Raw genomic sequence first — 57,057 nt, 5'->3', positions numbered from 1 at the left:
ATCCGGGCGACGACGCGGCGCTGGCACTTCCAGCTTTTGGCCCCGTAGCGGGTCTCGGCATAGGTGCGCAGGACCGGGTACTGGCGCTGAGCGCGTTTGACCGCACAGGCATCGGCGGCAACGACGATTTCGGGATCGGCGCGTAGCACGGCGTTGGTCGGCAGGCCGAACACGTAGTCGACGCCGCAACCCTCGCAGACGGCCATGACCTCGGGCCGCCCATAGTGCCCGTCGCCGCGGATGGTGATGTGCGTTTCGGGCCATTGCCGGCGGATGTGGCGCACGAGGCGCCGGATGTGACCGGCAGCTTCAACACCAGACGGTGTCTTGCCGGTGCGCAGCAGCATCGCCACCGGCCGGCCAGTGGCGGTGTCGTAGACATGGATCGGCAGGAAGCAACGCTCGCCATGATGACCATTCCAGAACGACAACTGCTGATAGCCATGGACGACATCGCAGGTATCATCGATATCCAGCGTCACCGCCGCCGGCGGGGCCGGATAGCTGGCGCAGTAGATGTCGATCATCGCGGCCAGCATCTTCGCCAACTCGCGCGTGATCGGTGCATTCTCCCACCGGCTCATCGTCGGTTGGCTGGCCAGCCCCGCGCCCGATCCCGGCAGCTTGCCCAGGGCCAGGCGGAAGCCCGGATCGTCGCGCAGGGCATCGAGATCGTCGGCATCCTCATAGCCGCAGGCGATCGCGAACACGCGGGCACGCAGGATGTCGTCGAGGCGATGGATCACCCGCGCAGGATCGCGCGGATCGGCAATGCAAGTCGCAAGCCGCTGGCAGATACCCATCGCGCGCTCGGCCTGCGACAGCAACAGAACGCCGCCGTCCGAAGTGAGCCGACCACCGTCGAACGCGGCTGTGACTTTCTTGCGGTCGACCGCTGGGAATCGGAAGGGGCTTGCGATATCGTCGTTCATGGCGGGTGTGGCCTGTGGCATTTTCTGCCCTGCAGCAGGGCCGGTGTAGACACCCAGTTCCTAATTCAGATCAGAGGCTTATGCCACTCCCGCCAACCCTTCGTAGCCAACCCCGTGAATAAGACGGGTTACACTCAACCCCGCCATCGACGGAGCCTGCGAGGCCGATGTCGTGCGCCCTACGCACAAGATCCGCACCGGCAACGAACGCTATGACCCCGGCGGCGGCGGCATCAACGTAGCCCGCGTCCTCCACCGCCTTGGCGCGCCGGTCACCGCCGCCTATTGCGCGGGCGGGGCCAGCGGCGGCTTGCTGGACGACCTGATCGACCGCATCGGCGTACCGCGCCATTGCATCCCGGTGTCGGGCCAGACCCGCATGAGCCTTGCCGTGTTCGAACGCAGCAGCGGGCAGGAGTTCCGCTTCGTACCCCAAGGCCCGGAACTCTCACCGCCCGGGTGGCAATCGGTGCTCGACTTCGCCGCCACCGCCGAATGCGAGTGGCTGGTGGCCAGCGGTTCCCTGCCCCGCGGCGTGCCTGACGACTTCTACGCCCGCCTTGCCGACACCTGCGCCGGTCGAGGCGTGCGCATGGTCCTCGACACCTCCGGCCCCGCCCTTGCTGCCGCGATCGAGACCGGCGGCCTCGCCCTTATCAAGCCCAGCCTTGGCGAGTTCGAGGCGCTGACCGGGCGCAAGTTCGGCGGCCCTGCGGACATCGGCGACGCTGCGCACGGCCTTGTCCGCAGCGGCAAGGCCCGGATCGTCGCCGTCACCCTTGGCCATCGCGGGGCCGTGCTGGCGGACGAGAGCGGCTCGCTCTGCCGCGCCGGGCTGGACGTTCCGGTGCAAAGCGCGACCGGCGCGGGCGACAGCTTTGTCGCTGGGATGGTCCACGGCCTTGCCAGCGGGATGAGCACCGCCGACGCGTTCCGCCGGGGCATGGCCGCGGGCACCGCCGCCGTTCTTACCCCCGGTACCGACCTGTGCCTGCCCGCCGATATCGACCGCATGTGGGATGCGATCGGCGCCGACGATAGCTGCGGCTGAACGATCAGGAGCACGCCTCTACATAGCCCAGCACCGGCATCGTGCCGACGTGCATTTCGGTGACCTTGCCGTCCGCATCCAGTTCGAACCGCACCGCCGGGTCGCCGCTGTCGGCATTGGGCGCGGTCAGGTATGTGCCGCCTTCGATGTACTTGTGCGGGGTTTCACGAAAACCGGGAAGGTTGGCGTCGATGTCGGCGCGGGTAGAGCCGATACCGATCCCCTCTATCAGCTTTACGTCGGAGTTCTGACCAACCGAAACCCGGCGGACAGCTCCGTCCTCGACGATGGCATAGGCACCGGGATAGCTGGGCGAGATATAGACTGAACCGCACCGAGATTGCCGGAGGCTCCAACTCCTGAGTAGGATGGAGCATCATGAGCAAGACGACGAACAAATATTCTCCCGAGGTTCGCGAACGTGCGGTTCGCATGGTTATGGACAACGCCGGTGGGCATGAGAGCCGCTGGGCTGCGATCCTTTCGGTTTCCGCCAAGATCGGCTGTGCAGCGCAGACGCTGAACGAGTGGGTAAAGAAGGCCGAGGTTGATCGCGGCCAACGAGCCGGTGTCACGACCGAGACGGCAGAGCGGCTAAAGGCGCTGGAACGGGAGAACCGCGAGCTGCGTCAGGCCAACGAGATCCTGCGCAAGGCATCGGCATATTTTGCCCAGGCGGAGCTCGACCGCCCGTCCAAACGATGATCGCGTTTATCGACGAGCATCGCAACGATTATGGGGTCGAGCCGATCTGCCGTGTTCTGCCGATCGCCCCATCCACCTACCACGAGCATGTCGCGCAGCGGCATGATCCCTCGCGGCTGTCGGCCCGAGCGCGTCGTGATCAGGCCCTCAAGCCCGAGGTGCTGCGCGTGTTCGGCGAGAACTTCGGGGTCTATGGCGTCCGCAAGGTGTGGCGGCAGATGAAGCGCGAAGGCTTCGACATCGCGCGATGCACGGTGGAGCGGCTGATGCGCGATCTTGGCCTGCAGGGCGTGATCCGCGGCAAGCCCGTGCGCACGACGATCAGCAACAAGGCGGCGCCCTGTCCGCTCGACCAGGTGAACCGCCAGTTCCATGCTCCGGCGCCCAACATGCTGTGGGTATCAGACTTCACCTACGTCGCGACATGGGCGGGGTTCGTCTACGTCGCGTTCGTGATCGACGTCTATGCCCGCTATATCGTGGGCTGGCGTGTGAGCAGGACGGCTCATGCGAACTTCGTGCTGGATGCCCTGGAGCAGGCGATCCATGATCGGCGGCCTGTCCATCGGGGCGGCCTTGTCCACCACAGCGATCGTGGCAGCCAGTATGTCTCGATCCGATATAGCGAGCGCCTGGCCGAAGCCGGAATAGAGCCGTCGGTTGGCAGCGTCGGCGACAGCTATGACAATGCCTTGGCCGAGACGATCAACGGTCTCTTCAAGGCAGAAGTGATCCACCGGCGCGGACCATGGCGATCCTTCGAAGCTGTTGAATATGCCACGCTGGAATGGGTCAACTGGTTCAACAAAAGGCGATTGCTGGAGCCGATCGGCAATATCCCACCCGCCGAAGCCGAAGAACGATATTATGCCATGCTGGACGACAAATCCGTGGCAGCGTAACTCAAACCAAATAGCCTCCGGCAATCTCGGTGCGGTTCACGACCACCAATTGATAGCGGCGTGATCCGCTAAAGAGGGCGTGCCGCCAGTCCGTGTTGCAATCGGACGAGAGTCATTCTGAAGCGTTTCACCGGAGCCGGTATCGGCCTGGATGACTAATACCTAGAACAAATTGCTATTTTGCTGATTGTGGCTCGCGCAGATCTTGGTTCGCCCCCATCTGCCCCTCGCCCTTAGCGAGTGACGAGGTACTCGGAATACCCGAGTAGCCCTCGATTGATTTCGCACTCGCCATGCCGGGGGCTTCGGATTTGCCGCCGATCAGGTCTCGCGTGGCTCTCTCGATGCGGTCGCCGATATCCTTGTCGACATTGCGCCAATAATCGAAGGCACGAACAAGGATCGGTTCGCTGACGCCATCGGCCAGATGACCGGCAACGTTATCGACAAAGCGATCCCGCTGTTCATCATCCATAACCTCGCGCACCAATGCACCGGCCTGACTCCAGTCGTCGTCGTCCTCGCGGAGGGTATAGGCCGCGCGCACCATGTCGCCATCCGACATCCACGTCGCTTCGCCGCCCACCTGCGGCTCCGCGCCGGGGCCGCCATACGAATTGGGTGCATAGACCGGGTCGACCGCGTTCACCGTCCGCCCCTTACCCGCGCGCGAATAGCTGTGAACCTCGGCGTTCTTCGCCCGATTAACCGGGATCTGCTTGTAGTTGACGCCCAACCTCGCGCGATGCGCATCGGCATAGGAAAACCCGCGTGCAAGCAGCATCTTGTCTGGAGACAGGCCGATGCCCGGCACCATGTTGTTCGGTTCGAATGCAAGCTGCTCGATCTGCGTATCCCAGTCGACCGGGTTCTCGGTCAGCGTCAGCTTGCCGACCTCGATCAGCGGATAGTCGTCATGGGGCCATACCTTGGTGAGGTCGAACGGATTAATCCGATAAGTCTTCGCCTCCTCAAACGGCATAATCTGCCATTTCAGCGTCCAGCTGGGGTGGTCACCCTTGGCAATCGCCTCGAACAGATCGCGGCGGTGGAAGTCACCGTCGATCCCGGCCATGCGATCGGCTTCATCTTGCGTGAGGTGGGCATTGCCGCTCTCGGTTCCCTGATCGGTGTGCCAGTGGAACTTGACCCAGAACTTCTCACCGTCTTCGTTGATCAGCATGTATGTGTGGCTGGAATAGCCGTTCATCTCGCGCCAGTTTTTGGGGATACCACGGTCGCCCATCAGATAGGTTACCTGATGCGCACTTTCTGGGCTGAGCGTCCAGAAGTCCCACTGCATATCGTGGTCGCGCAGACCGTTATCGGCGCGTCGCTTCTGGCTGCGGATAAAATGCTGAAACTTGAGTGGATCACGAATGAAGAAGATCGGCGTGTTGTTGCCGACCATGTCAAAATTGCCATCCTCGGTATAGATCTTCACCGAAAAGCCGCGGGGATCGCGCCAAGTGTCCGGGCTGCCGCGCTCCCCTGCCACGGTGCTGAACCGGACGGCGCACTCCGCCTTGGCGCCGGGCTGGAAAATCTTTGCCCTCGTATACTTCGAAACGTCGGCGGTTGTCTCGTAGTAGCCGAAGGCCCCCGATCCCTTGGCGTGCGGTTGCCGCTCGGGAATGCGCTCACGATTGAAGTTCGCCATTTGCTCGATGAGGTAGTGGTCATTGAGCACTATCGGCCCATCGCGCCCCACGGTCAGCGAATGCTCATCGCTTTGCACGCGGATGCCTGCATCGGTCGTCGTGTATGGGCATTTGGGGGTGTCGGTCATCGGAAAGTCCTTTGCTTGCGCTTAAAACCCGAACAGTTGGGAGGACCGGTCGTTCCTTTGATCGGCGCGTTAGGCGGTGGAATGTTAGCGATTGTCGATCGCGCAACTGTCCTTGCACCCCCGTCGGTGGATGGCGGCACTGGCGCTTCAATTGTCACGTCTACCGCGCAGGCTCCGATGCAAGGCTGCGACGATGAAAATGGCTAAGTTCGCGTCCACGCCAATCTCAGACCGGGATGAGCACAACAAGCTTGTGATCCGGCCGCTCCGCAGCATTGAAAGTACATTGCTTGAAGGTCAGTTCACCCTCTTCTGGGTGGAGAAAAGTACGGATACCGCCCTCACGCGCGACTACGCCTTGCGCCTCCCATTCGTTCGCGAAGAAAGCCGATTTGGCCTTCAACTCTTCAATTATAGTCGCGAGGGCAGGATCGTTCAGGATCGAAGCGCAGTCTGCCCTGAATTCGAAGATCAGCCGCCGGGCCCGCTCCTCCCAGTCGACAATTAACGACCGGGCCGAGGTTGAGAGAAACGTAAAACGAAGTAGGTTGCGATCTTCATCGCGATCCAGCCAACCGCTGAACAAATTTTGCGCCGCGCCATTCCAGCAGGTCACGTTCCAGAGACTGTCCAACCCGTAGGCAGGGGATGTCTGCGCCGAAACCATTGCCAGCACCGAGGCAGGTGCCGGTGCCGTCGTGTCCATTGGAGCGTCAGGATCGCGACGACCGCCCAATTCGAACAGATACCGACGCTCCGCTGCGGTCAGCTCCAACGCTTTGGCCAGACGGTTCAGCGCCTCCGGCGAGACATTGACCTCGCGTCCCTGCTCGATCCACGCGCACCATGTAGTACCAATACCGGCACGCGCGGCCAATTCCTCTCGCCGCAAACCGGGCGTGCGACTTCGGCGTAGGATTCCTTCAGGCGGCATTCTTTCTCGATGCGCCCGAATGAATTTTCCGAGCTGCTTGCGCGGGTCTTCGTATTCCATAGGCATCCTTATAACAGGATAATTGCATATCTTGTAACAGGCTGACTACTGCGCTTCCATTGCGGTACAGGAGGCAATTCATATGACACGCACGCATGAAAGCGCCGTTCAGGCGCAATTTGGCGAACAGGCGCAAGCTTATGTCGCAAGTTCGATACACGCGAATGGCGCAGATCTCGACGTCTTGGCGGCGGTGGCCGCGCAAGCAAGGCCCGACCGGGCGCTCGACCTTGGCACGGGCGGCGGTCATGCAGCGTATCGACTGGCCGAACATGCCCGCCGCGTCACCGCTGTCGATCTCTCCCCAGAGATGCTCGCAGTCGTTGCCGTCGAGGCGGAGAAGCGTGGGTTGCCGAACATTGAAACTTGTACGGCGCGGGCCGAATGTTTGCCGTTCGAAGATGGCACTTTCGATATGCTCGCCTGCCGCTTTTCCGCGCACCACTGGGGCGACTGGGAGTCCGGATTGCGGGAAGCGCGCCGAGTCTTGAAACCGGGCGGCATCGCCATGTTCTTCGACGTGGTCTCGTCCGAATACGCGTCATGTGACACGCATCTTCAGGCGATTGAGTTGCTGCGTGACCCCTCACACGTTCGCAACCGAAACGAGAGCGAATGGACGAGTGCGATGGCCAACGCGGGGTTCCGTCTCAGAAAAACCGAAAAGCGGCGAATTACCATGGATTATATTTCATGGGTCGACCGAATGCGCACGCCCGAAGCGCATCGGATCGCGATCCGCTCGCTTCAGAAGTCCGCGGCGGCACAGATCCAGACGTATTTCGCGATCCAGGCGGACGGCTCGTTTTCAGTAGATGCTCTGCAGATCGAGGCCTCGGCTTGTTGCGCCCATGGCCTGTGAGAGGGAGCAATAATGAGCTGTGTGCCGACTTTCTGCTTTGGATAGCCGAGGCTGACTTATCGGGCGTTCGTACGAACAGTTCACCTGTCGCAGCCACCATTCCGGTAAGTCGGCCTCAAGCGGTCATTTGCATCTTTGGCCAGCGCCGCATCCAACATGGCAAGCAGGTCGACGGTGCAAGCAGAAACTAAGCACCGCACCGCGTCGTCGATCGGTGTTGTCCGTCGGATGACAAATCGCCTTGTGTGGACATCCGGTAGCCGCACCGCGTGAGCATCTTGCTTGGCAGAGGTCTATGAATCCACCAGCCATACGCCATCGGCTTGCGCATTCTGGCTCAATTTGCAGACAAGTTCATCGCCTTGCCAAAGTTCCGCATGATATCCGGTATCGTGCGTACTCAGGACGTTGAGTGCACCTGATGCGTCCTCCGCTTCGAACCTGATCGTCTCGTGCTTGCCGGTTCTATCGTCGGAAAGTTCAATGCGAAACTTCTCCATGATCTCCGATCCTTTCTTGCAGAACTTGATCGCAAGCGCAGGAAATGCCGACTCGCGACGGTACCCGTCAGGCCAGAACATATCATATTGACGCAGCCCGTTCGCAGAATCAAGCGAGCTGGGCGTGAAGCCCGATAGGTTGAACGTGCATCTTTGAAGTCTCTCAGCCGCGGGTCCAGCCCTTGGCAGCCATGCACCGATCCAAGGCAGCCTCGCGCCCAACCTGTTCGGGGATCACGTCCACCTGCGTATGGCAGTCTGCAAGCGCCTGATCGAAAGGCTCCGCGCCAGAACCTGTCCAACCGGGATCAGTGGTGGCACAAGCGGTCAGCAGAGCGATCGCAGAAAACCCGCAAGCCGGACGAACGATCATCCCAACGACTCCCTGAAAACCGAAGAACTAATCTTCTGGTATCAGCCGCGCAAGCAAGCACGTTTCGGGGAGTACGGACCGGTAAGGCTCGATCAATGGTCGCGAAAGCACCGATGACCGAAACTGTCATTTTTCAAAGCAATCGGACCGTAGACTTACCTGAATCCGGCTGCTTATCACTCCTCGGCAATGCCAAGACAATCCGAAGACAATCACACGAACGAATGGTTGCCGATCAGCATGGCGCCAAACATGAAGCCGCTTTGGACCTATAGTGCAAAGTACAGCAAAGGCGGAAGGCATGCCTATCAGGACCTGACCGGTCGCTGGCGCGGTATCAATGCCAACGGTACAGATGGCGAACTTCCATCGGATCCGACGCACTTCCAATATCTCCCGGCCCCGCCCGATGCTGAGGATCGGAAAACATAGAGCTTCTATCCCACTGAAGCTGGGAAACTGTCAGTCGTGAAACGCCCGAATGCGGGCACGCTCAAACGCTGGTCGTTGGCGCGGGGGAGCGGCGGCTTGGCCTCCTGTTCAGCGCATAAAAAACGCCACTCGCGACGATGCTCGCGACGATAACAGGTTCCATATAGGTCGGAGGAAACCAGTCTCCATAAAGAACTGTCATGTAGGCAGTGGCCCAAACGATTATGGGGCCAGCAATGCAAACCATAACGATGTGCTTGTTGAGCAACTCTGGGAACAGCAAAAACGCCAGCAGCACCGCAAATGCCCAAGGCGAGGCAAGGAATGCGCCCAGGAAAATCCCTTCGAACGCAGTTCCAGCGACCGGTAAACCTGAGATTTGAAATGCAACCCAGCACGATGCGACAACAAGGCCCGCGGCGCGGGCAACGAAGCCACGCTTGATCAGCGTCATTCTGAGTGACAGATCGGCCATGGCCCAAGATGCGCTCGAACGTGGCGGAAGGCAATCATCCGCGTTCGCGCTAGCCCAGACACCGACGCGGTCCTGAACCGATTGGCCGCACTTGAGCCCAAGGTACTGGCCTGCATGCACGGTAGCGCATGGCGCGGTGACGGCAGGGCGAAACTGAAGGATCTGGCTGCCGCGCTGGAGCAGTGAAAGCGAACGTCGGCTGCTATCGCAGCTTATCCCGAGCAATTTTGGAAATCGCCGCACCCTTCCGGAAGTGGGACGTCAGCTTTCGGCACCGCGGTCCGGAACTTAGACACACTGTTGCAATCCATTCTCATTAGCCTTAGTGGCCCTCCCGTTCAGAGGAGGAAACATGCGTATCAGTCAGCTTTTCGTGTATTCGGCGTCGGCTCTAGCCCTGGCGGCACCAGCAATCGCACAGACGGCAGACCAGGCGAATGCCGCAAGTCAGGCAACGAAGGATGCCACGTCAGACATCGTAGTGACCGCCGCACGAACGCAATTGCCGGTCAGCGCTCTTCCCCTGACGATTGACGTGATCGACGCCGAAACCCTGGACCGGCAACTGGTCATTTCTGGTTCGACGGTAGATGCCGTATCGGCCCTCCTGCCATCCTTCTCTCCGACGCGCGAAAAGTTGAGCGGCGCGGGTGAAAGCCTGCGTGGCCGTTCACCTCTCTATGCGATCGACGGTATTCCTCAGTCGACGCCCGTTCGTGACGGCTCGCGCGACGGCTACACCATCGACCCGTTCTTCATCGACAGAGTCGAAGTGATCTACGGATCGAACGCCCTGCAAGGCATTGGCGGAACCGGCGGCGTCGTCAATCAGGTCACTGTCCCCGCACCGAAGGCCGACGGCATGACCGTTCGTACCCTGCTGCAGGGAACGGCAGCAGATGGCTTCGATGGCGAAGCGCTTGGCGGCAAGGTTGCCGCACTGGCCGGGTGGCGCAGCGGGGCGCTCGATGCCTCTGTCGGTGGCGCATTTGAACGACGCGGAGCGTTTGTTGACGGCGCAGGAAATCGCATCGGCGTCGATGGTACGCAGGGCGAAATTCAGGACAGTGATAGCTGGTCGGTTTTCGGACGGATCGGCTATCAGCTTTCGCCCGATGCCCGCATCGAACTGATTGCCAATCATTTCGAACTGGAGGGTAACAACAACTACGTCATCGTTCCCGGCGACAGGAGCGCGGGCCGACCCGCGTCCAGCACGAAAGGCGAAACGCCGGGCGATCCTCCTTCAAACAAGGCGGACATGCTCTCGCTTTCGCTCACCGACAGCGAACTCGGCGGCGGCGCTTTCACCTTGCAAGGGTTCTACAACCGCACGCAGGACACCTTCGGCGGCGGCACCTTTGCCACGTTCCAGGACCCCGATATCGATCCGACCGGACAACTGTTCGACCAGTCGGCCAACAAATCACGCAAGATCGGCGGCAAGGTCAGTTACGAAAGGTCCGTCCCCGGCTTTGACGATCTGGTTGTCACGCTGGGCTTTGACGCCTTGATCGACAAAACCGAACAGACCCTAGTCCAGACAGGCCGCGCATGGGTGCCCGAAACCGAATTTCGCAGCTACGCGCCGTTCGCTCAGGCGAACCTCAAGCTTGCCGACGGCCTGGTGCGCCTTGCGGGCGGACTGCGCCATGAGGACGTGAAACTGAAGGTCGCCGACTACGAAACATTGGCCTCCTACGGCGCGACGGATGCAAGCGACATCTCTACCTACGAACCCGTCATCGTTGGGGGCGGCAATCCGTCTTTCAGCAAGACGCTGTTCAACGGCGGCGTCATCGTCGAGCCGATTGACGGCGTTCGCGCCTACGGCAGCTACGCGCAGGGCTACACGATCGCCGACGTAGGCCGCATTCTGCGGGGGATTACCGAGCAGGGCGTCGATATCGACAACTACCTCTCGCTCGAACCGGTAATCTCCAACAACCGGGAACTGGGTGCCGAGGTCGAACGCGGTCCGGTGAAGGCGAGCGCAAGCTACTTCTGGTCTTCCAGTGAGCTTGGATCGCGACTGGTACTGACCGGAGACGGCATTTTCGAGGTCGTGCGCGCTCCGGTTGAGATCGAAGGTCTGGAGCTCAGCCTCAAGACCAGAACACCCGTCCCCGGTCTGGACGTATCCGTCGCCTACAGCCACCTCATCGGCAGGACCGATGACGACGGCGACGGCGTGCTAGAAGCCGAATTGGACGGAGCCAATATCTCGCCCGACCGCCTCAATCTGGCCGCCGACTACGCCCAGGGCCGTTTCAGCGCACGGGCACAGGCACGCTTCTATCTTTCTCGCACGTTCAAGGGGCAGGTGCCCGAGAGTGCATTCGACGGGTACACGCTGCTCGACGCCTATCTCGGCTATCGGACCGGGTTTGGCCTCCTCTCGCTGGGTATCCAGAATGCTCTCGACGAATATTACCTGACCTACGACAGTGATACCGTGCGGACATTCGACAACTCCCGCTATTTCGCAGGGCGCGGGCGCACATTTACGCTTTCGCTGCAAAGCGAGTTCTGATGGCCTTGTTGGCCACGTTGCACCGATGGGCCGGAGCGACGATCGGATTGATCCTGATCGTCATGGGCCTGTCAGGCATCGCGCTGATCTGGGAGGGTGAGTGGATCGGTCTGCCAGGCGCGGATACGCCTATAGAGGCTTCACCGTCCAGTCTCGCACGGACGGTAAAGGTGGCATCGGCGCATCACGATGGCCTGACCCGCATTACCTTCGCCAGCGACGAACTAGGGCTGCATCAGGCGGCCTACAACGACGGAAGCGGCGCCTACTTCGATCATACCGGAGCGGTCGTCGATCAGTGGGGCAGCGTTTGGGGCCGTCCCGAGTTGTGGATCTTCGATCTGCATCATTATCTCTTTGCCGGTGAGGCAGGCGAGATCGTCGTTGGCATAGCGAGTATCGCAGGTGTCCTCTTCGTTGTTTCGGGCGCGATCCTGTGGTGGCGCACGCGCAGGACATTCTCTTTCCGGCTCTGGCCCAAGCGCATTTCGCGAAGTGCCATTATTCGCCAGCATCGCGATCTCGGCATTGTCATGACACCATTCCTGTTGCTGACAATGTTGACGGGCAGCGCCATGATTTTTGAGCCAGTCTCTGCAGCCATCGTCGCTCCCTTGCCGGAACGGTCCTCGCTATCCCGGACACTCGAAGCCCGCCTGACTCCGGACGACATGTCTGGATTCTTCGACATTGCCGGACGCAATTTCCCGGACGCGGAAATCCGCAGACTTCAGCTATCGGATGAGGGGGCGACATTGCGCCTGCGCCAACCATTTGAATGGACCCCTAATGGCAGGACGTATGTGCGCATTGCCCGATCCGGGACCGTCACTATCGATGCACCCGACGGCACGTTCGACCAGCAAAGCGTCAGCGAGAAATTCTATCCTCTCCATTCCGGTAAAGTCGGCGGTCCCGGTTGGAAAATCGTTCTCACGATAACCGGCCTGAGCCTTATCATTCTGGGAGCGCTGGCCAGCCTCAGTTTCTGGACATTGCGAAACATTAATCGTTGAGGCTCTCAACTGATCGCTGACAAGAATCCCCTCCGGCCTGGTGGTGATTTGAACTGCTTTCGGATCAGCTTCAGTCGCCGGGCCAATCCATCAGATGCAGTCTGGAACAACCTTTTCAGCATTTACAACGCTACGGCAGTAACGCCCCTTGCTTGCAACGAAGCCATTGTCGACGCCAAGAGCAAGATTCGCGAAGTTTCGACTTCTCCTGTCAGCGCATAAGCAAATGGCCCGGTTTCCCAATAGGCAAGGTTTCGATTTTCCCTGCTTTCAGTGAGTGGGGCGGCTTCTGCCGGAGTCTCTGCGCGGCGTGCGTAAAGGACCACTCGCTCCAGTCGATCGGTATAGAGTACCAGCGCGACAGAGTTTCCTCCATCCGAGGGGAACACCTGCACATCTGCCAGACGCCATGACGTGGGGATGCCCGGCAGGACAATCCCCAACGATCTCGCAATTTCCGATCGATCGAGAACGGCAGTCTCGACCTGCGATTGCATGGCCTCGCGGACCAAGCTTGTCGAATACGATGCATTTGCCTCGTCCACAAAGCTCGCTGCATAGGCCGGTCGGGTCAGATTTTCGACCAGATCGTGTGCTGCCCATCCCATTGCCAGCAATGCCAGTGCCGCAGCTGCTCGTCGCCAGCCTGACGAGCTTTTTCGGCCAGCCCGCTCAGGGAAAGCCAGGACTTTGCCAAGCTGCATCTTCCGGCCCTGCAACGTTCCCTTGCTGCCCCCCGGCAGACGTCTGAACCCGATGTCCGGCCAACGCTCTGTCCAGCGCCGCGCAACGATACGCTCACCGGGCCGCGCGGCATCGTCAAGGAGTATCACGCCGCCGGGGGAAAGACGATCGAAGAGGGTTTCTGCGGCACCGCGGACAAACGGGTGGATGGCCCAAGGGGGACCATCGATGATCAACAGGTCTATCGAGTGGGGAACGTCCGGAAGATCATACCACGCGCCGGGCCAATCCCCTATTCGGGCTCGAAGCGGCGCGTGTTGGATATGGGCTCGTACCCCGAAATCATCGAGCCAATCGTTGGTGGCCGACACGAACTGGGCATGCTGGTCAAAGCTGTGCAGACTGCCGCCGCCGTTCATCTGAAGGGCCCTTGCACAGACGAGCGTCGACGCCCCCGCGCCCAATTCGACTACGGTTCTGGGGCGCTGCGCTTCGATGGTATCGACTATTCTATGCAGAAAACTGGTGTCTGCCTTCCAGCTTCCCAGATTTGGAAGTGCATCGTCCGGAAGGTTCAGTCGGTTCAGCAGCCGCCGCTTGCTGGCCTTCGAACCACCCCAAAGACTGTAGAGGAGCCATGGCCATCCGATGGCGCCATACAGTAGGCGATACGCGCTGTCCGACCAACCCGCTTCGTAGGTCTCGCACTCATCACGCAACGCTCGAAGCGCCGTAGTTTCCCTCGAAGTCATACAGGCAAAACTCCGCGATCGTCACCACTGCGATCATGACCGATAGATGGCCCGGATCACTTACAGGGACAATGGCAATCAATAAGATGCAATCGCGATCAGGACATCCAACCCGATCAGCCCCGCAGCGAACAGGTACGTATATCTGGCAACCGGCGGCATTCCTCTACGTGACCCGCTCTGCCAGACATATGCCAGAGCGGCCCAGCACACGAGCGCAAACACGATTGTCAGACCGAGCAAAATTGCGGGGTCTACAAAGACCAGTGCTACGACGACACCGGCGATTATGTTCAGGCCGTAAATAGCCAGCGCGGTCGCGGCGTGCCAAACCGCCAATAGAATTCGTTCAGGAAGCATGTTGCCTCGGCGCAAATTATGCCGCTCGTTGCTTTCACAGAGAACCGTCTTGGTCCAGCAGACGTCTCTTGCGTTTTCGCCGGAAGTGACTTGGACGGCGTAGCCCCATGTCGGAAAGTTCGCCGATACGCGGCCAACGCCGCTTGATCCGCACATATGTCCGCTTCGCCACCTTGATGTGTCGCAGCGAAAGCCCCACGCCCGCCGCCAGTACGAATACGCCCCCGGGGCCGGGCAACAGGCCGACGATCGGCGAGACGACGATGAGCGCCGGTCCGAGAACAACAAGATGCAGGCGCACCCGTCCGCCTCGCCCGGACGACGGCCGTGCCGGCCTTTCATTCATCTTCGCCAAAGCCGAAATTAGACGGTACGACCATCACTTGCATCTGTCCGGAGCTAACAAAATAATTGCGGTCGCCCTCGCGCCTTCAGACCACCTGAAAGTCATGGAGGCGCTTGTTGCAAATTTCGATTCCAGGCAACGCGAAACAGGTTGGCGCGCGGCTAGATCACCCCTTTTTGCGGCGGGACGCTTCCGCCGCTCGTGGTTTTTGCGATGGTGTCGTCTGCGTCGCTTTCGCACCTGTCTCGCAATCCGTGAGCGAGATTGCCAACGGCACAGATCACAGCTTGCTCGGTTTGCCCCACCAGATTCGGGGTGACCGGAAATTTGATCTCCACACGATACTTGCCGATGTCGCTGGTGCTGAGGGCAACCTCGACCCGGTCTGTTACCTTGCCTCCACCCTCTCCCATGACCGCGAGAACAGCTTTCCGGATTTCGCTTTGAGCAGCGAAAAGGTTGCCTTTCGGCTCGAACGTCAATTGAATCGTGTGCCGCAACTGGCCCGCAACTGCGGCCTCTACCCGAAGCGGTGTTCCGAACAGAAGACTGTGAGGCAGGATCACTTCGCGTCCCGTTGCCAACATCGAACCTTCGCGCCTTTCGAACTCGGCCAGTCTCGTCACCAGCAGGTTATGGTCCAGCACCTCACCGCGCGTTCCGCCTAGTTCGATAAAGTCGCCGACCGCATAGGCCCGGGTAAAGGTTCGCAGGGCCGACCCCGAAAGACAGAGGATCAGTTCCTTCATCGCCACGACAACCGCGACGGCAAATGCCGTTAGCGAAAGCGCGAAGGTTCGGAGTTGCGGCGCCCAGATCATGATGAGGCCCACGAGGGCCACGAGCATCAGGAAGTTCCGCGTATTTGCCGACCAGCGCCTGACGATAGGTTGGGTCAGGTCGCCTCTCTGGCGAAGGGCCCGGCTCAATATGAGCTGAATCGCGGCCAATATGGTCAGCAACGCGATCGAGGCGAGAACATCAGAGCTGTAGAGTTGCTGTGTAACGCTGTTTGGCATGTCTGGTCCGGCTGATCTGCAGATGTGCTGAATGACGGTATCGCGCAATGCTTGCAAACCACGATTTACGACGACAATGATATGAAGCCGTTGGCGGCAGACGGATTGTCGTCATTTCAGATAGAAACTAGGTGCATCGAATGGATTTGCTGGCCCTGCTCACCGACCCCGCCGCATGGCTGGCGCTGCTCACACTTATCGCGCTCGAGGTCGTCCTTGGGGTGGACAACCTTATCTTCATCGCCATTCTTTCGAACAAGTTGCCGGCGGAACAGCAAAGCCGCGCGCGGCGGATCGGTTTGTCGCTGGCACTTATTATGCGCATCGGATTGTTGATGTTGATCGGCTGGATCGTCACCTTGCAGACGCCGCTTTTCGATCTTGGCATCAGCGGAGCACCGAACGAGTACGGCGAGACCACGTTCGAAACTGCCTTTTCTGGACGCGACCTCATCCTACTGGCGGGCGGACTCTTCCTTCTGTGGAAGGCCACCAAGGAAATCCACCACTCGATGGAGCCAGCCGATAACTCGGGCGATTTGCTGGACAAGACACCGGGCGTCGGTGATGCGGTCAAGGCAAGCTTTGCGGCGGTCATCGCGCAGATCATTGCCATCGACCTTGTCTTCTCGGTCGATTCGATCCTTACCGCGGTTGGCATGACCGACGAAATCCCGATCATGGTGACGGCCGTCGTGATCACGGTTTGCGTTATGATGGTTGCGGCCGATCCGCTGGCCCGCTTCATCGAGAAGAACCCGACGCTGGTGATGCTTGCTCTCGCGTTCCTTGTGATGATCGGCCTTGTCCTCATCGCGGATGGTTTCGGCTTCCACGTGCCGAAGGGCTATATCTACGCGGCGATGGGCTTTTCGGTCGGGGTCGAGATGTTGAACATGGTCCAGCGAAACCGGCGACTAAAGAAAGCCGCATAGTGGGATAGGGTTAAGCTCCTCGATTGGGCGCAGCGAAGCGGCGATCGGTAGATGGAGCCTGTATCAATCGCAGCATGTATGAGTGGGCCGACAAGAGACGGTCGAATGTCGGGGTCTGAGCACGAAAAGCCGCCCAGGCACCCAATTGCGTTCGAAAGAATCAAATCAAGATTGGCATAATGAATCGCGTCGAGGCGGCAGGGCAGACATCGCATCTCTGGCCGTTTTAGGCCTGACAGGTCAGATCAGCTGTAACAGTGGCGAGATAGTCGCTCCCAACGCAATCGGCGCTTGATCGGCGGTCAGCACGGTATAATGCTGTGCGCCGTCTTACCAATGGATCGCTAAACAATGCCGAACCCTGCCCAGCATTGCCGAGGCAACTGCGCTCGCCGGCGTGGTAGCGCGACGAAGTCGTAATTGCCGTGACTAGCGTCAGACCCGGCGCGGTAGCGCGCCTGTTGCATCCGCTGCTGGCCTTCGCGCTGCTGATGATCAGCGCGCAATCGGCGCATGGCCTTGCCCTTACCGACAGGCCGGTAGTAGCGGGCCACACAGGGCTTTCCGCACTTTCGGTTTCTGCGCCCGACTGCATCCTCGCCTCGGTCCGGGCGGAAGTGGCGTGCCGGATCGTGCCTCTGCCGAGCGGGCCGGTCCCCAGCACAGTCGGAATCTTCGCGCGCACTCCGCTTGCGGCCCCAGTCGTTCGCATCGTTCACGCCGCGTGCCCCGTCTTGCCAACGCGGCATCGCCTGCGCCCACCGCTGCGCGCACCGCCTGCCTGCTGAAGCCAAACGACCGCGCCCCCTGCGCGGTCTGTTTCCTCCAGACAGGATCTACAGAGATGACCGATACTATCGCGGCCCCCGCAGGGGCCGGAACCCGCACGCGTGCCGAGCAACTTCTGGCCCGCTACCCCGACCTTGCCGAGACCGAACTAGCCGAACTTCTCGCGCTGTTCCGCAAGAAACTAACCGCCATGGATCAAGCGATGATCGCCAGCGAGGAGCATCTTGCCCGGCAATATACCGCATTCAAGCGTGATCACATCAACCGCTTCAATCTGCACGACCTGCGAAATGCGGGCCTGTTCGTGCTGATTGTCGTGGGACCGATCGTAGCGATCGCTTTCTACTACGCTGGCTAATCGTAACCGGATATGCGGGGTCGGGATCACCGGCCCCGCATATCTCGCGCGCTAAAGTCCACGAGCGGGATTAGTCCCGAGACGCCTTGCTCCGGCTTTCCCGCAACCCTTTGAGGAATTCGCGGATGCCGTAATTGCGTTCTTTCGGAACCGATTGCCTGCTCATGCATCATTCCAATGTAGGATGGCGCGAAAGATGCTGCCGTCGCTGCTACATTGGCTACGGCGCAGACCAAACCGGAGCATCCGCCATCATTGTCGCAGGAGGACAAGGTGGTTGACACTACAGAAATGAATGACGTGGTAAGTCCTACCACGAAGAACCTCGATGATGCCCGTCGTGAGATCGGCAGGGACGAGGGCCATAACCTCATTGCGTCCGACAGGGTGGAAGGGACCAACGTCTATCGTCCAGATGGCGAGAGGATCGGGCGCATTCGCCGCTTCATGGTCGGGAAGAGGACCGGCCAGGTCGAATATGCCGTCATGAGCTTCGGCGGCTTTCTGGGAATGGGTGAGGAGTTGCGCCCCGTTCCATGGGAAGCACTGGATTACGACGTGAACAAGGGAGGCTACATCGTGTCCGCGGAAGAGGATGCGCTGCAGAACAGCCCATATATTCGCGAAAATTCAGAGCCTGCATGGGACCGCGCCTATGGCATGCATGTCTACGGCTATTGGGGCATCCCTTACTGATGGACGCTTTTCGGCTCGGCGCGCACATGGTGCTGGGCCGACGCGAGGCCCCACGATTGCTGTCTGACCAACAGGTGGGGCCGGAGGCGGTCGTTGATCGGCCGCCTCTTTGCGGTTGGGCAATGGAAAGGAAACACAGTGTCTATTCGTTCGCTCGGCATCGTAACCACGTTGGCTTTGGCCGGTTGTGCCTATTCCCAATCCGATGATGTCGCGAGCCAGTCGTCACCAGCCGGGTCGCGAGACTGCTTCTTCTTGTCGCAAGTCAGCGGATTCAACGATGCTCCTGATATCGAGCGCGGATCGGACCGCATTTACGTTCACACCGGACCTAGCGAGACCTACTTGTTCGAAACGTTCGGTAGCTGTCCCAACCTCAATTATTCGGAAACGATCGCCTTCGACCAGAACGGTCCCGGCCAGATATGCCGGGGGATCGACGTTGATCTGCTGGTACCCACCAGCATCGGCGTGCAACGCTGTCCGGTGCGAATGATCAGCCGGGTTCCGGAAGACGAATGACATTCGTCGCGGCCTACTGGTGGCGGGTCAAGCCGGGAAAGGAAGAGCAGTTCCGAAAGGCCTGGTGTCGCGGAGCCGAACATATCAGGCAGCGCTATGGCTCGCTAGGATCACGCCTTCACCGAGACGATATGGGCCGCTTTATCGGTGTTGCCGAATGGCCCGACAGAGACACCTGGCAGCGGGCATAAGACGCCAAGATGAAATACGATGACGCGGCATCGCGGGCGGCCTTCGTCGAGGCTCTCGAGGAGTGGGCCGATGAGCCACTCTTGTTGATGGAGGCCACGGATGACCTGGTCGACCGCATTCGCAATGATCCGACCACATAATGGAGAGTCCTGGATGTCATTGCAGATGCAGCTTGGCGAATTGCCTCATTTCGCCAACAAAGCCGTAATTCGTGTCGCCTTGCATCGTCGTTAAAACTGGTCATTCGTTCAGGCGGTGAATTACGGCACCTCCTGGGCCGGTTGCTGACGGTCCGCTATTGAATACTGTGACAGACAAAGCTGCCTTGCTACTGATGATCTCCGTATGGGGCCCGTCTCTCAAGATCTTCGGCACCAGTGACGAGCGCGAAGTGTCGCTCGATCAGTTGGTCAGCGGCGACCTGCTCCGCGTCCGTCCGGGCGACAAGGTGCCGGTCGATGGCGAAGTGACCGAGGGGGCGAGCGCCATCGACGAATCCATGATCAGCGGTGAGCCGCTGCCCGTATCCAAGCAGGCTGGCGACAAGGTGATCGGCGGCACGGTAAACCAGACGGGCGGCTTCGTGATGCGCGCCGACGCTGTCGGCAAAGACACCATGCTGTCCAAGATCGTCCAGATGGTCGCCGAGGCACAGCGCAGCCGGGCACCGATCCAGCGGCTGGCCGATCAGGTCGCGGCCTGGTTCGTGCCTTTGGTGGTCGTGATCGCGGTCGTTACCTTCATCGTCTGGGCAATCTGGGGGCCTTTCCCGGCGCTGGCCTATGCGCTGGTCAACGCGATCGCCGTTCTCATCATTGCCTGTCCATGCGCTCTTGGCCTCGCAACGCCGATGTCGATCATGACCGGGACCGGCAAGGGCGCCCAGAACGGCATCCTCATTCGCAACGCCGAGGCGCTCGAGACCTTGGAAAAGATCGATACCCTTGTCGTCGACAAGACCGGCACGCTCACCATGGGCAAGCCTGATCTGGTCGCGGTGACGCCTCGCGATGGGCTGGACGAGGCGGTATTCCTCGCTGTCGTATCTGCGGTCGAAGCGGGCAGCGAGCACCCCCTCGCCCATGCCATCGTCGAAGGCGCGAAGGCGCGCGGCGTGACTTTCGAGGCTGCATCGGTTCTGGCCTCGACCACCGGAGAGGGTGTCGAAGCGCGAGTGGGATCGCAGAACGTCGCCATCGGCAATGAGAAGCTGATGCGCCGGCTCGGCATTGATGATGCGGATTGGCTTGGCTCCGCAGACGCGGGCCGCTCGCAGGGTCACACGGTGATGTTCGTCGCAATTGATGGTGCGCCGGCGGGTCTGATAGCAGTTGCCGACCCGATCAAGCCAACCAGCGCGGCAGCCATCCGGGCGCTGCACGAGCGTGGGATCGAAGTGGTCATGCTGACAGGCGATAGTCGTGCCACCGCCGAGGCCGTGGCCCGCCAGCTCGGTATCGACGAGGTTGAAGCCAACGTCTCGCCCGAAGACAAGCATCGTAAGGTCGAGGCTCTCAAGGCATCCGGCAAGCGCGTTGCGATGGCGGGTGACGGCATCAACGACGCGCCCGCGCTGGCTGCGGACGTCGGCATTGCGATGGGCACCGGCACCGACGTGGCGATCGAAAGCGCCGGCGTCACGCTGGTCCGCGGTGACCTGACCGGTGTCCTTCAGGCCATCGTCCTGTCGCGTGCCACCATGCGCAACATCCGCCAGAACCTGATGTTCGCATTCGGTTACAATGCGCTCGGCATCCCTGTGGCAGCGGGCGTGTTGTTCCCCGCCTTTGGCCTTCTTCTCAATCCGATGATCGCGGCTGCGGCGATGAGCCTTTCTTCGGTATCGGTCATTGCAAATGCCCTGCGGCTGCGCGGGCTCAAGCTTCCGAAGCTAGCTAGTTCGTAGCGCGTTCGGGAAACCTCCCCGGTCGTGGCCGGTTATTTGTCCGAACGCGATTCAAATTGGCGAAACAGGAGGATCGGCATGGCCGGAACACATCATTCAGATCACCAGCACAACCACGTTGGCGGCGGCAATTACTGGCGCTTCATGGCGATGGTTGCGACCTCGACCGCGATCATGTTCGGCCTGATGTATCTCAACACGTTCGAGCTCGATCATGTATTCTGGAGCGAAACGCGTTTCTGGATGACCTTCGTGATGGGCGGCATGATGATGATCGTCATGCTCCTTTTCATGTGGGGCATGTACAAGGACAAGACGAAGAACATCGTCATCCTTGGCGTTGGCGCGCTGGTGTTCGCGGTGGCTCTCTGGCTGGTTCGCAGTCAGGCAACCATCAACGATGAAGAGTACATGTCGGCAATGATTCCGCATCACTCGATCGCCGTCCTGACGAGCAGCCGCGCCGAGATAACCGACCCGCGTGTGCGTAAGCTGGCCGATTCCATCATCGAGGCTCAGGTAAAGGAAATTGCCGAAATGGAACTGCTGCTCAAAGACATCGAGAAAAACGGGGAGATGGGCGACGGCACACCGCTTTCCGCACGGACGACCGATCTAACGCCAGAACTGCTGCAGAAGGCTGCGAACGCTGTCGAACGTCCTATCGGCCCCGAAGTGCGTGACGAGGTTAAGATGGGCGAGTAAGACTCACCGAGATCGATTGGTTCAGATGGCTAGTCACCGGTTAGCTAACTCGGTGCGCGAAGTCGATATCAGTCATTGCGCGACTACCGCCGGCCATTGACAGGCTGGGTGCAAAACTTGCCATTTCGCAGTACCTGATATGCTGACTGCAGCCGCGAGGTGTAAAAGGGAATGTGCTAAAGGCGTGTGACCACTTTTGGGTTGTGTCCCATTATGCAAACATAGGATTTGTTGTCGATTTCTGTTGATAGATAATGTGAACGAATGCAGACAAGTGATTGATTTTTAATATTTCTGTTGACTCTTAATCAGCGGGTCCTAGGTTCGAGCCCTAGTGCGTCCACCATTTTCCCCATATCACGATTGATCGCGCAGGCCTTCTGGCACTGCCTGGTCCCGATTCTCGGGAACTCCTTTTGCCGCTGCGCCTTTACACAAGGCACGGGCCTAGTCGGGCCTTCGCATTTGCCTGCCGCGCATCGGCGTGGCAGCTTCGAGGGGTAATGGAAGAACAAGCTCTGGTCATAGCGCTAGTCGGCATTCTCGGCATCGGCGCGCAGTGGGTGGCATGGCGGACCGGTTGGCCCGCCATTGTGCTGATGCTGGGGGCGGGCTTTCTCGCCGGGCCGGCGCTGGGAATCATCGATCCGCACCATGCCTTTGGCGAATTGCTCGAACCGATGATCTCCATCGGGGTCGCGCTGATCCTGTTCGAAGGCGGGCTCAGCCTCGATTTCCGGGAACTACGCAGAACTGGCAGCGCGGTGTGGCGGCTTGTCGTCTTCGGTGTGCCTTTCGCATGGTTTTTCGGATCGCTGGCCTGCTATTACATTGCCGGACTGGTCTGGCCGGTTTCGATCCTCTTCGCGGGCATCCTGGTGGTAACGGGGCCGACGGTCGTACTCCCCATGCTGCGGCAATCCAGCGTGGCACAGCGGCCATCCGCGGTGCTCAAATGGGAAGCCATCGTCAACGACCCATTCGGTGCGATGTGCGCGGTGCTGGCCTATGAGTACTTCCGCGCCTCTGCCAATGGGGCCACGTTGATCGACGTCCTGCCGGGACTGGCCTTTGCCACACTCGCGGCCGCGGTTCTGGGCTATGCCGCCGCTTGGCTCATCGCGTGGAGCTTTCCGCGCGGGTTCGTGCCTGAATACCTCAAGGCGCCCGTGCTGCTGGTGGTGGTGGTCGCGCTGTTTGTCGGGTCGAACATGATCCAGCAGGAAACCGGGCTTGTCGCGGTGACGATCATGGGCGTGGCACTGGCGAACATGAACGTCGATTCCCTGCGCGACATTCATCCGTTCAAGCAGAATATCGCAGTGATCCTCGTCTCCGGTATCTTTATCCTGCTGTCTTCGTCGCTGGAGATCGAAGCTATCGAGGCGCTGGAATGGCAGTTCGGACTGTTCCTGCTGGCCGTGCTGTTTCTCGTCCGCCCGGCAACCGTGCTGCTCAGCCTTGCGTTCAGCCCCATCCCATGGAACGAGCGGCTGTTCCTCGCATGGATCGCCCCGCGCGGTATCGTGGCCGTCGCAATTTCCGGTTTGTTCGCATTGCGCCTGTCGGACCTTGGCTATGCCGATGGTACGATCCTGATCACGCTGTCTTTCGCGGTCTGTGTCGCCACCATCGTCGCACACGGCTTCACCGTCGCGCCGGTATCGCGCTGGCTAAAAGTCACCGGATCGACGTCGCCCGGGCTGCTGCTGGTCGGGGCGACGCCTTGGTCGATTGCCTTGGCAAGAGATCTGAACGCGATGAAAGTTCCGGTGACCATCGCCGATACCAGCTGGTGGCGCCTGTCGGCCGCGCGTCAGCAAGGGCTTTCGACCTATCACGGCGAAATTTTGGCCGAAGCGACCGAGCATTCGCTTGACCTGTCGCAATTCCAGGTACTGGTCGCCGCGACGGAGAACGAGGCTTATAACGCCTTGGTCTGTAATGAATTCGCCCCGGAAATCGGGCGCGATTCGGTCTATCAGTTGGGCGAGACAGGCCACCACGACGATCCCCGCTCCCTTCCCCCGTCGATCCGTGGGCGGGCCCTGTTCCAGTCAGGCGTCGACATGAACGAAATGCATCGCCGCCAGCAAAAGGGATGGGAATTCCGCAAGACGCGCCTGTCAGAAAAGTTCGACCTGGACGCTGCCCGCGCCGCCCTTCCGGCAGAGGCCGACTTCCTGCTGTTGGTGCGCAAGGACGGCAACTTGCGCTTCTTCACCCATGCCGCCCGCCCCACTCCGGGCCCGGGCGACACCGTGATTTCCTATTCGCCGGCGGAAGAACCCGACCACGAGAAAATTCAGGCTCGCCGAGAGAAAAAGGCCAAGGCAGAGGCAAAAGCCGCGCCCAAGCCAGCATGACGAGAGACCATACCATGAGGAACCCCGCCACCCTGATCGGCCCCGTGCTACTCGCATCATTGACGCTGACCGCCTGTAACAGTCAGGAACCGGAGCCGGAAACGGTCGTCACGCCAACGCCGGAACCGACACCCTCTCCCATCTCGATCCTGCGCGAATCGCCAAAGCCTGTTGTCGATGATCTGCCGATGAAGCCGCTGGAAATAACCGTGCCATTTGCGGAAGGCGGCTATTTGCTGTCCGAAGCAGCCGAGGAGGCCGTGGCCGAAATCGTAACGTCGGAGCAGTTCAAAATGGGCGGCCTGATCGTGCTGCGCGGCCACACGGATTCGGTGGGCAACGACCGTGCGAACCTGAAGGCATCGGAGCGCAGGGCGCAGGCTGTTGCCGATGCGCTTGAGGAACAGGGCGCAAGTTCTGAAAATATCGAGATTATCGGTATCGGAGAGATGCGACCCATCGCCCCGAATGCCAAGCTGGACGGAACGCCCCACGAAGAGGGTCGCGCCAAGAACCGCCGTGTCGACGTTACGATCGAGCCACCCGAATTAGAAGACGACCCGGTACCGGAAAGCAGCGACCCGGCAGCTGGGCCGACGCCCAGCCCAACCTGATAAAAAAGCGTGTCTCTGCCGTTAACCATCAGGCCGCGCATTTCAACGCATATGGCGATGGCCGGTCATGCAGCGAAAAGTTAACCACTTTCATGTAATGCCCACCGGGTGAAACGTCCGGATTTCGCCTTTCCTTTCGCCTCGGCCCACAGGGGCACCAAGACGCGCCTGTGGCAACTTGCCGCAGCCCTGTTCGGCATGGTTCTTCTGCAAACCTTGGCGGTGCCTTATGCCATAGAGCTTCTACCGCGCTCCTTCGCGGCCCTTGTCGATCCCCGACAGCCTTCGGGAAAGATCGTACTGATCGATATCGATACCCCGAACTTTTTTTCGGACCGAACCGTCGCACAGCGGCAGGCCGAGGCCGTTCGCATCGCATCCGATGCTGGTGCGGAGGCTATTTTCATCGAGGGACGCTTCAGCGAAAACGATGTGGGCATTCCCGCCCTTGCGGAAGCCATCGCCCGGAGCAGGTCGCCCGTCACCATCGGTTGGCCCCCCGGCTTTGGGACGAACGAAAAAAGCATCGGCCTCCGCATGGATCGGCGCGCCTCGTTTCCCGGAGTGCACGAAACCGTCGACGCTAATCAGGTTTCGTTGTTCGGTTTCGTCGTAAGCGGCGTTTCCCCATACGAAATCGGCGAAGAAAAGTACGACACCTTTGCATTCGCAATCTCTGGAGCATCGCAGCAACCGGGCGCTTTCCCAATCGACTATCGGTACCGGACAGAGGATCTGCCGGTCGAGTCGCTACTCCAGCTTGAGAACGCACCTGATGCCCGATCGTCGATTTCCGGAAAGCGGGTTGTCATATCGGCGGCTGCGAACACCGAAGACGATCTCGTTCTGATCCCGACAAAACTCGGCCTTCCGACGATTTATGTGGCTATCCTCGCGGCAGAAACTCTTTCGGCAGGCCCCCCGGTTGCAGTCGATCTAACCGCGTCCACCTTGCTGCCTTTCATCGTCATTGCATTTGCGATCTTCATGCGCCGACAAGAGCGGCGTAAACTTTACCTCGTTTGCGGCCTTGCCCTGTTTTTCCTTCCGTACATTTTGGCGCCGTTTGGTGTCATTGTCCCAACCGGCAATGGCATCGTACTTCTTCTGCTGTATCTGGCTTTTCGTGCTCGGGCTGCATGGATGGAGCGCGCCGCCGGGATGGAACGGCTGAGCGGTCTGCCAAATTTTCATGCTTTGGAAGACGATTACGCGGCTCGTCAGGGGCGGCTGGTGGTTGCCAAGATCGAGAATTACGAAGCGATCCTCGCAAGTCTCGAACCGGCAAGCCATTCGATTTTCGTCCGTCAGATCGGTCAGCGGCTGTCCATCGGCGGCTCGAACCGAATTTACACCGATACTACTGGCCATTTCGCATGGTTCGACGATCTGGAGCATGCCCGCAGCCACGTCGCGGGCCTGCTCGCCCTGACCAATTCGCCTATCAGGATCGGTGACCGAACCCTAGATTTCAGTGCGTCTTTCGGGTTGCTCGATTGCGAGATCGGCAAAGCGAGACAGGCGATCAGCGCAACGGTCGTCGCCGCTGAGCAAGCAGCGACACGGCGGACCCAGATTGCTTTTGTCAGCGAGCAAGACGGCTTCGATGCCAATTGGCAATTGTCGCTTCTCGCTTCTCTCGATGCCGCTATCAAGCGAGAACAGATTTACCTGCTTTATCAACCGCAACGGTCGTTTGCCGACGGCTCGCTGGTTGGTTGCGAGGCACTTGTCCGGTGGCGGCATCCCGAACGCGGCGTCATCAGCCCGTCCCAGTTCATCCCCCAAATCGAGCGCGCTGGTCGCCTCAAGCCCCTGACCGCGCATACTTTGCGGCTGGCTGCGCGCGCCTCGCGCAGTTTCGAGCGCGAGGGGCTTCGCATCAGCGTCAATGTCTCGGCTACGATGATCGCCGATGACGACTTCCCCGCATTCATCGAAGAAAACGTCTTGGCGAGCGGGGGTCGGCCCGAAGCAATTACTATCGAAGTGACCGAGACCGCCAAGATTCCAGACCTTGATCGCGCCGCAAACAATCTCGGGAAATTGCAATCTCGGGGGTTCCACATCGCACTCGACGACTTTGGGACAGGCGAGGCCAACCTGTCGCTGCTGGTTGCGCTGCCTTGCGACGAACTGAAGATCGATCGAAGCTTTGTCGTGCTGGCCCAGCACAGCGATCGGGCACGAATGGTGATCGGCGCCCTCGCACAGACCACAAACCGTTCGGGCATGCGATTGGTGGCCGAAGGTATCGAGACCGAAGACGATCGCGTCATTCTGTCTGAGCTTGGGTGCGAGATCGGGCAAGGATACTTCTTCGGTAGACCCCAGCCATTGGTCTCCGTTCTTGAAATGCTGGACCAGCAGGCAGAGACCCCTCCAGAGAAATTAACGCTTTATTAACCACGATTTTATGGTTAACGTGAGGCCCTCAAGAACGGAGGCCTCTTATGAAAAAGCAGAACAAAGGATTTCTCGACGACATCCTGAATGCGCTGAACTGGTTCATTGTTACGCGCTGATCCGATCCGGATTGCAATTTGAAAACCCCGCCATCGTGCGGGGTTTTCTCGTTTTTGAGAGGTCCGGAACCAGCGCGAACATCACAATGTGATGCCAGCTTGCGTGGCACATTTTAATGTGTATGACCGCAATCATGAATACCCAAACCGAATCGATTCAGGATCGAATCAAGGCCCTCGTCCTTGAAGGAACCATGCCCCGCGCCGCGATTGCCCGCGCCGCCGGACTTCATGCCAACAGCTTGCGCGATTGCACGGCGCCTACGTGGAACCCCACGTCGGACACTCTGGCAAAGCTTGCCGCTTTCCTCGACAAGCGCAACGATCGGCCCATCCTGTCCTCGCCCGAAGAAATTATCGACGAGGCACGCAATGGCCGGATGTTCATCCTTGTCGACGACGAGGATCGCGAGAACGAAGGCGACCTGATCATCCCCGCGCAGATGGCGACGCCTGCGGCAATTAATTTCATGGCCACGCATGGTCGCGGGTTGATCTGCCTCGCCATGACCAAAGACCGGGTAGACCAGCTTGGCCTCGAACTGATGAGCCGCAACAACCGGACCCGGCACGAAACCGCTTTCACCACCTCAATCGAGGCGCGCGAAGGCGTTACCACCGGGATCAGCGCGGCGGACCGTTCGCGCACGATCACCGTCGCCATCGATTCGTCGCGCGGTGCGGACGATATCGTCACGCCGGGCCATGTCTTCCCACTGGTCGCGCGCAATGGCGGTGTGCTGGTCCGCGCCGGCCATACAGAGGCAGCGGTGGACATTTCCCGCCTTGCTGGCCTGAACCCGTCGGGCGTGATCTGCGAGATCATGAAGGATGACGGGACGATGGCCCGTATGGATGACCTGATCGAATTCGCCCGCAAGCACGACCTGAAGATTGGCACGATCCGCGACCTGATCGCCTATCGCCGCCAGAACGACCATCTTGTCGAACAACGCGGTGAAACCCGCATCAAGAGCATGCACGGCGGAAGCTGGACCGTTTACGCTTTCTATAACAAGGCGACTGGTGACGAGACGCTGGCGATGACGCTGGGCCACATCGACCCGGACAAGCCGACGCTGGTCCGCATGCACGCGCTCAACTTCCTTGACGAAGTGCTTGCCGAAGAGGTCGAACGCAGCGGTCAACTTGCCCGATCGATGAAGATGATCGCGGACGAAGGCGCGGGTGTCGTCGTCATCATCAACCGCTATCGTCGTCGCATCTGGTCCACGCTGCTTCAGGCGCATTCGGGCAAGATCGCGCCGCCCGAGATGGACGAACTGCGCGATTATGGCGCGGGCGCCCAGATCCTGACCGAGTTGGGCGTGCACCAGATGATCCTTCTGACGAATTCACACCATTCGCTCGTCGCGCTTGAAGGCTATGGGCTTTCCATCGTAGGCGAACGCCCGATCGAGGGCTGATCCGCCCTTGCCTCTTGATATCCGGAGAGCCGCGATGGCCCGCTTCCTTATCGTCGAAGCCCGCTTCTACGACCACCTGAACGACATGCTGATCGACGGAGCGCGCACCGCGCTGGAGGCAGAGGGCCATTCCGCCGACGTTCTGACCGTACCGGGCGCGCTGGAAATCCCGGGGGCGATCGCACTTGCGGCCGAGAGCGGCCAGTACGATGGCTATGTCGCTATCGGCGTGGTGATCCGCGGCGAGACATATCACTTCGAGATCGTCGCGGGCGAGAGCGCACGGGGCATAATGGCGCTGACCATGGACGGCATCGCCATCGGCAACGGCATCCTGACGGTCGAAAACGAAGAACAGGCATTGGTCCGTGCCGACCGTAGGCAAAAAGACAAGGGCGGCGAGGCGGCGAAGGCTGCGGTTGCGCTGTTGGCGCTTCAGTCGCGGTTCGCGGCCTGATTAACCCGGCGGGCGGCGATCAGAAGATCGTCACCCGCTCTTCGGGCGAGAGGTAGAGCGCCTCACCCTTCTCAACATCGAAAGCACGGTACCACGCATCTATATTGCGCACCGTCTGCGCGCGATAGCGGTCGGGCGCATGGCCGTCTGACTGGATCTGGTCACGCAGCACCTTGTCGCGCGTCTTGTCCGCCCAACTTTGCGCAAAGGCGATAAAGAAGCGCTGATCGCCGGTAAAGCCCTCTATCACTGGCGGTTCCTTGCCACCCAACGAGGCGCGATAGGCATCGTAGGCTGCCTGTAAACCGACGAGATCGGCGATGTTTTCCGAAAGCGTCAGGTTGCCGTTGATCTGCAGGTCCGGGAACGGGCGATAGGCGGAGAACTGATCGGCCAGCTTCTGTCCCCGGCGTTTGAATTCCGCCTTGTCGGCAGGGGTCCACCAATTCCGCATCTCGCCGTTCTGGTCGAATTCCGCGCCGACGTCGTCGAAGCCGTGCACGATTTCGTGCCCGATGGTCGCGCCCAGCGCGCCGTAATTGAATGCGGCGTCGGCTTCGGGGTCGTACTGCGGCGGCTGCATGAAGGCGGCGGGGAAGTTCATCGCGTTCTGCACCGGCAGGTTCAGCGCATTGATCTCGTGCGCGGAAAGCCACCATTCGTCGCGATCCACCGGCTTGCCGATCTTGGCCAGTTGCCGCCGGGTCGCCGCCTTTTCCGCCGCGATGGTCATGCCGTAGGCGCTCCGGCCACGGAATGTCAGACCCGTATAGTCATCGGGTGCCTTGGGCTGGCCAATGCCGACGACCATCGTGCGAACCTTTTCGACCGCGGCGTCACGCGTTTCGGGGGCCATCCAGTCGCTCGCCTGAAGCCGAACCTCGAACGCCTCGCGAATACGTTCGACCATGATCTCTACATCGCGGCGCTGTTCTTCGGGGAAATGCCGCGCGACATAGACCGCACCCAAAGCATCGCCGAGGATCGGACGCATCGCCCGGATCGCCAGTTCGCTCCGCGGACGCTGTTGCTCTCTGCCAGCAAGCCGTTTGTCCGCGAATTCGAAGTGAGCGACGCGTATCGGACGCGGCATGACATCTGCGTGTTCGTCGATCTGGTGGAACGCCAGCCAGTCCTTCCACGCATCCAACGGCTCAGATGCGACCAGATTCGACAGGGCCGGAATGGCGCGCTCATGAAAAACGGAAAACGTGCCCGCGTCCTGCAAACCCGATGCCCTGAAAAACGCGTCCCAGTCCATGCCTGGCGCGCGGCGGGCGAAATCCGCGCCCTCCCACTGAGAGCCTCGCGCGGCAAGGTCGTAGCTCTCGATCCGGGTCATGTGCGCCTGTGCGATCTTGGTTTCCAGATCGAGCACCGCCTGCGCCCGCGCATTGGGCCGGTCAAAGCCCGACAGCCGGAAAACCCGCGCGATATAGGCACGATAGGCCGTGCGGTTCGCTTGCATTTCCGGTGTATCCGACACGTAGTAGATACGATCCGGCATTCCCAGCCCACCTTGCAGCAGATAGGGCGTCATTGCGTCGCCGGTCAGCGGTTTCGACACGAACAGGCCGAACAGGTTTGCGGTGTCGAAATCGGTATAATTGAACGGATCGACATCGGCGCGCAATTGTTCGCCGATCACGCGCGACAGGTCCGTCACGCTCTCGATCTTTGCAAACCGATCCAGATCGCGCTGCACAGGCTCCATCCCCGCCCCGTCAATCGCGGTGGTGTCGGTGAACGCGCGGTAATAGCGCGCGATCAGCGCCTCTGGCGTGCCGTCGTCCTGCGGTTGCCCGGCCAGCTCCTCGACCATCGTTTGCAGGCGTTGTTGCGTACGGTCATAGGCGAACGACCATGCGCCCACGCTGGTCTTGTCCGCCGGGATTTCAGTCGATGCGATCCAGCTGCCGTTGGCATAGTTATAGAAGTCGTCGCCCGGATCGACACGCGTATCGATTGCTTCGACCGAGATGCCGATGGCAGTTCCCTGCAACGGCTGACGCGCGTCCTCTCGCCCCGATGAACAGGCGGTCACAAGGCCCAGCGATGCCAACAGCACGGCGGGCAAGGCGAAGAAGGCTGGACGCAAAGGGACCCCGGGGGAATTTGTGGCAGAAAAGTGGCGCACCTGCCTTCTAGGCAGGTTTTCGCCGCTTCGCAATTACCCCCGGATGAACCTTCCCGCTTTGGGGCGGGTCGCCTTACGGCTTCACGTTAAACGCGCTGGTCCCGGCATAGAATGCCGATGCGCCCAGCTCTTCCTCGATACGGATCAACTGGTTGTACTTGGCCAACCGGTCCGACCGGGCGAGCGATCCGGTCTTGATCTGACCGCAGTTGGTCGCGACGGCGAGGTCGGCAATGGTGCTGTCCTCAGTCTCGCCCGAACGGTGCGACATGACGGCGGTGTACTTGTGCCGCTGCGCAATCGAAACCGCCTCCAGCGTCTCTGTCAGCGTGCCGATCTGGTTGACCTTGACCAGCAGCGAATTGGCCAGGCCCTGCCCGATGCCCAAGTTCAGCCGCTTTGGATTGGTCACGAACAAGTCATCGCCAACCAGCTGGACCTTGTGTCCGACCTTGTCGGTCAGCGCCTTCCAGCCTTCGAAATCGTCTTCGGCCATGCCATCCTCGATCGACCAGATCGGATAGGCGTCGCACAGGTCGGCCAGATAGTCGGCCATTTCGACGCCGGTCAGCGAAAGACCCTCGCCCGCGATGTCATAGCGACCGTCGGCGAAGAACTCGGTGCTGGCGCAATCGAGCGCGAGGACGATGTCGTCGCCCGGCTTGAAACCAGCCTTTTCGATCGACTGCATGATGAAGTCGAGCGCATCGCGCGTGCTGGCAAGGTTGGGGGCAAAGCCGCCCTCGTCACCCACCGCCGTGGCCAAACCCTTTTCAGACAGGCCCTTCTTCAGAGTGTGGAAAATTTCCGCGCCCCAGCGCACCGCATCGGCCAGCGATTCCGCGCCGACCGGCATGACCATGAATTCCTGAAAATCGATCGGGTTGTCGGCATGTTCGCCGCCATTGATGATGTTCATCATCGGCACCGGCAAGACATGAGCGTGAACCCCGCCAACGTAGCTGTAGAGCGGCAGTCCGCGCGCATTTGCCGCAGCCTTGGCCACGGCCAGCGAGGTGCCGAGGATCGCGTTCGCACCAAGCCGCGCCTTGTTCTCTGTGCCATCCAGCGCAATCATGGCCAGATCGATGTCACGCTGGTCTTCGGCGTCGAGACCGATCAGCGCCTCCGAAATCTCGTCGTTCACGGCATCGACGGCCTTCAGCACGCCCTTGCCCAAGTAACGCGTCTTGTCCCCGTCGCGCAGTTCGACGGCTTCGTGCGCGCCGGTCGAGGCACCAGAGGGAACGGCGGCGCGACCCATGGATCCGTCTTCAAGCAAAACGTCCACTTCCACCGTCGGGTTGCCGCGGCTGTCAAGGATTTCACGGCCGTGGATGTCGATGATGGCGGTCATGGTCTGGTGCCCCTTTTTGTCAGGTACTTGGCGAGTGATTAATGGGCGCGCGAAAGTCGCGCGTCTGTGTTACGCTCGCGCCCTAGAATGCGGAACAATCGCTGGCAACCGCCGTTATTGCCACGAAAGGGAGGAAGATCGCTCTTCCCGTAGACGCATTCAAACCAAAGCCGCCCGGTCCGCGGGCGGAGTCAGGAAGAAAGATGGAAACCATGGCCGAACCGATCGAACCCACGACCCCCGTAGAGCCGGTGTCCACCAATCGCGCCGAAGCGAAGGGGCATTTCTCCAAGGCTCTTGACGAAGCCAAGGCCGGTGCAGCCGCGCTAAAGGCCGAAGCGATGGAAAAGGCAGGCGCTTTCAAGGCCGACGCCAAGGTCAAGGGCGACACCTATAAGGGGCGTGCCGGTGAAAAAGGCGACCAGCTGAAGGCCGACTTCAACGCCTATAGCGAACAGGCAAAGAGCAAGGCCGCCGAACTGGCCGTTGAAACCAAGGGCAAGACGAGCGAGGCGATGGTATCGCTGGGCCGTTTCGCCACCGACAACGCGACCACGCTGGATGAAAAGCTGGGCGTGAAGTATGGCGACTATGCCCGCTCTGCCGCCGCCAGCCTTGAGCGCAATGCCGCCAAGCTGGATGCCAAGAGCCTAGACGAACTGGGCGAAGATGCGCGCGAGATGGTGCGTAAGAGCCCGGGTACCGCGGTTGCGGTCGCAGTCGGCGCAGGCTTCCTGCTGGCCCGCCTCTTCCGCTCTAAGTAATACGAGCAGCACGCATCACGGGAACAGGGGGGCATGCTGGATAGCACCCGATATGATACCGCAAGCCCGGTCGGCGACGAAGGCGTCGCCGACCGGTCCTTGGCCGACGACATCAAGGCGCTCGTTTCGGACGGACGTTTGCTGGCCGAAGCCGAGATCGATTTTCACAAGAAACGCGCCATCTATGGCGCCAACGAAGGCCGCAAGATTGCGACCAACTTCGCCATTGCGGGGGTTCTCGCGTTTTTCGCTGTCATGGCGCTGGTCGTCGGGCTGGTTCTCGCCTTGGGACAGATCATCACGTACTGGGGTTCGACTGCTGTCGTTACCGGGGCGCTGGTAATCGTTGCACTCATCTTCGTTTCCAAGGGAAAGTCGCGTTTGAACCGGTTGAAAGCCGTCTTGTCGGAGGATGAGGCATGACCGAGTCCGAAGTCATCGAAGCAAAACGCCTGCGCCGCGCCGCGCGCGATGTGTTCGACACGCAGAAGGACCTTGTTAAAGCGGACCTCGATGCCGCGTCGCTGGGAAAGCGTGTGGCAACGCGACTTGTCGAAGACGGCAAATACATGGCCGAAGAAGCCGCCGATGCGGCCAGCAATCATAAAGTGATCGCAACAGCAGGCGGTCTGGCGCTGACCGGATGGCTGCTGCGCAAGCCGCTAATGGCCTTTGCCGCCTCGGTCTTCGGTTCGGGCGGAGATACGCCTGACGAGGAAGCCGAGCACGAGGAAGCCGAGCCAGAACCGCAAGACACCGCAGAGGATGCGCAGGCCGATTGATCGGCGGAACCTCAGGCCGTTCGCTGCATTGGTTTTACAAAGAAACAGTTGAACCGGGATCAGGCCCGGTCCCCACATTCGATCCAGAGGACATGACCGCCATGACCGACCCGCAACCCACCCCGATCAATGACACCCCCGCCAACGACGTTCCGGTCGTTGTCGTCGAAACCACGCCCGAGCCGCAGACGCTGTCCGAACGCGTTTCCGCTGCGCAGGCCCGCCTTGCCGAACGCACCGCCCCAGCCCGGGCCAAGGCAAGCGAGCAGGCCAAGGCGGCTGCGGGTGGTGCGAAGGCCTTTGTGAAAGAACACCCGGTCATCGCCATCAGCGGCGCGATCGCAGCCGGCGTCGCCATCGCCTATGCCCTGCCCGGCAAACCGAGCCGCAAGCTGCGCAAGAGCACGCTGGCACTGGGCGGCCTCGTCGCCGAACTGGCCGCGACTTATGGGTCGAAGATGATGACGATGGCCGAGGAAGCTGCCGAGGCAAGCCAGGAAAAGCTGGGCGAGATCGGCGAGAGCTTTGCAGCCGCCAGCGGTAACCTTGCCGATAGCGCAAGCGATACGGGCGTTTCCGTGCTGAACAGCGTAAAGCGCGCGGGTCAGGCTACCGCTTCGCAGGCCCAGTCGCTGGCGGGTAAGATCAAGCGCTGATCGCCCATAGTTTCTATTAGACGAACGTCGGCCCGGTGCATCCCTTGCGCCGGGCCGATTTTCGTTTAGAGGGTCGCGAATTGGCCGACTTCAATGGCGGAGCGGTCACTCCCTCAACTGTTATGGAGCCCTTCTCATGACGCAGAAGCTGCATCTTGTGATGGGTGGCCGGGTCACCGATCCGCGTTCGCTCGATTTCGCCGACCTTCCTTCGGTCCATCTCGTCGGTGTCTTTCCCGATTATGCCAGCGCCGAGGAAGCATGGCGCGCCAATGCCCAGCGCACGGTTGACGATGCCGAGATGAAGTACGTTATCGTCCATCTGCACAAACTGCTTCAGCCTGATCTGGAAGGCTGATAGCCGCAAACGAAGAACCCCGCACGGCACGGGCCTTGCGGGGTCCTTCGTACCATACGCTGCCGCTGGCGTCAGATGAACTCGATCTTCTGGACGAGGTAGAAGCGGTCGCCTGAAGGCACGGTCACCTCGATCTCGTCATCGACCTTTTTGCCAATCAGTGCACGGCCCAGCGGGCTGTTGTAACTGATGCGGCCCTTCTTGGCGTCCGCTTCTGTTTGGCCGACGATCTGGTATTTTACCGGCTTTTCGTCGTCATCCAGCAGGGTCACGGTTGCACCGAACACGATCTTGTCGCCCGACAGAGAAGTCGGGTCGATGATCTGCGCGCGGCTGATGCGGTCTTCCAGATCGGAAATCGTCGCTTCGATCTGGCCCTGACGCTCTTTCGCAGCGTGATACTCGGCGTTTTCAGACAGGTCGCCATGGGCGCGTGCTTCCTCGATGGCGTCGACCACGCGGGGGCGTTCCTCGCGCAGCGCCTTGAGGTCAGCCGTCAGCTTTTCATAGCCTTCGGCCAGCATTGGGACCTTTTCGATACTCGCCATAAACCTTCAATCCTTCAACGCGTTTTGCCGTCGTCGCGACGCCCGGCAGGGTCAAACTTGCCGCCGCCCCCGCCCTGTTAGGGGTCGGGTACGCCGGGAAGCCTGATCTGAGGGAAAAACGCTACCGGTCAGCCATAATAAGACTGAAGCGATCGCACTTCAAGCGTGCCGCCACGTTGGGCCGCGATTGCGTCCGCCGCGACGATGGCGGCAGCCGCCGTCGTGTAGATCGCAACCTTCGCCTCCAGCGCGGCCTGACGGATCGAGGCGGAGTCCTTCAGGCTCTGCCAACCCTCGGTCGTGTTGAAGATCAACTGCACGTCGCCGTCGATGATCCGGTCCACGATATGCGGGCGCCCTTCGGCCACCTTATTCACCCGCTGAACGTCCACGCCGTTGTCGGCCAGGAACTTCTGCGTGCCGCCGGTGGCGACGATGGAGAACCCGTTATCGGCCAGCTTTTTGACGGCTGGCAGAATGTGTTCCTTGTCGCTGTCCTTCACCGAAACGAACAGCTCGCCCTTTTCGGGCAACAGCGCGCCTGCGCCAAGCTGGCTCTTGATAAAGGCGGCGGTGAAGTCGGTGTCGATGCCCATGACTTCGCCGGTGGACTTCATTTCGGGCGACAGGACCGGATCGGTGCCCGGGAACTTGTTGAATGGGAACACCGCTTCTTTCACCGCGATGTGATCGACCTTGCGCTTGATCTTGGGCAGGTTGGCCAGCTTTTCGCCAGCCATGACGCGCGCGGCGATCTTGGCGATGGGATCGCCGATGGCCTTGGCGACGAAGGGAACGGTGCGCGATGCGCGCGGGTTAACCTCGATCAGGTAGACTTGCTGTCCTTCCGGGCCGTCCTTGATCGCGAACTGAATGTTCATCAGGCCCACGACTTTCAACGCGCGGGCCAAAGCGTCGGCCTGCCGCTCCATCTCTGCCACGATATCGTCGGACAGGCTGTAAGGCGGCAGCGAACAGGCGGAATCGCCCGAGTGAACGCCCGCTTCCTCGATGTGCTGCATCACGCCAGCAACCACCACGTCGGTGCCGTCGCACAGCGCGTCGACATCGCATTCGATGGCATCGCGCAGGTACTGGTCGATCAGCACGGGGCTGTCGCCCGACACGCGCACGGCGGTTTCCATGTACTCGTCAAGCTGCGCTTCGCTGTCCACGATTTCCATCGCGCGACCGCCCAACACGTAGGACGGGCGGATCAGCACCGGATAGCCGATCTGCGCCGCGATCCCACGCGCCTCTTCCTGGCTGCGCGCGATGCCGTTGGCGGGCTGTTTCAGGCCCAGCTTGTTGACCAGTTTGGCAAAGCGTTCGCGGTCTTCGGCAAGGTCGATGGCATCGGGGCTGGTACCAAGGATCGGAATCCCCGCATCCTCAAGATCCTGCGCCAGTTTCAGCGGGGTCTGACCGCCGAACTGCACGATCACGCCGTGCAGCGTGCCGTTCGACATCTCTACGGCGAGAATTTCCAGCACGTCCTCGGTCGTCAGCGGCTCGAAATAGAGCCGGTCCGACGTGTCGTAGTCGGTCGAAACCGTCTCCGGGTTGCAGTTGATCATGATCGTCTCATAACCAACCTCGTTCAGCGCGAAGCACGCGTGGCAGCAGCAATAGTCGAACTCGATTCCCTGCCCGATTCGGTTCGGTCCGCCACCAAGGATGACGACTTTTTTGCGATCCGACGGGTCGGCCTCGTTCTCCGCCTCTCCGAACAGCGGAGCCTCGTACGTCGAGTACATGTAGGGGGTAATCGCCTCGAACTCGGCGGCGCAGCTGTCGATGCGCTTGAACACCGGGCGCACGCCCAGCTTGTGGCGCAGCTTGCGGATTTCCTCTTCCGAGGTGCCGCCCGCCATCGCGCGCAGCGTATCGTGCAGCAGGCCCGAACGCTTCGCCTGGGTTTCGCCCATGCCGCCGGCCACGCCGATGGAGCGGACCGCCAGCGTGGCGAGGCGCTTGTCGGAAAAGCCCATCGCTTTCAACCGGCGCAGGCCCGCGGCATCGCCCGGAACGCCGTTTTCGACGATGCGGGTCTCTTCCTCGATAATCTGGCGGATGTGCGACAGGAACCACGGGTCGTACTGCGTGATCGCGTGGATTTCGTCCTGCGTCATGCCTTCGCGGAAGGCCTGCGCCACGATCAGCAGCCGTTCGGGCGTCCGTTCGGCCAGACGCGCGGTTATCACGTCCTTGTTCGCGCCTTCCAGCTCGGCAATCCGGTTGAATCCGTCAAGGCCCGTCTCAAGCCCGCGCAGCGCCTTTTGCAGCGATTCCTTCTGGTTGCGACCGATGGCCATAACCTCACCCACGCTGCGCATCGCGGTGGCCAGCTTCGGCTCCGCACCCTTGAACTTTTCAAAGGCAAAGCGCGGGATCTTGGTGACGACGTAATCGATCGTCGGTTCGAAGCTGGCGGGGGTCGCCCCGGTGATCTCGTTGGTGATTTCGTCCAGCGTATAGCCCACGGCCAGCTTTGCCGCGACGCGCGCGATGGGGAAGCCGGTGGCCTTCGACGCCAGCGCCGAGGAACGCGACACGCGGGGGTTCATCTCGATCACGATCAGCCGCCCGTCTTCGGGGTTCACCGCGAACTGCACGTTCGAACCGCCGGTTTCGACGCCGATTTCGCGCAGCACGTTCAGCGACGCGGTGCGCATGATCTGGTATTCCTTGTCGGTCAGCGTCATGGCTGGCGCAACGGTAATGGAATCGCCGGTGTGGACGCCCATCGGGTCCACGTTTTCGATAGAGCAGATTATGATGCAGTTGTCCTTGCGGTCGCGGACGACTTCCATCTCGTATTCTTTCCAGCCGAGCAGCGATTCCTCGATCAGGACTTCGGTGGTGGGGCTCGCGTCGAGGCCCTCGCGCACGATCTTGTCGAACTCGGCCTTGTTGTAGGCGATCCCGCCGCCGGTGCCGCCAAGCGTGAAGGACGGGCGGATGATCGCCGGCAGGTTCGTGTGTTCGAGCACCGCGAACGCCTCTTCTACCGTATTGGCAACGCCCGAACGCGCCGATTCCAGCCCGATCTTGTCCATTGCCTTGCGGAACCGCTGGCGGTTTTCGGCCTTGTCGATGGCATCGGCATCCGCGCCGATCATCTTCACGCCGTACTTTTCAAGCGTTCCGTTCTCGAAAAGCTTGAGCGCGGTGTTCAATGCGGTTTGTCCGCCCATCGTGGGCAGCAGGGCATCGGGGCGTTCCTTGGCGATCACGCGCTCGACGAATTCGGGGGTGATCGGCTCGACATAAGTCGCGTCGGCCATTTCCGGATCGGTCATGATCGTGGCGGGGTTGGAGTTCACCAGGATGACCCGGTAGCCCTCCTCCTTCAGCGCCTTGACCGCCTGCGTGCCCGAATAATCGAACTCGCACGCCTGACCGATGATGATCGGGCCTGCGCCGATGATGAGGATGGACGAGATGTCAGTGCGTTTGGGCATTTATTCTTCCGTTTGTCCAACGCAGCCCCAACCGTCGCATTCGACGCCAAAGCTGTCTTCAATCTGGAGGTATGTCTCGGTCAGGCCACGGATGGCCTCTTCGTCGGCTTTCTGTGTGCGAACAAGAAACAGCCATGGTAGGCCATCTTCATCGCGCTTAAGTTCGAGGAGGTCGAAACCGTATTGCGAACTCGCTGCGGCCAGACGCTCTAGCGTTTCCATGTCACCACGAAACGAAACGTCGATCTCGCGGGGGATATGCGCGATGTCGCCGTTTTCACGGAGACTCCGCAACACATCGAGATCTGCTTCCCAGACCTTGTTCCACCTTGCGGGATCGAACTCTGCCATCAGAGATCGGCCACGAACTTCTCGAACAGGTAGAAACTGTCCTGCGGCCCCGGACTGGCTTCAGGGTGATACTGCACGCCGAACGCCTTCTTGCCCTTGATCGCGATGCCGCAGTTGGTCCCGTCGAACAGCGACTTGTGCGTCTCGATCACATTTTCGGGCAGCGTGTCGCCGTCGACCGCGAAGCCGTGGTTCATGCTGGTGATCTCGACCAGACCCTCGGTCTCGCCCCAAACGCCGCCAACGCGCTGCACCGGGTGGTTCGCCCCGCGGTGGCCCTGGAACATCTTCGCGGTCTTTGCCCCGGCGGCCAGCGCCAGCATCTGGTGGCCAAGGCAGATGCCGAACAGCGGCACGTCCGCATCCAGCAGCGCCCTGATCACCGGGACCGCGTAGACGCCTGTCGCCGCCGGATCGCCGGGGCCGTTCGACAGGAACACGCCATCGGGTTTCAGCGCCATAATGTCGTCATAGGTCGCCTCTGCCGGCACCACGGTCACCTTCGCACCCGCCTTCACAAGGTTGCGGAAGATGTTGTCCTTCGCGCCGAAATCCATCGCCACGACATGCGGGCGACCGTCTGCGCCCGGCTGGTCATAGCCCTGCCCCAGCGTCCAGTGGCCGCCGGTCCAGTCCTCATGACACGAACGCGCCACGGTCTTGGCAAGGTCCATGCCTTCCAGCCCCGGCCACTCCTGCGCCTTGGCGTGCAGCGCCTTCAGGTCGAACTTGCCGTCGGGGCTATGCGCGATCACCACGTTGGGTGCGCCCTGAATGCGGATACGGCGGGTCAGCGCGCGGGTATCCAGCCCAGCGATGCCGATCTTGCCCTTTTCCGCCATCCAGTTCGGCAGGTCGCCCATAGAGCGAAAGTTCGACGGATCGGTCACGTCCTCTCGCACCACGCAGCCCAGCGCCGAATCGCACAGACCCTCTACGTCGTCGGGGTTGGTGCCGACGTTGCCGATGTGCGGGAACGTGAAACAGACGAACTGACCCGCATAGCTGGGGTCCGTCATCACTTCCTGATAACCGGTCATAGAGGTGTTAAAGCACAGTTCGCCAACGGCTTCGCCCGTGGCCCCGAACCCCCTGCCCCATGCGACATGCCCGTCGGCAAAGACGATGACGGCGGTTGCGTCTTTTGGTTGAGGCGCGTGCGAAGGGGCGGCGTCGGCCATAAAAAAGGCGCTCCGTTACAGCGGTGAATCCGGCGATGTGTGTTAAGGCGCCACGGCTAGACATGGTGCGGCGCAGCGTCAAGGCTGGCAGGCCTGTTTCTTTTTGCCTTTTCCCGCCCTATCTGCCCCGCACACCGTAATCATCGAACCCGCAGGACGAAATCATGCTTCGCGACGACCTGAAAGCCGCCCAGATCAATGCCATGAAGGCCAAGGACAAGGAACGGCTGGCTGCCGTGCGCCTGATCCTTGCCAAGGTAAAGGATCGCGACATCGAACTGCGCACCGGTGAGACCCCGGCGGACGACGACGCGATGATCATCGAGGTCCTGCAAAAGATGGGCAAGCAGCGCCGCGAATCGATCACCATGTACCGCGACGGCGGGCGCGAGGAACTGGCCGCAGCCGAAGAAGCCGAACTGGCCGTGATCGAAGAGTTCCTGCCGCAGCAGATGGGCGAGGGAGAGACGAAGGCCGCGATCGAGGCGATCAAAACCGACCTCGGCGCCACCGGCATGAAGGACATGGGCAAGGTCATGGCAGAGCTAAAGGCACGCCACGGTGCACAGCTTGACATGAGCAAGGCCAGCGCCCTCGTCAAAGCGTCTCTTTCGTAATACCTTCCGGGGATGGCGCTTTCTCCCCAATGGCTGGACGAACTGCGAACGCGGATCACGCTTTCGGGTGTGATCGGGCGAACGACACGGCTGACCAAGGCGGGGCGGGAGTGGAAGGCGTGTTGCCCGTTCCATAACGAGAAGACGCCCAGCTTCACCGTCAACGACGAAAAGGGTTTCTACCACTGCTTCGGCTGCGGCGCGCATGGCGATGCGATTCGCTGGATGACCGAACAGCGCGGCATGCCCTTCATGGACGCGGTGAAGGAACTGGCGGCAGAGGCCGGGATGGAAGTGCCTGCCCCCGATCCGCGCATGGCCAAGGCGGCGGAACAGCGCGCATCGCTGCACGACGTGATGGCGGCGGCGCAGGCGTGGTTCGTGGACCAGCTGGCCGGACCTGCAGGGGCCCAGGCGCGGGCCTATCTGGAACGGCGCGGGGTATCCGCCGCGACGATCCGAGAGTTCGGCTTTGGCTATGCCCCCGATTCGCGCGGCGCGATTGCAGAGGCGCTGTCGGGCTTTCCGAAAGAAATGCTGATCGAGGCGGGCTTGCTGATCTCGGTCGAGGGGAAAGACCCATACGACCGGTTCCGGGGGCGGTTGATGCTGCCCATTCAGGACCGGCGCGGGCGGGTGATCGCATTTGGCGGGCGCATCCTTGCCGACGTTCCCAACGCACCGAAATATTTGAACAGTCCGGACACGCCGGTCTTCGACAAGGGGCGCACGCTTTATAACCTGCACCGCGCGGCGGCGGCTTCGCGCGGTTCCGACCGAATCGTCGTGGTCGAAGGCTATATGGACGTGATCGCGCTGGCCGCCGCCGGAATGGGCGAAGCAGTCGCGCCGATGGGCACCGCGCTGACGGAGAACCAGCTGGAGCTGATCTGGAAGCTGGTGCCGGTGCCGGTGCTCTGTTTCGACGGCGACAGCGCGGGCCAGCGCGCGGCGATGCGGGCGATCACGCGGGCGCTGCCGATGCTGAGGCCGGGGCATTCGCTGTCGATTGTGACTTTGCCAGAGGGGCTGGACCCCGATGACCTGATCCGCCGCGATGGGACGAGCGCGATGGAATCGGTTCTGGCCAAGGGCGAAAGCCTTGTCGATGCGATCTGGCGTGTCGAGCACGCAGCCGCTCCGCTGCGCACACCAGAGGACAAGGCGGGCCTTAAAGAGCGGCTGATCCAGCATACCGAGACGATCCAGCACCCCGACATCCGCTCGCTCTATCGCCGCGAGTTACTTGATCGCTATGGCGCGTTCGCGTTTCCAAAGCGCGAGGAACGCGCCCCCTTCAAATCCGGCAAGTTCGACCGCCGGCCTTTGTTTCAGCAGCGGACCGCCCCTTCCCCGCGCCTCCGCCAACTGAACCCAGCCGCTGCGCGCGCACGCCTGATCGCGGCGGTCCTGACCGGTCTCACCCGCCATCCCGCGGCGCTGGAGGCAGAGGTTGACCGCCTTGCAGGTCTGCACCCCGACGACCTTGACCAGTCGCGATTGCTCGACGCGATGCTGGAATTTGCCGAGACGCGAAAATTCCTGCCCACAGCTGATCGCAAGGCGCTTGAACCTGCGGAAATTGCGGCCATATTGGCGAAACGTGGACTGGCCCTGCCCGACAGGGACGCAATCGGCGGCATGAAATTTGCCTTTTTGACCGACTGCACGAGCGAGCCCGAGGCCACGCGAGAACTGGTGCAGGCAATCGATCTGCTGGTTGAGAAGCCAGCGATAGAGGCTGCACTGGCACAGGCAACCGCCCGGTTCGCCGAGGATCCTGACGGTTCTTGGGCAGAACAACAGCGTTTGCTGAAACGAAAGCTGGAATTTGAGCGCCGTCTTGTGCAAATGGCGGCTTCGCGCGCGGATGCGGCGGCCTGAATGAACCGATTTCGGGACGCTGACACAGGTATACGGGATAAAAATTAGCCAATGGCGACGAAGAGCGACAAGACCGAAAGCGGCGATGCACCGCTGATCGATCTCAACGAAGCCTCCATCAAGAAGCTGATCGCTCGCGCGAAAAAGCGCGGCGTGATCACTTATGACGAGCTGAACGAGGCGCTGCCCTCTGGCGAGATGAGCTCCGACCAGATCGAGGACATTCAGTCCGCGCTTTCGGATATGGGCGTGCAGATCGTCGAGAGCGACGACGATTCGGAAAGCGACGACAACGACGGCGATAACGACGGCCCCGACGAAATCGGCGGCAGCGACGATAGCGACGACGACGACAGCCCTTCTTCGGCCAAGGAAAACAAGGCCCCGGCCAAGAAGAAGGAAACGGTCGAGCGGACCGACGACCCCGTGCGCATGTACTTGCGCGAGATGGGCGCCGTCGAACTGCTGAGCCGCGAGGGCGAGATCGCCATCGCCAAGCGGATCGAGGCTGGCCGCGACATGATGATCATGGGCCTTTGCGAAAGCCCGATCACCTTCCACGCCATTATCCAGTGGTCCGAAGCGCTGAATAACGAGGAAATGCAGCTGCGCGAGATTCTCGATCTCGACGCCATGCTTTCCAAGGAACCCGCGCCCGAAAACCTCAACGACGAGGACGATGGCGACGGCGAAATCTCCGAAGAGACCGCCGGCCCGTCCTATAAAGAGGACGATGACGACGACGAGGAAGAGGAAAGCGCCGACGGTGAAGACGGCGAGGAAGGCTCCTCGCGCCGCCGTGAAGAGGACGACGAAGAGGACAACACCCTCTCGCTCGCCCAGATGGAGGCCGCGCTCAAGCCCGATGCGCTGGAACGCTTCGCCCGCATTACCAAGCTGTTCCAGAGCTTTGAAAAGCTGCAGGACGAACGTGTCGAGGCGATGGGCCGTGGCGAGGATTTCCCCGCCGCCAAGGAAGCCAAGTACGAGAAGCTGCGTGAAGACCTGACCGCCGAGGTGGAATCGGTGCAGTTCCACGCCGCGAAGATCGAAGGGCTGGTCGACAACCTCTATTCGTACAATCGCCGCCTGACCGCGCTTGGCGGCCAGATGCTGCGCCTTGCCGAACGGCACAAGGTGAAGCGCGCCGACTTTCTGCAGGAATATGTCGGGCGCGAGCTGGACGATACCTGGCTGGTCGACATGGCCAAAAAGGACAAGAAGTGGGCTGCCTTCGCCGAGAAGGAAGCCGACGCGGTCGAGCGTATTCGCGCCGAGATCGCCGACATCGCCAGCTCTACCGGCATGGCGCTGCACGAATTCCGCCGCATCGTGAACATGGTGCAAAAGGCAGAGCGTGAGGCGCGCATCGCCAAGAAGGAAATGGTGGAGGCGAACCTGCGCCTCGTGATTTCCATCGCCAAGAAATACACCAACCGCGGGTTGCAATTCCTCGACCTGATCCAGGAAGGCAACATCGGGTTGATGAAGGCGGTCGACAAGTTCGAATACCGTCGCGGATACAAGTTCAGCACGTACGCCACGTGGTGGATCCGTCAGGCGATCACCCGCTCGATTGCTGATCAGGCGCGCACGATCCGTATCCCGGTCCACATGATCGAAACGATCAACAAGCTGGTCCGCACAAGCCGCCAGTTCCTGCACGAACAGGGCCGCGAACCGACGCCGGAAGAAATGGCAGAGCGTCTTTCGATGCCGCTCGAAAAGGTTCGCAAGGTGATGAAGATCGCCAAGGAACCGATTTCCCTTGAAACGCCGATCGGCGACGAGGAAGATTCGCATCTGGGCGATTTCATCGAGGACAAGAACGCGATCATCCCGGTGGATGCCGCGATTCAGGCGAACCTGAAGGAAACCGTCACCCGCGTTCTGGCGTCGCTTACCCCGCGTGAGGAGCGCGTGCTGCGCATGCGTTTCGGCATCGGCATGAACACCGATCACACGCTGGAGGAAGTGGGTCAGCAGTTCAGCGTGACCCGCGAACGTATCCGCCAGATCGAGGCGAAGGCGCTGAGGAAGCTCAAGCACCCGAGCCGCAGCCGCAAGATGCGCTCGTTCCTGGATCAGTAAGAGAAAGGCCCCGCTACGGCGGGGTTTTTCTTTGGCGCGGGGTTAGAAGAGAATTCCCACCGACAGTTCGGCCCAGACGGCAAGGAAGATCAGCAAAGCCGCAGCGGCGAGGCCCCATTTCGTCACGCTGGTGGATGGGACATAACGCACAATACCCTCTATCGCGCCGCCGACGACCAGCAGCATCGATGCCATCACGACGAAATCGCCGGCATCCCAACGCACGTCCGGTGTGAAGCGCATGGCGACCGCTGGCACCAGCAGGATAAAAGTTGCCAGCGTCCAACCGGCAATGCGCCACAGGTTCGCGGGACCGTCGTTGGCATCTTGCAGCTTCATCGAATTGCTTTCGTCTCGGATCTAGAGCCGGTAACCTAGCCAAGGCACGGGTGGACTTAACCGGACCTCGACGAATGGCCTGATCGGTTCGATCAACGACAGCAGACGGCCGATCTGGAGGAGAAGGCCTTGAGCGCCCTGAAGCGCTGACACCTATCCACGCGACTTGGGAAAGCGCGCACGGTTTGTCTTGGCATCCGGCTGTCCATGCGACTATGGGCAGCGCCATGAAGATCGCGATCGCATCCGACCATGCCGCCGTCGACCTCAAGGCCGACTTGCGCGAATACCTGATCGAACAGGGGCACGAGGTCGCCGACCTTGGCCCCGACACCGCCGACCGGGTCGATTACCCGGACTATGGCTACAAGCTGGCCTCTGTCGTCGCAGACGGCACCGCCGATTATGGCGTGGCGCTCTGCGGATCAGGGATCGGCATTTCCATCGCCGTAAACCGCGAACCGAAATGCCGCGCGGCGCTGGTATCCGAACCGCTGTCCGCCGCGCTTGCCCGCGAACACAACGATGCCAACGTCATCGCGATGGGCGCGCGCCTGACCGGGCCGGACATGGCCAAGGCCTGCCTCGACGCGTTTCTTTCCACCGACTTCGGCGGAGGCCGCCATGGCGCCCGAGTCGACAAGCTTTCCAACCCCGCCTGCTAAGGGAACCAGCGCCAGTGACCACCGAAACCCTGATCCGCGCCCCCGGCTTTTTCACCGACGATCTGGCCGCGACCGACCCCGCCATTGCCAAGGCGATCGACGCCGAAATGGCGCGTGAGCGAAAGCAGATCGAACTGATCGCCAGCGAAAACATCGTGTCGAAGGCCGTGCTGGAAGCGCAGGGCTCGGTCCTGACCAACAAGTATGCAGAAGGCTATCCGGGCAAACGCTATTACCAGGGCTGTGCGCCTTCGGACGAGATCGAGACGCTGGCCATCGAACGCGCCAAGCAGCTGTTCGATTGCGGTTTCGTCAACGTTCAGCCCCACTCCGGCGCGCAGGCAAACGGCGCGGTGCTGCTGGCCACGGTAAAGCCGGGCGATACGATCATGGGCATGAGCCTCGACGCAGGCGGTCACCTGACCCACGGGGCGCGCCCTGCGCTTTCGGGCAAGTGGTTCAACGCTGTGCAATACGGCGTTACGCCCGATACGCACCTGATCGACTATGACGCGGTAGAGGCGCTGGCCAAGGAACATCAGCCCAAGTTGATCATCGCGGGCGGCAGCGCCTATCCCCGCATCATCGATTTTGCCTGGATGCGCGCGATTGCGGATCAGGTTGGCGCGCTGTTGCACGTGGATATGGCGCACTTTGCCGGGCTGGTTGCGGCGGGTGTCCACCCTTCGCCCTTCCCGCATGCGCATATCGCAACGACGACGACGCACAAGACGCTGCGCGGACCGCGCGCGGGCATGATCCTGACCAATGACGAGGCGTTGGCCAAGAAGATCAATTCGGCGGTGTTCCCCGGCCTTCAGGGCGGCCCGCTGATGCACGTCATCGCCGCCAAGGCCGTGGCCTTCGGCGAAGCGCTGCGTCCCGAGTTCAAGGACTATGCCAAGAAGGTGGTCGAGAACGCACAGGTTCTGGCTGCTACGCTGAAGGAACGTGGGGCGGAAATCGTCTCGGGCGGCACCGACACGCACCTCGCGCTGATCGACCTCACCCCGCTGGGCGTGACCGGCAAAGACGCGGACGAAGCGCTGGAACGTGCGGGCATCACCTGCAACAAGAACGGCATCCCGAACGATCCGCTGCCACCCACCAAAACCAGCGGCATCCGCGTCGGTTCGCCCGCCGGCACCACACGCGGCTTTGGCCCGGAAGAGTTCCGCGCCATCGGCCACATGGTCGCCGACGTTCTCGACGGACTGCGCCGCTGCGGCGAGGAAGGCGACGCGCAAGTGGAACAGAACGTGCGCCAACGCGTCGAAGAGCTGTGCGACCGCTTCCCCATCTATGGGTGAGAGCGGCGTAGAGCTGAAGGAATACAAGACGTGCAGTACGAAAAAGAGGGCATGAAGCCCGAAACCAAGACGGTCCTGAAATGGGGTGCGATTGGCGCGCTGATCGCCATTCCCGTGCCGTTTGTCGGCCCGATCATCGGTGCCGCGGTTGGCGGCGGTCTCGGCTACGCCAAGGCCAAGGGCAAGATCTGAGGATCATCGATTGCGCTGTCCGTTCTGTGCCCATGAATCGAGCCAGGTAAAGGACTCGCGCCCCGCAGAGGATGGCAGCGCCATCCGCCGCCGCCGCCAGTGCGAAGGCTGCGGCGCGCGGTTCACGACATTCGAACGCATCCAGCTGCGTGAAATCACCGTGCTGAAATCTGGCGACCGGCGAGAGCCGTTCGCGCGTGAGAAGCTGGAGCATGCAGTGATGCTCGCCTGTCGCAAGCGCGGGATCGATCAGGAACGGATCGACCGGCTGGTTTCGGGCGTACAGCGCCAGATCGAAACGCGCGGAGAGAGCGAGATCGGCGCAACCGAGATCGGCGAGATGGTGATGGAAGGGCTTCGCCAGCTCGACCCCGTCGCCTATATCCGCTTCGCCAGCGTCTATCGCGAATTCAGCGAGGCACGGGATTTCGCGCAATTCGCCGAAACCGTGCGTGATGCGGGGCAGGACGAGGCATGAACCCCGTCATCGTCCTCGTCCGCCCACAATTGGGCGAGAATATCGGCAAGGCCGCACGGGCCATGCTTAACTTCGGCCTGACTGAAATGCGCCTCGTCGCCCCGCGCGATGGTTGGCCCAACCCCAGCGCGGGCCCGGCCGCCAGTGGCGCGGACGTGGTGCTGGAAAGGGCGCAGGTCTATGCCAGCGTCGCCGATGCCGTGGCCGATTGCGAACATGTGCACGCGACCACGGTACGCAAGCGCGGCGTGACCAAGCCGGTGCTGACACCCGAAGAAGCCGCGCGCGAGATGGCGACGGCAGAGGGCCGCCATGCGATTCTGTTCGGGCCGGAACGGTCGGGTCTGGAAACCGACGATGTTGCCATCGCCCGCAATATCGTGACGGTGCCGATCAACCCGGAATTCGGATCGCTGAACCTTGCGCAGGCGGTGATCCTGATGGCCTACGAATGGTCAAAGACCGCAAATGCCACGCTGACGCAGCCGACGGCGGAAGACACGCTGCCCCCTGCCCCGCAGGAAGACCTTGATGGCATGATCACCCAGATGGAGGCTCTGCTGGAACCAAAGGGCTATTTCCGCCCCGAAAGCCGCGCCGCCGCAACGAAACGCACACTGCGCACCATGCTGACCAAGCCCGCGTGGAACCACCTTGAGGTTCGCACGATGCGCGGTGTGCTCTCTGCGCTGGGCAAACCGGATCGGGACTAGCGCCCCTTCACACTACTTGCGCAGCCGGTCCCATTCCTCCAGCTCATAGGCGATGGAGGCTTCGACAAGGCTGTCCCAGGCATCGGCCACAAACCCCACCGGCACGCCCATGTCCAGCGCGTGGGCCTTGGCCGCCTCTATCACCGCGCGCTTGCGATCTTCATCCCGCACGGCATCGCGGGTTTGCTTTATCCGCGCCGCCGCGCGCATATAGCCGAAACGCGTGGCAAGCAGTTCCATCAGCGCCCGATCGGTGGCATCGACCCCGGCGCGTACGTCCAACATCGTCCGGCAATCGTCCGGCTTTGCGACACTGTTATCCATACGGCGCGCATTGCCCAAACGCGCCCGCGTTGTCGAGGCGGGAGTTCGGCTTGACTTCGCCCCGAATGTCGCTAATGCGCGCGGCTCCACGTCACGGCCTGCGTTTTGCGCGGGTTTGCGACAGGCCCCGCACCCCGGTGAAGCGGTGGCCGCGTCCGACAATCGGTCGGGCGGTGCGATGCCGGGCTTTGGGCCCTGCCACGGTGGCGGGGACAGCATGTTGGAGCATACGATGACGAAGCGCACCCGCGCCAAGCATAAACTCGACCGCCGGATGGGCGAGAACATCTGGGGCCGTCCGAACAGCCCGGTTAACAAGCGTTCCTACGGCCCCGGCCAGCATGGCCAGCGCCGCAAGAGCAAGGTCAGCGACTATGGCCTGCAGCTGCGCGCCAAGCAGAAGCTGAAGGGCTACTACGGCGACGTCACCGAAAAGCAGTTCAAGGCGACCTACCTTGCCGCTTCGCGTATGAAGGGCGATACCGGCCAGAATCTGATCGGTCTTCTGGAACAGCGTCTCGACATGGTTGTCTATCGCGCCAAGTTCGCGCCGACCGTGTTCTCGGCTCGCCAGGTCGTCAACCACGGCCACATTCTGGTCAACGGCGTGAAGTGCAACATCCCCTCGCGCCGCATTCAGGTTGGCGATGTCATCAGCCTTGGTAACAAGGCCAAGGAAATGGCGCTGATCATCGAAGCGCAGAGCCTGCCCGAGCGTGAGATCCCCGACTACGTGTCGACCGACGGCAACGACAAGGTCACCTTCACCCGCGTTCCGACGCTGGACGAAGTGCCCTATCCGGTGCGCATGGAACCGAACCTGGTCGTCGAGTTCTACTCGCGCTGATCAGTCGGATAACCGACCGAATTCAAGGAAAAGGGCGGGTCTTCCCGCCCTTTTTCGTATGCGCCGTAATCTTGCCCTTTTTGCGATACCAAACAGGGGTTTACTGCAGGGAACCGAGTGGCAAGTCGGGCATTTATCCGGCACTATGAAATATCGTTTCGTCACCCCCCACAAAGCCGGAAAATGGTACCCCGATCTAAAGGTTGCGATGAAGCAGGCCTGCGCGATCGGTGCCGGGTATTACGACAAGGCCAGCGGCCAGTTCTTCAAGTACCGCGAAACGCAGCTGCAAGTGCGCAGCGACGACGGCGACGCCCCGCTGGCGGCCTGAACCTACTTGCGCAGGTAATCGCGGCGGAAGTCTGCGGCAAAGGCGGCAAAGCGTCCGTCTGCGATAGCAGCGCGCATGGCCTGCATCAGTTGCTGATAGAACGACAGGTTGTGCTCGGTCATCAGCATCGCGCCCAGAATCTCGCCCGCCTTGTTCAGGTGGTGCAGATAGGCACGTGAATACTTGCCGCACGTCGGGCAGGTGCAGCGGCTGTCGATAGGATCGTTGTCTTCGGCAAACTTGGCATTGCGGATGTTGAGCGGGCCGTTCCACGTAAAGGCCTGCCCGTTACGGCCGGACCTGCTTGGCAGCACGCAATCGAACATATCGACTCCGCGCTCCACCGCGCCGATCAGATCGTCGGGCTTGCCCACGCCCATCAGATAGCGGGGTCGGTCGTCGGGCAATTGCCCCGGCGCGAAGTCCAGTGTGGCGAACATCGCCTCCTGCCCCTCACCCACGGCAAGCCCACCGATGGCGTAGCCGTCGAAACCGATCTCGGTCAGCTTCTGCGCCGAAATCCCACGAAGATCTTCATCCAGAGCGCCCTGCTGAATGCCGAACAACGCCGATCGCGCGGCGTGCTCCTCGCCGCTGTCGAAACCGTCACGGCTGCGCTTGGCCCAGCGCATCGACATTTCCATGCTCTGCGCGATAACGTCGCGCGACTGATCGGCGCGCGGGCATTCGTCAAAGGCCATGACAATGTCGCTGCCCAACAGGCGCTGTATTTCCATGCTGCGTTCGGGTGTCAGCATGTGGCGCGACCCGTCGATATGGCTGGCGAAGGTCACGCCTTCCTCGGTAATCTTGCGCAAGTCCGACAGGCTCATCACCTGATACCCGCCGCTGTCGGTCAGGATCGGGCGGTCCCACCCCATGAACTTGTGCAATCCGCCAAGCCGCGCCACCCGTTCCGCCCCAGGGCGCAGCATCAGGTGATAGGTGTTGCCAAGGATGATGTCGGCGCCGGTCCGCCGCACGTCCTCAACCTTCATCGCCTTGACGGTGGCGGCGGTGCCGACGGGCATGAAGGCGGGCGTACGGATCGTGCCGCGCTTCATGGCGATCTCGCCAGTGCGGGCCTTGCCGTCGCGGGCGTGGATGGAAAACGCAAATCGGGTCATCAGACCCGCGCCCCTAGCCGCTCCGCCGCGGACTTGCCAGCCTTGCAAGCGCGCCGGGCGAATTGGCAATTGCCCTGCGGCCAAGCGGCGCTATGCGGGGCAGCATGGAAATCGAACTTTGGCTGATCGCCAGCTTGGCGTGTTTGGCCATCTTCACAAGCTTTATCGACGCGGTCGCAGGGGGCGGCGGGCTGATCATGATGCCCACGCTGCTGTTCGCCGGGCTGCCGCCGCAACTGGCGCTGGGCACCAACAAGGTGCAGTCGATGTTCGGCACCTCCAACGCGTTCCGCAACTATGCGAAGGCCGGGCTGGTCGATTGGCGCAAGGAAAAGTGGCTGGCGTTGCTGGCGTTCGTGGGCGCCGCGGCGGGGGCGATTTTGGTGCAACAGATGTCGGCGCGCATCCTGAACCTGATCGTGCCGCTCTTGCTGATGGGTGTTGCGCTCTACGTCCTGCTCAGCCCGCGTATGGACGATCGTCAGGCGAAAGAGCTGATTTCTCGTAAAGGCTATGCTCCGTTCGCGGGCGGGATCGGGTTCTATGACGGGTTCTTCGGGCCGGGCACCGGTTCGTTCTTCGCCGCGACGCTGGTGGGCCTGCGCGGAGAAGGACTGACCCGCGCGACCGGCCATGCAAAGCTGTTCAACATGATGACCAACATGGCCGCCGTCATCGTCTTTGCTGTCGGCGGCAAGATCATCTGGACGCTGGCGCTGGCCATGGCGGTCGGGTCGTTCATCGGGTCGACACTGGGCGCGAAGTTCGCGGTGAAGCACGGGGCGAAGATCATTCGCCCGCTGCTGGTGACCATCAGCCTGCTGTTGACCGCAAAGCTCATCTACGACTGGTTCGCGCCAGCCTGACGAGACCGGCCCGGAAGCTCAAAAGTCGTAGATCAGTGTTACCCGCGACTGGGTATCGGTTTTTTCGCTGTCATCTGGCGGACTTGTATCGTGTTCGAACCGATAGGACAGGCGCGCCGAAAAGCCGCCGCCGATGCCCGCCTGCAAGCCGGTCAGGCTGGTATAGGTGCTGTTCTCGCTCTGCACGAAGGCCGATGCGACTTGCGTCAGCGTCAGGTTCTTCGCGAACGTCCACGACAAGTCCATCGCGGCCAGACCGGCAATATATTCCTCGTCATCGTCGTCGAGAAAATCGGTCTGCCGCCATGCGGGGCCGCCCTTTACTTCCAGCTTCAGATCGTCGCGCTCAATAATGCGATAGCCGATGCCGCCCGATACCGAATAGCGCGAGGAAAAGCCCTGAATGCGGTCGCGCTCCGCTTGTCCCAGCCCGTAGACGAAGGCCCGCTCACCAATGTCGTAGCTCGGCTCATACGCGGCGAGAAAGCGCTCGCGCGTCGTCTCGCCATCGCTGCGCAGGTAATCCGCCTGCCCTTTCAGCTTGTGTCGCCAGTCGATGCCGATGCGAGCCAGCGCCAGCGAGGCGCTAACGCCGATGTCGTTGCTGTTGCCGGTGGAACGTAGCGCGCCCAGTTCGCCCTTTCCTTCCCAAAAGTCGAACAGCCCGGCGCGGCGGATTGCGTTTTCCTTCGCCTCCGCTTCTGCCTTGCGTTTGCGGGTCAGGCGATTGTCCCACACCTGTTTCAGCTCTTTCAGCTGATCCGCCTCGTCGGGATAAGCCCCAAGGGCCGCTGCGTGAACCGCGGCGACCTGTTTCGGATCGCCCGTCGATTCCGCCGCGCGGATCATGGCGATAACGGGCTCCGGCAGTTCGGCATGAGCCGGAACCGACAGGAATACAGACGACAGAAGGGCGAAACGAACGGCGATCCGGGTCATGCCGGTCCGCTAGCAATCAATCGCGCAGTCGCCAACCCGTACGGAAGATCAAACTGATCGCGACGATGCAGACGGCCAAAAACGCCATCGTCAAAGAGAATGCGACCCCGATGCTGACGTCCGATTGTTCGAAAAAGGTCCAGCGCAGGCCCGACACGAGGTAGACGATCGGGTTGAACAGCGCGACCGTGCGCCACGGTTCGGCCAGCATGTCGATCGAATAAAACGTGCCGCCAAGGAAGGTCAGAGGCGTCAGGACCAAGAGCGGCACCATCTGCAACTTCTCGAACCCGTCGGCCCACAGGCCGAGGATGAAGCCGAACAGTGAAAACGCACTGGCCACCAGCACGATGTAGAAGAACGCCAAAACCGGGTGCGCGATGTGATAATCCACGAACAGCGTCGCCGTGGCGAGGATGATGCCCGCGATGATCAGCGACTTGGTCACCGCCGCGCCGACGAAGCCGACCAGCGTTTCCGCCACGCTGACGGGTGCGGAAAGCAATTCGTAGATCGCCCCGGTGAAGCGCGGCATGTAAATGCCGAAGCTGCCGTTCGAGGTGCTTTCGGAAAGCAGGGTCAGCAGCAGCAGGCCCGGCACGATGAACGCGCCGTAATCGACCCCGCCCACATCGCTCATCCGGTTGCCGATGGCGGCCCCGAACACGATGAAATAAAGGCAGGTGGTAATCACCGGCGAGATGATCGTCCCGAACACCGTGCGCCATGCGCGGCTGACTTCGCGCACATATATGGCCCATGCGCTGCGGGCGTTGAAACCGATGGTCATGCCGCGACCTCCGGTCGGTTCTCTACGAGGTCGACGAAGATGTCCTCCAGCGTGGATTCGCGCATATCGATGGCGTGATAGGCGATGCCTTCGCGCGCCAGCGCCTGCGCGATGTCGGCAACTGCCTCTTTCCCGCGGCCGGACCCATCGCCGCCGCGAAAGCACAGCGCCTTGCCGTCGTTCGCCAGCGACAACCCTTCGCGCGCGACTGACGCAGGGATGACCGACAACGGCTGGGTCAGGGTAAACTCCGCCTCGGTCCGGCCAAGCCGCTTCATCATCGCGTCCTTGTCATCGACCAGAAGTATCTGCCCCTTGTTGATCACCCCGACGCGGTCGGCCATTTCCTCGGCCTCTTCGATGTAGTGCGTGGTCAGGATGATGGTCACGCCCTGCTCGCGCAGCTTGTCGATCTGGCGCCACATATCGCGCCGCAGTTCGACGTCGACGCCAGCAGTCGGCTCGTCAAGGAACAGCAATTCGGGATCGTGGGCCAGCGCCTTCGCGATAAGCACCCGCCGCTTCATCCCGCCCGACAGCATCCGGATCTGCGAATTGCGCTTGTCCCACAGGCTTAGCGAGCGAAGGACTTCCTCTACCCGCGCCGCATCGGCGGGCCTCCCGAACAACCCGCGCGAATAAGTCACCGAATGCAGGACGGTCTCGAAAATATCGGCGGCCATTTCCTGCGGCACCAGCCCGATCCGCGCACGGATTTTGCGCCAGTCGCGCTTCAGGTCCATGCCGAACGCCTTAATCGTGCCGCCGGTAGGACGCACCAGACCGCAGACCGCGCCGATCAGCGTGGTCTTGCCCGCGCCGTTAGGGCCGAGCAAGGCGAATATCTCGCCTCTGCGAATTTCGAGGTTCACCTCGTTCAAAGCCTTTACCGGCGGGGCCGCACCGCGGCCAGCGTAAGTCTTGTCGAGGGAGGTTATCGTCAGGATCGGATCGGCCACCGCGAGAATGTGAGGGCTGATCGCCGCAAAACAAGATGCGGCTAAAGTTGAATGGGGAATTTGACGGCGATCAATGCGGGGATTGCCGTAACCTGAGAAACCAAACCTGCACGTGCTTCCCGGCTCGTGTCTTCTCCCACTCGAAAGCCCGCCGTCGCGCTGATGGCGGGCTTTTTTTAAGGACTAACGTGCGAGTTCCACGACCGGAGTCTTGATCACGAACGAAATGCCGCCGGGATCGAAACTCAGTTCACCGGAATGCTCGCCCCCGAAACCGCGGCGGATCAGGCGAGAACCAAAGCCCATGCTCGGCGGAGCCTCTACACGCGGCCCGCCGCTTTCGACCCAGCGGAACGCCATGTCCGGTCCGTCCATCGCCCAAGAAATTGCGACCGTGCCGCTTTTCGAAGACATCGCGCCGTACTTCACCGCATTCGTGGCCAGTTCGTGCAGCATCATCGAAAGCGCCATCGTCGTCTTCGATCCTATCGACAGGTCGATGCCCGAAATCGCCACCCGTTCCAGATCGACGTGCGGTTCCAAAGAAGCGCGGACCGCGTTGCGCAACGAACCGGTCGACCAATCCTGTTGCAACAACACCTCGTGCGCGTGGGCCAGAGCGCCAAGCCGGTGCTGGAAGGATTCGAACGCTTCGTCCTCACAACTATCGCGCAGGGTCTGGCTGGCGATCGCCTGAACGATGGCCAACGAGTTCTTCAGTCGATGCGCCAGCTCTTCGTTGACCAACGTCAGTTCGCCCTGCACCTCGACCGTGCGGGTCGTCTCGATCACGGTATCGAGCATGCCTTGCACCGTGCCGTCGGCCAAACGCAGCGGGCTGTAGCAAAACGTGAAATGCGCCTGTTCCGGCCGCCCGGCGCGATTGATGATCAGCGGAAAGTTTTCGATGAACGTCGATTCCCCGGCCAAGGCACGGTCGGCAATCGGCCCGATCTCGTCCCACGCTTCTGCCCAGATGTCGGAGAATGACCGACCAAGCGCCTCTTGCTTCTTGCCAAGGATCGGGCGGAACGCATCGTTATAGATGGTGATCAGGTCCGCCCCCCAGACCAGGGCGGCGGGAAATTCGGAATCTAGGATTTGCTGGACTGTCGCCTCAAGCTCTCTGGGCCAATCGGCACGGGGGCCAAGCGGATTCGACGACCAGTCGTAGGCGTCCACCATTGCGTGCATGGCCCGGGCATCGCTGCCTTTCGAAAGCTGACCCATATGCACGAAAACTCCACGACGCCGACGCACAGGGTGGACGCATTCGGTGGTCATTACAATGGGCGCGATTCGCGGCCTTCAACCGTTCGGCAACAACAAGCTGCCGTCACCGTAACTGTAAAAGCGATATTCGTTCGCGATTGCATGGGCATAGGCACTGCGCATACAGTCCAGCCCCATCAGCGCGCTGACCAGCATGAACAGCGTCGATTTGGGCAGGTGGAAGTTCGTCATCAGCCCGTCGATGGCACGGAACCGGTATCCGGGTGTGATGAAGATTGCGGTATCGCCTTCGAACGGGTGGATCACGCCATCCTCGTCCGCCGCGCTCTCCAGCACGCGTAGCGATGTCGTGCCGACCGAGATCACGCGGCCTCCGGCGGCACGGGCGGCGTTGAGGCGGTCTGCCGTCGCCTTGTCCATGCGGCCCCATTCCGAATGCATCGCGTGGTCGTCGGTATCGTCCGCCTTCACCGGCAGGAACGTGCCTGCGCCCACGTGCAGCGTCAGCGTCTCTCGCCCGATCCCGGCGGCGTCGAG

56 protein-coding genes, 2 pseudogenes and 1 other annotated feature (2 of these 59 running past the window's edge) are annotated in these 57,057 nt (G+C 61.2%); of the genes and pseudogenes, 34 read left to right on the top strand and 24 right to left on the bottom strand.

The genetic code is table 11. The annotated features are described in order from the left end of the window. Positions 1-932: the 5' portion of an IS1380 family transposase gene (locus AB433_RS07175; protein ID WP_169749280.1), read on the bottom strand. 418 nt of this gene lie to the left of the window's left edge; the window shows 932 of its 1,350 coding nt (coding positions 1-932); the start codon lies at positions 930-932; its stop codon lies off the left edge, out of view. A 118-nt stretch (positions 933-1,050) separates the two neighbouring features. Here AB433_RS07175 and AB433_RS07170 point away from each other — a divergent pair, with 118 nt between their 5' ends. After that, the gene (locus AB433_RS07170) at positions 1,051-1,983 is read left to right on the top strand and encodes a 1-phosphofructokinase family hexose kinase (protein ID WP_047820498.1); all 933 of its coding nucleotides are present in this window, start codon (positions 1,051-1,053) and stop codon (positions 1,981-1,983) included. Positions 1,984-2,361: 378 nt separating this feature from the next. Next, positions 2,362-3,590, top strand: a protein-coding gene (locus tag AB433_RS07155; RefSeq protein WP_156170716.1) for an IS3 family transposase whose coding sequence is annotated in 2 segments (ribosomal slippage) — positions 2,362-2,650 and positions 2,650-3,590 — 1,230 coding nt in all. Because the reading frame shifts where the segments join, the coding sequence is not laid out codon by codon here. Further along, positions 2,643-2,759, top strand: a sequence feature (AL1L pseudoknot). Its footprint overlaps the gene before it by 117 nt. A gap of 175 nt (positions 3,591-3,765) precedes the next feature. Here AB433_RS07155 and AB433_RS07150 read toward each other — a convergent pair. Together AB433_RS07150 and AB433_RS07145 are read right to left on the bottom strand one after the other, a co-directional pair. Continuing rightward, positions 3,766-5,379 (bottom strand): catalase, encoded by a 1,614-nt coding sequence (locus AB433_RS07150; protein WP_047820495.1) that lies wholly within the window; start codon positions 5,377-5,379, stop codon positions 3,766-3,768. Between the two features lie 226 nt (positions 5,380-5,605). Beyond that, positions 5,606-6,373 (bottom strand): helix-turn-helix transcriptional regulator, encoded by a 768-nt coding sequence (locus AB433_RS07145; RefSeq protein WP_047820494.1) that lies wholly within the window; start codon positions 6,371-6,373, stop codon positions 5,606-5,608. A 193-nt stretch (positions 6,374-6,566) separates the two neighbouring features. Here AB433_RS07145 and AB433_RS07140 point away from each other — a divergent pair, with 193 nt between their 5' ends. Beyond that, entirely contained in the window at positions 6,567-7,235 is a 669-nt protein-coding gene (locus AB433_RS07140) for a class I SAM-dependent methyltransferase (RefSeq protein WP_245626610.1), read from the top strand. 293 nt (positions 7,236-7,528) lie between these two features. Here the strand turns inward: AB433_RS07140 and AB433_RS07135 are convergent, their stop codons facing one another. The 3 genes from AB433_RS07135 to AB433_RS07120 all read right to left on the bottom strand — a co-directional run bounded on the left by AB433_RS07135 (position 7,529) and on the right by AB433_RS07120 (position 9,015). After that, positions 7,529-7,735, bottom strand: a complete 207-nt coding sequence (locus AB433_RS07135) for a hypothetical protein (RefSeq protein ID WP_156170715.1) — start codon at positions 7,733-7,735, stop codon at positions 7,529-7,531. Between the two features lie 163 nt (positions 7,736-7,898). Further along, positions 7,899-8,108, bottom strand: coding sequence for a hypothetical protein (locus AB433_RS07130; protein WP_047820491.1), 210 nt, complete (start codon positions 8,106-8,108; stop codon positions 7,899-7,901). Between the two features lie 493 nt (positions 8,109-8,601). After that, entirely contained in the window at positions 8,602-9,015 is a 414-nt protein-coding gene (locus AB433_RS07120) for a hypothetical protein (RefSeq protein WP_047820489.1), read from the bottom strand. A gap of 352 nt (positions 9,016-9,367) precedes the next feature. Here AB433_RS07120 and AB433_RS07115 point away from each other — a divergent pair, with 352 nt between their 5' ends. Together AB433_RS07115 and AB433_RS07110 are read left to right on the top strand one after the other, a co-directional pair. After that, complete coding sequence (locus tag AB433_RS07115; RefSeq protein ID WP_047820488.1) at positions 9,368-11,548, top strand: TonB-dependent receptor; 2,181 nt, start codon at positions 9,368-9,370, stop codon at positions 11,546-11,548. Further along, positions 11,548-12,564 carry a PepSY-associated TM helix domain-containing protein gene (locus tag AB433_RS07110; RefSeq protein WP_047820487.1) on the top strand — a complete coding sequence of 339 codons (1,017 nt, stop codon included), beginning with the start codon at positions 11,548-11,550 and terminating at the stop codon, positions 12,562-12,564. The genes AB433_RS07115 and AB433_RS07110 overlap by 1 nt, the downstream gene beginning before the upstream one ends. 122 nt (positions 12,565-12,686) lie before the next feature. On the opposite strand, the gene AB433_RS07105 is transcribed toward AB433_RS07110, so the two are convergent. From AB433_RS07105 to AB433_RS19410, 4 genes are all read right to left on the bottom strand, one after another. After that, on the bottom strand, positions 12,687-14,000 hold the full coding sequence (locus AB433_RS07105) for a class I SAM-dependent methyltransferase (protein ID WP_047820486.1): 1,314 nt from the start codon (positions 13,998-14,000) through the stop codon (positions 12,687-12,689). Positions 14,001-14,078: 78 nt separating this feature from the next. Continuing rightward, entirely contained in the window at positions 14,079-14,339 is a 261-nt protein-coding gene (locus tag AB433_RS07100; protein ID WP_047820485.1) for a hypothetical protein, read from the bottom strand. Between the two features lie 55 nt (positions 14,340-14,394). Beyond that, complete coding sequence (locus AB433_RS07095; RefSeq protein WP_156170714.1) at positions 14,395-14,661, bottom strand: hypothetical protein; 267 nt, start codon at positions 14,659-14,661, stop codon at positions 14,395-14,397. A 206-nt stretch (positions 14,662-14,867) separates the two neighbouring features. Then, the gene (locus tag AB433_RS19410; RefSeq protein WP_156170713.1) at positions 14,868-15,773 is read right to left on the bottom strand and encodes a mechanosensitive ion channel domain-containing protein; all 906 of its coding nucleotides are present in this window, start codon (positions 15,771-15,773) and stop codon (positions 14,868-14,870) included. 92 nt (positions 15,774-15,865) lie between these two features. On the opposite strand from AB433_RS19410, the gene AB433_RS07085 reads away from it, so the two are divergent. The 13 genes and pseudogenes from AB433_RS07085 to ribH all read left to right on the top strand — a co-directional run bounded on the left by AB433_RS07085 (position 15,866) and on the right by ribH (position 29,217). Further along, positions 15,866-16,660 (top strand): TerC family protein, encoded by a 795-nt coding sequence (locus AB433_RS07085; protein ID WP_047820484.1) that lies wholly within the window; start codon positions 15,866-15,868, stop codon positions 16,658-16,660. A 425-nt stretch (positions 16,661-17,085) separates the two neighbouring features. Beyond that, the gene (locus AB433_RS07080) at positions 17,086-17,448 is read left to right on the top strand and encodes a hypothetical protein (protein WP_047820483.1); all 363 of its coding nucleotides are present in this window, start codon (positions 17,086-17,088) and stop codon (positions 17,446-17,448) included. 56 nt (positions 17,449-17,504) lie between these two features. Further along, positions 17,505-17,807 (top strand): hypothetical protein, encoded by a 303-nt coding sequence (locus AB433_RS07075; RefSeq protein ID WP_047820482.1) that lies wholly within the window; start codon positions 17,505-17,507, stop codon positions 17,805-17,807. A 273-nt stretch (positions 17,808-18,080) separates the two neighbouring features. Continuing rightward, positions 18,081-18,503, top strand: a complete 423-nt coding sequence (locus AB433_RS07070; protein WP_245626608.1) for a PRC-barrel domain-containing protein — start codon at positions 18,081-18,083, stop codon at positions 18,501-18,503. Between the two features lie 138 nt (positions 18,504-18,641). Next, positions 18,642-19,025 (top strand): DUF6491 family protein, encoded by a 384-nt coding sequence (locus AB433_RS07065; protein WP_156170712.1) that lies wholly within the window; start codon positions 18,642-18,644, stop codon positions 19,023-19,025. Then, positions 19,022-19,357: pseudogene (locus AB433_RS07060) on the top strand (antibiotic biosynthesis monooxygenase family protein). The gene AB433_RS07065 and the pseudogene AB433_RS07060 overlap by 4 nt, the downstream one beginning before the upstream one ends. Before the next feature lie 212 nt (positions 19,358-19,569). Continuing rightward, positions 19,570-21,123 (top strand): annotated as a pseudogene (locus AB433_RS07055) (copper-translocating P-type ATPase); the annotation flags it as partial. 78 nt (positions 21,124-21,201) lie between these two features. Further along, positions 21,202-21,828, top strand: coding sequence for a DUF305 domain-containing protein (locus tag AB433_RS07050; RefSeq protein ID WP_053059034.1), 627 nt, complete (start codon positions 21,202-21,204; stop codon positions 21,826-21,828). Between the two features lie 503 nt (positions 21,829-22,331). Next, on the top strand, positions 22,332-24,194 hold the full coding sequence (locus tag AB433_RS07045; protein WP_047820480.1) for a cation:proton antiporter: 1,863 nt from the start codon (positions 22,332-22,334) through the stop codon (positions 24,192-24,194). A gap of 14 nt (positions 24,195-24,208) precedes the next feature. After that, positions 24,209-24,808: an OmpA family protein gene (locus tag AB433_RS07040; RefSeq protein WP_053059033.1), complete on the top strand. Its 600-nt coding sequence runs from the start codon at positions 24,209-24,211 to the stop codon at positions 24,806-24,808. 537 nt (positions 24,809-25,345) lie between these two features. Next, positions 25,346-27,214: an EAL domain-containing protein gene (locus AB433_RS07035; protein WP_183309168.1), complete on the top strand. Its 1,869-nt coding sequence runs from the start codon at positions 25,346-25,348 to the stop codon at positions 27,212-27,214. Positions 27,215-27,467: 253 nt separating this feature from the next. Next, positions 27,468-28,760 (top strand): 3,4-dihydroxy-2-butanone-4-phosphate synthase, encoded by a 1,293-nt coding sequence (gene ribB / locus AB433_RS07030; RefSeq protein ID WP_047823527.1) that lies wholly within the window; start codon positions 27,468-27,470, stop codon positions 28,758-28,760. A 34-nt stretch (positions 28,761-28,794) separates the two neighbouring features. Further along, the gene (gene ribH, locus AB433_RS07025) at positions 28,795-29,217 is read left to right on the top strand and encodes a 6,7-dimethyl-8-ribityllumazine synthase (RefSeq protein WP_047820478.1); all 423 of its coding nucleotides are present in this window, start codon (positions 28,795-28,797) and stop codon (positions 29,215-29,217) included. Positions 29,218-29,236: 19 nt separating this feature from the next. Here ribH and AB433_RS07020 read toward each other — a convergent pair whose 3' ends face one another. Both AB433_RS07020 and eno read right to left on the bottom strand, forming a co-directional pair. Next, positions 29,237-31,315 (bottom strand): M13 family metallopeptidase, encoded by a 2,079-nt coding sequence (locus AB433_RS07020; RefSeq protein ID WP_245626607.1) that lies wholly within the window; start codon positions 31,313-31,315, stop codon positions 29,237-29,239. Positions 31,316-31,427: 112 nt separating this feature from the next. Next, the gene (gene eno / locus AB433_RS07015) at positions 31,428-32,711 is read right to left on the bottom strand and encodes a phosphopyruvate hydratase (RefSeq protein ID WP_047820477.1); all 1,284 of its coding nucleotides are present in this window, start codon (positions 32,709-32,711) and stop codon (positions 31,428-31,430) included. Positions 32,712-32,914: 203 nt separating this feature from the next. Between eno and AB433_RS07010 the strand changes: the two genes are divergently transcribed. The 5 genes from AB433_RS07010 to AB433_RS06990 all read left to right on the top strand — a co-directional run bounded on the left by AB433_RS07010 (position 32,915) and on the right by AB433_RS06990 (position 35,271). Beyond that, the gene (locus AB433_RS07010) at positions 32,915-33,475 is read left to right on the top strand and encodes a hypothetical protein (protein ID WP_245626606.1); all 561 of its coding nucleotides are present in this window, start codon (positions 32,915-32,917) and stop codon (positions 33,473-33,475) included. Positions 33,476-33,508: 33 nt separating this feature from the next. Further along, positions 33,509-33,898 (top strand): phage holin family protein, encoded by a 390-nt coding sequence (locus AB433_RS07005; protein ID WP_047820476.1) that lies wholly within the window; start codon positions 33,509-33,511, stop codon positions 33,896-33,898. Further along, the gene (locus AB433_RS07000; RefSeq protein WP_047820475.1) at positions 33,895-34,257 is read left to right on the top strand and encodes a hypothetical protein; all 363 of its coding nucleotides are present in this window, start codon (positions 33,895-33,897) and stop codon (positions 34,255-34,257) included. Before AB433_RS07005 ends, AB433_RS07000 begins: the two co-directional genes overlap by 4 nt. Before the next feature lie 101 nt (positions 34,258-34,358). Further along, on the top strand, positions 34,359-34,913 hold the full coding sequence (locus AB433_RS06995; protein ID WP_156170710.1) for a hypothetical protein: 555 nt from the start codon (positions 34,359-34,361) through the stop codon (positions 34,911-34,913). A gap of 136 nt (positions 34,914-35,049) precedes the next feature. Continuing rightward, positions 35,050-35,271: a DUF4170 domain-containing protein gene (locus AB433_RS06990; RefSeq protein ID WP_047820473.1), complete on the top strand. Its 222-nt coding sequence runs from the start codon at positions 35,050-35,052 to the stop codon at positions 35,269-35,271. 71 nt (positions 35,272-35,342) lie between these two features. On the opposite strand, the gene greA is transcribed toward AB433_RS06990, so the two are convergent. From greA to carA, 4 genes are all read right to left on the bottom strand, one after another. Further along, the gene (gene greA / locus AB433_RS06985) at positions 35,343-35,819 is read right to left on the bottom strand and encodes a transcription elongation factor GreA (RefSeq protein ID WP_047820472.1); all 477 of its coding nucleotides are present in this window, start codon (positions 35,817-35,819) and stop codon (positions 35,343-35,345) included. 128 nt (positions 35,820-35,947) lie between these two features. Then, the gene (gene carB, locus AB433_RS06980; RefSeq protein WP_047820471.1) at positions 35,948-39,283 is read right to left on the bottom strand and encodes a carbamoyl-phosphate synthase large subunit; all 3,336 of its coding nucleotides are present in this window, start codon (positions 39,281-39,283) and stop codon (positions 35,948-35,950) included. Beyond that, positions 39,284-39,634: a ribonuclease E inhibitor RraB gene (locus AB433_RS06975; protein WP_047820470.1), complete on the bottom strand. Its 351-nt coding sequence runs from the start codon at positions 39,632-39,634 to the stop codon at positions 39,284-39,286. After that, a complete protein-coding gene (gene carA, locus AB433_RS06970) occupies positions 39,634-40,815 on the bottom strand; it encodes a glutamine-hydrolyzing carbamoyl-phosphate synthase small subunit (protein ID WP_047820469.1) in 1,182 nt (393 codons plus the stop codon). The genes AB433_RS06975 and carA overlap by 1 nt, the downstream gene beginning before the upstream one ends. 164 nt (positions 40,816-40,979) lie before the next feature. Here carA and AB433_RS06965 point away from each other — a divergent pair, with 164 nt between their 5' ends. The 3 genes from AB433_RS06965 to rpoD are packed head-to-tail and all read left to right on the top strand — an operon-like array spanning position 40,980 to position 45,407. Next, positions 40,980-41,432, top strand: coding sequence for a GatB/YqeY domain-containing protein (locus AB433_RS06965; protein WP_047820468.1), 453 nt, complete (start codon positions 40,980-40,982; stop codon positions 41,430-41,432). 12 nt (positions 41,433-41,444) lie between these two features. Then, on the top strand, positions 41,445-43,316 hold the full coding sequence (dnaG, locus tag AB433_RS06960; RefSeq protein ID WP_047820467.1) for a DNA primase: 1,872 nt from the start codon (positions 41,445-41,447) through the stop codon (positions 43,314-43,316). A 51-nt stretch (positions 43,317-43,367) separates the two neighbouring features. Next, a complete protein-coding gene (gene rpoD, locus AB433_RS06955) occupies positions 43,368-45,407 on the top strand; it encodes an RNA polymerase sigma factor RpoD (RefSeq protein WP_047820466.1) in 2,040 nt (679 codons plus the stop codon). Positions 45,408-45,449: 42 nt separating this feature from the next. Here rpoD and AB433_RS06950 read toward each other — a convergent pair whose 3' ends face one another. Then, entirely contained in the window at positions 45,450-45,746 is a 297-nt protein-coding gene (locus AB433_RS06950) for a hypothetical protein (protein ID WP_047820465.1), read from the bottom strand. 227 nt (positions 45,747-45,973) lie between these two features. Here AB433_RS06950 and rpiB point away from each other — a divergent pair, with 227 nt between their 5' ends. The 5 genes from rpiB to AB433_RS06930 are packed head-to-tail and all read left to right on the top strand — an operon-like array spanning position 45,974 to position 49,104. After that, complete coding sequence (gene rpiB, locus AB433_RS06945; RefSeq protein ID WP_047823522.1) at positions 45,974-46,411, top strand: ribose 5-phosphate isomerase B; 438 nt, start codon at positions 45,974-45,976, stop codon at positions 46,409-46,411. A gap of 14 nt (positions 46,412-46,425) precedes the next feature. Continuing rightward, positions 46,426-47,721: a serine hydroxymethyltransferase gene (gene glyA, locus AB433_RS06940; protein ID WP_047820464.1), complete on the top strand. Its 1,296-nt coding sequence runs from the start codon at positions 46,426-46,428 to the stop codon at positions 47,719-47,721. Between the two features lie 30 nt (positions 47,722-47,751). Next, a complete protein-coding gene (locus AB433_RS20415) occupies positions 47,752-47,913 on the top strand; it encodes a hypothetical protein (RefSeq protein WP_156170709.1) in 162 nt (53 codons plus the stop codon). A gap of 10 nt (positions 47,914-47,923) precedes the next feature. Next, positions 47,924-48,391: a transcriptional regulator NrdR gene (gene nrdR / locus AB433_RS06935; protein ID WP_047820463.1), complete on the top strand. Its 468-nt coding sequence runs from the start codon at positions 47,924-47,926 to the stop codon at positions 48,389-48,391. Further along, positions 48,388-49,104 carry an RNA methyltransferase gene (locus AB433_RS06930; protein WP_047820462.1) on the top strand — a complete coding sequence of 239 codons (717 nt, stop codon included), beginning with the start codon at positions 48,388-48,390 and terminating at the stop codon, positions 49,102-49,104. The genes nrdR and AB433_RS06930 overlap by 4 nt, the downstream gene beginning before the upstream one ends. Positions 49,105-49,116: 12 nt before the next feature. Here AB433_RS06930 and AB433_RS06925 read toward each other — a convergent pair whose 3' ends face one another. Next, entirely contained in the window at positions 49,117-49,428 is a 312-nt protein-coding gene (locus tag AB433_RS06925) for a chorismate mutase (RefSeq protein ID WP_047820461.1), read from the bottom strand. A gap of 232 nt (positions 49,429-49,660) precedes the next feature. Between AB433_RS06925 and rpsD the strand changes: the two genes are divergently transcribed. After that, on the top strand, positions 49,661-50,275 hold the full coding sequence (rpsD, locus tag AB433_RS06920) for a 30S ribosomal protein S4 (RefSeq protein ID WP_047823520.1): 615 nt from the start codon (positions 49,661-49,663) through the stop codon (positions 50,273-50,275). A 145-nt stretch (positions 50,276-50,420) separates the two neighbouring features. Then, entirely contained in the window at positions 50,421-50,606 is a 186-nt protein-coding gene (locus tag AB433_RS06915; RefSeq protein WP_047820460.1) for a hypothetical protein, read from the top strand. Positions 50,607-50,608: 2 nt separating this feature from the next. Here AB433_RS06915 and tgt read toward each other — a convergent pair whose 3' ends face one another. Then, positions 50,609-51,733 (bottom strand): tRNA guanosine(34) transglycosylase Tgt, encoded by a 1,125-nt coding sequence (tgt, locus tag AB433_RS06910; RefSeq protein WP_047823518.1) that lies wholly within the window; start codon positions 51,731-51,733, stop codon positions 50,609-50,611. 104 nt (positions 51,734-51,837) lie between these two features. On the opposite strand from tgt, the gene AB433_RS06905 reads away from it, so the two are divergent. Next, positions 51,838-52,599, top strand: a complete 762-nt coding sequence (locus tag AB433_RS06905) for a TSUP family transporter (RefSeq protein WP_047820459.1) — start codon at positions 51,838-51,840, stop codon at positions 52,597-52,599. Positions 52,600-52,617: 18 nt separating this feature from the next. Here AB433_RS06905 and AB433_RS06900 read toward each other — a convergent pair whose 3' ends face one another. The 5 genes from AB433_RS06900 to queA form a co-directional block, all read right to left on the bottom strand. Then, positions 52,618-53,538, bottom strand: a complete 921-nt coding sequence (locus tag AB433_RS06900) for a DUF481 domain-containing protein (protein ID WP_047820458.1) — start codon at positions 53,536-53,538, stop codon at positions 52,618-52,620. Between the two features lie 16 nt (positions 53,539-53,554). Next, positions 53,555-54,328, bottom strand: coding sequence for an ABC transporter permease (locus AB433_RS06895; RefSeq protein ID WP_047820457.1), 774 nt, complete (start codon positions 54,326-54,328; stop codon positions 53,555-53,557). Further along, positions 54,325-55,287, bottom strand: coding sequence for an ABC transporter ATP-binding protein (locus AB433_RS06890; RefSeq protein ID WP_047820456.1), 963 nt, complete (start codon positions 55,285-55,287; stop codon positions 54,325-54,327). The genes AB433_RS06895 and AB433_RS06890 overlap by 4 nt, the downstream gene beginning before the upstream one ends. 183 nt (positions 55,288-55,470) lie before the next feature. Next, on the bottom strand, positions 55,471-56,472 hold the full coding sequence (locus tag AB433_RS20775; RefSeq protein ID WP_218916926.1) for a sensor histidine kinase: 1,002 nt from the start codon (positions 56,470-56,472) through the stop codon (positions 55,471-55,473). A gap of 123 nt (positions 56,473-56,595) precedes the next feature. Beyond that, on the bottom strand, positions 56,596-57,057 hold the final stretch of the coding sequence (gene queA, locus AB433_RS06880; protein ID WP_047820454.1) for a tRNA preQ1(34) S-adenosylmethionine ribosyltransferase-isomerase QueA. The gene runs 573 nt beyond the window's last position; 462 of the gene's 1,035 nt are visible here — the last part of the coding sequence; the start codon falls outside the window, past its right edge; its stop codon occupies positions 56,596-56,598.

The organism is Croceicoccus naphthovorans (assembly GCF_001028705.1).
Taxonomy (GTDB): Bacteria; Pseudomonadota; Alphaproteobacteria; order Sphingomonadales; family Sphingomonadaceae; genus Croceicoccus; species Croceicoccus naphthovorans.
The sequence above is the reverse complement of the archived record's forward strand: the minus strand, read 5'-3'. Positions and strand labels throughout refer to the sequence as shown.

Bases quoted from the DNA above. Each gene is read 5' to 3' on its own strand.
- AB433_RS07130 (WP_047820491.1), bottom strand. From the start codon at position 8,108: ATGATCGTTCGTCCGGCTTGCGGGTTTTCTGCGATCGCTCTGCTGACC.
- ribB (WP_047823527.1), top strand. From the start codon at position 27,468: ATGAATACCCAAACCGAATCGATTCAGGATCGAATCAAGGCCCTCGTC.
- AB433_RS07110 (WP_047820487.1), top strand. From the start codon at position 11,548: ATGGCCTTGTTGGCCACGTTGCACCGATGGGCCGGAGCGACGATCGGA.
- AB433_RS07050 (WP_053059034.1), top strand. From the start codon at position 21,202: ATGGCCGGAACACATCATTCAGATCACCAGCACAACCACGTTGGCGGC.
- AB433_RS07145 (WP_047820494.1), bottom strand. From the start codon at position 6,373: ATGGAATACGAAGACCCGCGCAAGCAGCTCGGAAAATTCATTCGGGCG.
- AB433_RS06925 (WP_047820461.1), bottom strand. From the start codon at position 49,428: ATGGATAACAGTGTCGCAAAGCCGGACGATTGCCGGACGATGTTGGAC.
- AB433_RS20775 (WP_218916926.1), bottom strand. From the start codon at position 56,472: ATGGTGGACGCCTACGACTGGTCGTCGAATCCGCTTGGCCCCCGTGCC.
- AB433_RS06990 (WP_047820473.1), top strand. From the start codon at position 35,050: ATGACGCAGAAGCTGCATCTTGTGATGGGTGGCCGGGTCACCGATCCG.
- rpiB (WP_047823522.1), top strand. From the start codon at position 45,974: ATGAAGATCGCGATCGCATCCGACCATGCCGCCGTCGACCTCAAGGCC.
- AB433_RS06905 (WP_047820459.1), top strand. From the start codon at position 51,838: ATGGAAATCGAACTTTGGCTGATCGCCAGCTTGGCGTGTTTGGCCATC.
- AB433_RS06995 (WP_156170710.1), top strand. From the start codon at position 34,359: ATGACCGACCCGCAACCCACCCCGATCAATGACACCCCCGCCAACGAC.
- dnaG (WP_047820467.1), top strand. From the start codon at position 41,445: ATGGCGCTTTCTCCCCAATGGCTGGACGAACTGCGAACGCGGATCACG.
- AB433_RS07000 (WP_047820475.1), top strand. From the start codon at position 33,895: ATGACCGAGTCCGAAGTCATCGAAGCAAAACGCCTGCGCCGCGCCGCG.
- rpsD (WP_047823520.1), top strand. From the start codon at position 49,661: ATGACGAAGCGCACCCGCGCCAAGCATAAACTCGACCGCCGGATGGGC.
- carB (WP_047820471.1), bottom strand. From the start codon at position 39,283: ATGCCCAAACGCACTGACATCTCGTCCATCCTCATCATCGGCGCAGGC.
- AB433_RS07105 (WP_047820486.1), bottom strand. From the start codon at position 14,000: ATGACTTCGAGGGAAACTACGGCGCTTCGAGCGTTGCGTGATGAGTGC.
- carA (WP_047820469.1), bottom strand. From the start codon at position 40,815: ATGGCCGACGCCGCCCCTTCGCACGCGCCTCAACCAAAAGACGCAACC.
- AB433_RS06965 (WP_047820468.1), top strand. From the start codon at position 40,980: ATGCTTCGCGACGACCTGAAAGCCGCCCAGATCAATGCCATGAAGGCC.
- AB433_RS07010 (WP_245626606.1), top strand. From the start codon at position 32,915: ATGGAAACCATGGCCGAACCGATCGAACCCACGACCCCCGTAGAGCCG.
- AB433_RS06895 (WP_047820457.1), bottom strand. From the start codon at position 54,328: ATGACCATCGGTTTCAACGCCCGCAGCGCATGGGCCATATATGTGCGC.
- AB433_RS07085 (WP_047820484.1), top strand. From the start codon at position 15,866: ATGGATTTGCTGGCCCTGCTCACCGACCCCGCCGCATGGCTGGCGCTG.
- AB433_RS07045 (WP_047820480.1), top strand. From the start codon at position 22,332: ATGGAAGAACAAGCTCTGGTCATAGCGCTAGTCGGCATTCTCGGCATC.
- eno (WP_047820477.1), bottom strand. From the start codon at position 32,711: ATGACCGCCATCATCGACATCCACGGCCGTGAAATCCTTGACAGCCGC.
- tgt (WP_047823518.1), bottom strand. From the start codon at position 51,733: ATGACCCGATTTGCGTTTTCCATCCACGCCCGCGACGGCAAGGCCCGC.
- AB433_RS07115 (WP_047820488.1), top strand. From the start codon at position 9,368: ATGCGTATCAGTCAGCTTTTCGTGTATTCGGCGTCGGCTCTAGCCCTG.
- AB433_RS06950 (WP_047820465.1), bottom strand. From the start codon at position 45,746: ATGAAGCTGCAAGATGCCAACGACGGTCCCGCGAACCTGTGGCGCATT.
- AB433_RS07075 (WP_047820482.1), top strand. From the start codon at position 17,505: ATGACCGATACTATCGCGGCCCCCGCAGGGGCCGGAACCCGCACGCGT.
- AB433_RS06930 (WP_047820462.1), top strand. From the start codon at position 48,388: ATGAACCCCGTCATCGTCCTCGTCCGCCCACAATTGGGCGAGAATATC.
- AB433_RS07040 (WP_053059033.1), top strand. From the start codon at position 24,209: ATGAGGAACCCCGCCACCCTGATCGGCCCCGTGCTACTCGCATCATTG.
- AB433_RS07120 (WP_047820489.1), bottom strand. From the start codon at position 9,015: ATGGCCGATCTGTCACTCAGAATGACGCTGATCAAGCGTGGCTTCGTT.
- greA (WP_047820472.1), bottom strand. From the start codon at position 35,819: ATGGCGAGTATCGAAAAGGTCCCAATGCTGGCCGAAGGCTATGAAAAG.
- AB433_RS06975 (WP_047820470.1), bottom strand. From the start codon at position 39,634: ATGGCAGAGTTCGATCCCGCAAGGTGGAACAAGGTCTGGGAAGCAGAT.
- AB433_RS07005 (WP_047820476.1), top strand. From the start codon at position 33,509: ATGCTGGATAGCACCCGATATGATACCGCAAGCCCGGTCGGCGACGAA.
- ribH (WP_047820478.1), top strand. From the start codon at position 28,795: ATGGCCCGCTTCCTTATCGTCGAAGCCCGCTTCTACGACCACCTGAAC.
- AB433_RS07135 (WP_156170715.1), bottom strand. From the start codon at position 7,735: ATGGAGAAGTTTCGCATTGAACTTTCCGACGATAGAACCGGCAAGCAC.
- AB433_RS06900 (WP_047820458.1), bottom strand. From the start codon at position 53,538: ATGACCCGGATCGCCGTTCGTTTCGCCCTTCTGTCGTCTGTATTCCTG.
- rpoD (WP_047820466.1), top strand. From the start codon at position 43,368: ATGGCGACGAAGAGCGACAAGACCGAAAGCGGCGATGCACCGCTGATC.
- AB433_RS07150 (WP_047820495.1), bottom strand. From the start codon at position 5,379: ATGACCGACACCCCCAAATGCCCATACACGACGACCGATGCAGGCATC.
- AB433_RS07035 (WP_183309168.1), top strand. From the start codon at position 25,346: ATGGATCGGCGCGCCTCGTTTCCCGGAGTGCACGAAACCGTCGACGCT.
- AB433_RS06915 (WP_047820460.1), top strand. From the start codon at position 50,421: ATGAAATATCGTTTCGTCACCCCCCACAAAGCCGGAAAATGGTACCCC.